This is a genomic window from Vibrio sp. Vb2880, assembly GCF_033337975.1.
GTDB classification, from domain to species: Bacteria; Pseudomonadota; Gammaproteobacteria; order Enterobacterales; family Vibrionaceae; genus Vibrio; species Vibrio alginolyticus.
This window is the reverse complement of record NZ_JAWORT010000025.1, coordinates 1-57,153: the sequence shown is the minus strand read 5'-3', so window position 1 is coordinate 57,153 and position 57,153 is coordinate 1. Positions and strand designations below refer to the sequence as shown.

The 57,153-nt window shown below is 40.8% G+C and carries 71 protein-coding genes and 2 pseudogenes; 7 read left to right on the top strand and 66 right to left on the bottom strand.

Translation table 11 applies throughout. The features are described 5' to 3' along the window. Window positions 1-240: 240 nt before the first annotated feature. Complete coding sequence (locus R7M92_RS21065; protein ID WP_021448657.1) at window positions 241-423, top strand: YegP family protein; 183 nt, start codon at window positions 241-243, stop codon at window positions 421-423. A gap of 421 nt (window positions 424-844) precedes the next feature. Here the strand turns inward: R7M92_RS21065 and R7M92_RS21060 are convergent, their stop codons facing one another. The 14 genes and pseudogenes from R7M92_RS21060 to R7M92_RS20995 all read right to left on the bottom strand — a co-directional run bounded on the left by R7M92_RS21060 (window position 845) and on the right by R7M92_RS20995 (window position 10,517). Next, the gene (locus R7M92_RS21060; protein ID WP_318134210.1) at window positions 845-1,255 is read right to left on the bottom strand and encodes a hypothetical protein; all 411 of its coding nucleotides are present in this window, start codon (window positions 1,253-1,255) and stop codon (window positions 845-847) included. 64 nt (window positions 1,256-1,319) lie between these two features. Continuing rightward, window positions 1,320-1,664 carry a hypothetical protein gene (locus R7M92_RS21055; protein WP_047104066.1) on the bottom strand — a complete coding sequence of 115 codons (345 nt, stop codon included), beginning with the start codon at window positions 1,662-1,664 and terminating at the stop codon, window positions 1,320-1,322. Between the two features lie 439 nt (window positions 1,665-2,103). Next, on the bottom strand, window positions 2,104-3,354 hold the full coding sequence (locus R7M92_RS21050; protein WP_318134208.1) for a VapE domain-containing protein: 1,251 nt from the start codon (window positions 3,352-3,354) through the stop codon (window positions 2,104-2,106). Then, a complete protein-coding gene (locus R7M92_RS21045; protein ID WP_021448661.1) occupies window positions 3,347-3,589 on the bottom strand; it encodes a helix-turn-helix transcriptional regulator in 243 nt (80 codons plus the stop codon). The genes R7M92_RS21050 and R7M92_RS21045 overlap by 8 nt, the downstream gene beginning before the upstream one ends. A gap of 86 nt (window positions 3,590-3,675) precedes the next feature. Continuing rightward, window positions 3,676-4,683, bottom strand: a complete 1,008-nt coding sequence (locus tag R7M92_RS21040; RefSeq protein WP_318134206.1) for a hypothetical protein — start codon at window positions 4,681-4,683, stop codon at window positions 3,676-3,678. Window positions 4,684-4,794: 111 nt separating this feature from the next. After that, window positions 4,795-5,979 (bottom strand): site-specific integrase, encoded by a 1,185-nt coding sequence (locus tag R7M92_RS21035; RefSeq protein ID WP_318134204.1) that lies wholly within the window; start codon window positions 5,977-5,979, stop codon window positions 4,795-4,797. A 297-nt stretch (window positions 5,980-6,276) separates the two neighbouring features. After that, on the bottom strand, window positions 6,277-6,726 hold the full coding sequence (locus R7M92_RS21030; protein WP_222327423.1) for a metal ABC transporter ATPase: 450 nt from the start codon (window positions 6,724-6,726) through the stop codon (window positions 6,277-6,279). Between the two features lie 139 nt (window positions 6,727-6,865). Beyond that, window positions 6,866-7,234 carry a hypothetical protein gene (locus R7M92_RS21025; RefSeq protein WP_258471109.1) on the bottom strand — a complete coding sequence of 123 codons (369 nt, stop codon included), beginning with the start codon at window positions 7,232-7,234 and terminating at the stop codon, window positions 6,866-6,868. A 538-nt stretch (window positions 7,235-7,772) separates the two neighbouring features. After that, entirely contained in the window at window positions 7,773-8,057 is a 285-nt protein-coding gene (locus tag R7M92_RS21020) for a MazG nucleotide pyrophosphohydrolase domain-containing protein (protein ID WP_025640084.1), read from the bottom strand. Window positions 8,058-8,209: 152 nt separating this feature from the next. Continuing rightward, entirely contained in the window at window positions 8,210-8,719 is a 510-nt protein-coding gene (locus R7M92_RS21015; RefSeq protein WP_318134199.1) for a hypothetical protein, read from the bottom strand. A gap of 134 nt (window positions 8,720-8,853) precedes the next feature. Next, window positions 8,854-9,036 (bottom strand): annotated as a pseudogene (locus R7M92_RS21010) (hypothetical protein); the annotation flags it as partial. Window positions 9,037-9,057: 21 nt separating this feature from the next. Beyond that, the gene (locus R7M92_RS21005) at window positions 9,058-9,285 is read right to left on the bottom strand and encodes a hypothetical protein (RefSeq protein WP_240701394.1); all 228 of its coding nucleotides are present in this window, start codon (window positions 9,283-9,285) and stop codon (window positions 9,058-9,060) included. Between the two features lie 168 nt (window positions 9,286-9,453). Continuing rightward, window positions 9,454-9,978, bottom strand: coding sequence for a GNAT family protein (locus R7M92_RS21000; protein ID WP_318134197.1), 525 nt, complete (start codon window positions 9,976-9,978; stop codon window positions 9,454-9,456). A 155-nt stretch (window positions 9,979-10,133) separates the two neighbouring features. After that, on the bottom strand, window positions 10,134-10,517 hold the full coding sequence (locus tag R7M92_RS20995; RefSeq protein ID WP_139374612.1) for a hypothetical protein: 384 nt from the start codon (window positions 10,515-10,517) through the stop codon (window positions 10,134-10,136). 231 nt (window positions 10,518-10,748) lie between these two features. Here R7M92_RS20995 and R7M92_RS20990 point away from each other — a divergent pair, with 231 nt between their 5' ends. Together R7M92_RS20990 and R7M92_RS20985 are read left to right on the top strand one after the other, a co-directional pair. After that, a complete protein-coding gene (locus R7M92_RS20990) occupies window positions 10,749-11,129 on the top strand; it encodes a hypothetical protein (RefSeq protein WP_140363464.1) in 381 nt (126 codons plus the stop codon). Window positions 11,130-11,143: 14 nt separating this feature from the next. Further along, window positions 11,144-11,416, top strand: coding sequence for a hypothetical protein (locus tag R7M92_RS20985; RefSeq protein WP_140363463.1), 273 nt, complete (start codon window positions 11,144-11,146; stop codon window positions 11,414-11,416). Window positions 11,417-12,141: 725 nt separating this feature from the next. On the opposite strand, the gene R7M92_RS20980 is transcribed toward R7M92_RS20985, so the two are convergent. The 6 genes from R7M92_RS20980 to R7M92_RS20950 form a co-directional block, all read right to left on the bottom strand. Beyond that, complete coding sequence (locus R7M92_RS20980; RefSeq protein WP_213965713.1) at window positions 12,142-12,597, bottom strand: hypothetical protein; 456 nt, start codon at window positions 12,595-12,597, stop codon at window positions 12,142-12,144. 152 nt (window positions 12,598-12,749) lie between these two features. Then, complete coding sequence (locus R7M92_RS20975) at window positions 12,750-13,013, bottom strand: hypothetical protein (RefSeq protein ID WP_036827851.1); 264 nt, start codon at window positions 13,011-13,013, stop codon at window positions 12,750-12,752. 128 nt (window positions 13,014-13,141) lie between these two features. After that, window positions 13,142-13,420: a hypothetical protein gene (locus tag R7M92_RS20965; protein ID WP_020840791.1), complete on the bottom strand. Its 279-nt coding sequence runs from the start codon at window positions 13,418-13,420 to the stop codon at window positions 13,142-13,144. 215 nt (window positions 13,421-13,635) lie between these two features. Next, the gene (locus tag R7M92_RS20960; RefSeq protein ID WP_318134188.1) at window positions 13,636-14,082 is read right to left on the bottom strand and encodes a GNAT family N-acetyltransferase; all 447 of its coding nucleotides are present in this window, start codon (window positions 14,080-14,082) and stop codon (window positions 13,636-13,638) included. Between the two features lie 146 nt (window positions 14,083-14,228). Continuing rightward, a complete protein-coding gene (locus tag R7M92_RS20955; RefSeq protein WP_140052766.1) occupies window positions 14,229-14,717 on the bottom strand; it encodes an AAA family ATPase in 489 nt (162 codons plus the stop codon). Window positions 14,718-14,862: 145 nt separating this feature from the next. Further along, window positions 14,863-15,699, bottom strand: a complete 837-nt coding sequence (locus tag R7M92_RS20950) for a hypothetical protein (protein WP_318134187.1) — start codon at window positions 15,697-15,699, stop codon at window positions 14,863-14,865. 241 nt (window positions 15,700-15,940) lie between these two features. Here R7M92_RS20950 and R7M92_RS20945 point away from each other — a divergent pair, with 241 nt between their 5' ends. Further along, complete coding sequence (locus R7M92_RS20945; protein WP_267439509.1) at window positions 15,941-16,243, top strand: hypothetical protein; 303 nt, start codon at window positions 15,941-15,943, stop codon at window positions 16,241-16,243. A gap of 217 nt (window positions 16,244-16,460) precedes the next feature. Here the strand turns inward: R7M92_RS20945 and R7M92_RS20940 are convergent, their stop codons facing one another. From R7M92_RS20940 to R7M92_RS20860, 14 genes and pseudogenes are all read right to left on the bottom strand, one after another. Beyond that, window positions 16,461-16,805 carry an antibiotic biosynthesis monooxygenase family protein gene (locus R7M92_RS20940; protein ID WP_258623947.1) on the bottom strand — a complete coding sequence of 115 codons (345 nt, stop codon included), beginning with the start codon at window positions 16,803-16,805 and terminating at the stop codon, window positions 16,461-16,463. A 206-nt stretch (window positions 16,806-17,011) separates the two neighbouring features. After that, on the bottom strand, window positions 17,012-17,488 hold the full coding sequence (locus tag R7M92_RS20935) for a hypothetical protein (RefSeq protein WP_318134184.1): 477 nt from the start codon (window positions 17,486-17,488) through the stop codon (window positions 17,012-17,014). A 240-nt stretch (window positions 17,489-17,728) separates the two neighbouring features. Further along, the gene (locus R7M92_RS20930) at window positions 17,729-18,136 is read right to left on the bottom strand and encodes a hypothetical protein (RefSeq protein ID WP_318134182.1); all 408 of its coding nucleotides are present in this window, start codon (window positions 18,134-18,136) and stop codon (window positions 17,729-17,731) included. A gap of 132 nt (window positions 18,137-18,268) precedes the next feature. Beyond that, on the bottom strand, window positions 18,269-18,769 hold the full coding sequence (locus R7M92_RS20920; RefSeq protein WP_206960231.1) for a flavodoxin family protein: 501 nt from the start codon (window positions 18,767-18,769) through the stop codon (window positions 18,269-18,271). 136 nt (window positions 18,770-18,905) lie between these two features. Further along, complete coding sequence (locus tag R7M92_RS20915) at window positions 18,906-19,370, bottom strand: hypothetical protein (RefSeq protein ID WP_318134180.1); 465 nt, start codon at window positions 19,368-19,370, stop codon at window positions 18,906-18,908. Window positions 19,371-19,453: 83 nt separating this feature from the next. Continuing rightward, window positions 19,454-20,359 carry an Imm49 family immunity protein gene (locus R7M92_RS20910; RefSeq protein ID WP_213904204.1) on the bottom strand — a complete coding sequence of 302 codons (906 nt, stop codon included), beginning with the start codon at window positions 20,357-20,359 and terminating at the stop codon, window positions 19,454-19,456. 1,225 nt (window positions 20,360-21,584) lie between these two features. Beyond that, window positions 21,585-21,929: pseudogene (locus R7M92_RS20900) on the bottom strand (hypothetical protein); the annotation flags it as partial. Between the two features lie 610 nt (window positions 21,930-22,539). Further along, window positions 22,540-23,016, bottom strand: coding sequence for a GNAT family N-acetyltransferase (locus R7M92_RS20890; RefSeq protein WP_047124116.1), 477 nt, complete (start codon window positions 23,014-23,016; stop codon window positions 22,540-22,542). Between the two features lie 576 nt (window positions 23,017-23,592). Beyond that, entirely contained in the window at window positions 23,593-24,114 is a 522-nt protein-coding gene (locus tag R7M92_RS20885; protein WP_030000941.1) for a hypothetical protein, read from the bottom strand. A 169-nt stretch (window positions 24,115-24,283) separates the two neighbouring features. Next, a complete protein-coding gene (locus tag R7M92_RS20880; protein WP_318134173.1) occupies window positions 24,284-24,694 on the bottom strand; it encodes a hypothetical protein in 411 nt (136 codons plus the stop codon). Between the two features lie 136 nt (window positions 24,695-24,830). After that, window positions 24,831-25,847, bottom strand: a complete 1,017-nt coding sequence (locus R7M92_RS20875; protein ID WP_318134171.1) for a hypothetical protein — start codon at window positions 25,845-25,847, stop codon at window positions 24,831-24,833. A 154-nt stretch (window positions 25,848-26,001) separates the two neighbouring features. Further along, on the bottom strand, window positions 26,002-26,493 hold the full coding sequence (locus R7M92_RS20870) for a site-2 protease family protein (RefSeq protein WP_318134170.1): 492 nt from the start codon (window positions 26,491-26,493) through the stop codon (window positions 26,002-26,004). A 151-nt stretch (window positions 26,494-26,644) separates the two neighbouring features. After that, a complete protein-coding gene (locus R7M92_RS20865) occupies window positions 26,645-27,613 on the bottom strand; it encodes a hypothetical protein (RefSeq protein ID WP_318134168.1) in 969 nt (322 codons plus the stop codon). A gap of 136 nt (window positions 27,614-27,749) precedes the next feature. Further along, a complete protein-coding gene (locus tag R7M92_RS20860) occupies window positions 27,750-28,061 on the bottom strand; it encodes a CPCC family cysteine-rich protein (RefSeq protein ID WP_318134166.1) in 312 nt (103 codons plus the stop codon). 243 nt (window positions 28,062-28,304) lie between these two features. Between R7M92_RS20860 and R7M92_RS20855 the strand changes: the two genes are divergently transcribed. After that, entirely contained in the window at window positions 28,305-28,583 is a 279-nt protein-coding gene (locus R7M92_RS20855) for a hypothetical protein (protein WP_029790587.1), read from the top strand. Window positions 28,584-28,733: 150 nt separating this feature from the next. Here the strand turns inward: R7M92_RS20855 and R7M92_RS20850 are convergent, their stop codons facing one another. The 6 genes from R7M92_RS20850 to R7M92_RS20820 all read right to left on the bottom strand — a co-directional run bounded on the left by R7M92_RS20850 (window position 28,734) and on the right by R7M92_RS20820 (window position 33,408). Further along, window positions 28,734-29,363 carry a DUF2441 domain-containing protein gene (locus tag R7M92_RS20850; protein WP_318134163.1) on the bottom strand — a complete coding sequence of 210 codons (630 nt, stop codon included), beginning with the start codon at window positions 29,361-29,363 and terminating at the stop codon, window positions 28,734-28,736. A gap of 142 nt (window positions 29,364-29,505) precedes the next feature. Continuing rightward, entirely contained in the window at window positions 29,506-29,862 is a 357-nt protein-coding gene (locus R7M92_RS20845) for a hypothetical protein (protein ID WP_038882247.1), read from the bottom strand. A 700-nt stretch (window positions 29,863-30,562) separates the two neighbouring features. Next, window positions 30,563-31,180 carry a LysE family translocator gene (locus R7M92_RS20840; RefSeq protein WP_318134159.1) on the bottom strand — a complete coding sequence of 206 codons (618 nt, stop codon included), beginning with the start codon at window positions 31,178-31,180 and terminating at the stop codon, window positions 30,563-30,565. Window positions 31,181-31,992: 812 nt separating this feature from the next. Beyond that, window positions 31,993-32,157: a hypothetical protein gene (locus tag R7M92_RS20830; protein WP_225474305.1), complete on the bottom strand. Its 165-nt coding sequence runs from the start codon at window positions 32,155-32,157 to the stop codon at window positions 31,993-31,995. 230 nt (window positions 32,158-32,387) lie between these two features. After that, complete coding sequence (locus tag R7M92_RS20825; RefSeq protein WP_318134158.1) at window positions 32,388-32,720, bottom strand: hypothetical protein; 333 nt, start codon at window positions 32,718-32,720, stop codon at window positions 32,388-32,390. Window positions 32,721-32,865: 145 nt separating this feature from the next. Beyond that, window positions 32,866-33,408: a GNAT family N-acetyltransferase gene (locus R7M92_RS20820; RefSeq protein WP_318134233.1), complete on the bottom strand. Its 543-nt coding sequence runs from the start codon at window positions 33,406-33,408 to the stop codon at window positions 32,866-32,868. A 201-nt stretch (window positions 33,409-33,609) separates the two neighbouring features. On the opposite strand from R7M92_RS20820, the gene R7M92_RS20815 reads away from it, so the two are divergent. Beyond that, on the top strand, window positions 33,610-33,894 hold the full coding sequence (locus R7M92_RS20815) for a type II toxin-antitoxin system RelB/DinJ family antitoxin (RefSeq protein ID WP_005398409.1): 285 nt from the start codon (window positions 33,610-33,612) through the stop codon (window positions 33,892-33,894). Beyond that, the gene (locus R7M92_RS20810; protein ID WP_005398411.1) at window positions 33,891-34,169 is read left to right on the top strand and encodes a type II toxin-antitoxin system mRNA interferase toxin, RelE/StbE family; all 279 of its coding nucleotides are present in this window, start codon (window positions 33,891-33,893) and stop codon (window positions 34,167-34,169) included. Before R7M92_RS20815 ends, R7M92_RS20810 begins: the two co-directional genes overlap by 4 nt. Window positions 34,170-34,324: 155 nt before the next feature. On the opposite strand, the gene R7M92_RS20805 is transcribed toward R7M92_RS20810, so the two are convergent. The 26 genes from R7M92_RS20805 to R7M92_RS20665 form a co-directional block, all read right to left on the bottom strand. Beyond that, window positions 34,325-34,651: a hypothetical protein gene (locus R7M92_RS20805; RefSeq protein WP_318134156.1), complete on the bottom strand. Its 327-nt coding sequence runs from the start codon at window positions 34,649-34,651 to the stop codon at window positions 34,325-34,327. A gap of 138 nt (window positions 34,652-34,789) precedes the next feature. Next, window positions 34,790-35,080: a hypothetical protein gene (locus tag R7M92_RS20800; RefSeq protein ID WP_318134154.1), complete on the bottom strand. Its 291-nt coding sequence runs from the start codon at window positions 35,078-35,080 to the stop codon at window positions 34,790-34,792. Between the two features lie 144 nt (window positions 35,081-35,224). Then, the gene (locus R7M92_RS20795; RefSeq protein ID WP_227484034.1) at window positions 35,225-36,079 is read right to left on the bottom strand and encodes a putative phage abortive infection protein; all 855 of its coding nucleotides are present in this window, start codon (window positions 36,077-36,079) and stop codon (window positions 35,225-35,227) included. A 761-nt stretch (window positions 36,080-36,840) separates the two neighbouring features. Beyond that, entirely contained in the window at window positions 36,841-37,230 is a 390-nt protein-coding gene (locus tag R7M92_RS20790) for a hypothetical protein (protein ID WP_318134237.1), read from the bottom strand. Next, a complete protein-coding gene (locus tag R7M92_RS20785) occupies window positions 37,214-37,693 on the bottom strand; it encodes a hypothetical protein (RefSeq protein ID WP_318134152.1) in 480 nt (159 codons plus the stop codon). The genes R7M92_RS20790 and R7M92_RS20785 overlap by 17 nt, the downstream gene beginning before the upstream one ends. A 132-nt stretch (window positions 37,694-37,825) precedes the next feature. Further along, the gene (locus R7M92_RS20780; RefSeq protein WP_053350691.1) at window positions 37,826-38,239 is read right to left on the bottom strand and encodes a hypothetical protein; all 414 of its coding nucleotides are present in this window, start codon (window positions 38,237-38,239) and stop codon (window positions 37,826-37,828) included. Window positions 38,240-38,352: 113 nt separating this feature from the next. Further along, complete coding sequence (locus R7M92_RS20775) at window positions 38,353-38,832, bottom strand: hypothetical protein (RefSeq protein ID WP_318134150.1); 480 nt, start codon at window positions 38,830-38,832, stop codon at window positions 38,353-38,355. 138 nt (window positions 38,833-38,970) lie between these two features. Next, entirely contained in the window at window positions 38,971-39,633 is a 663-nt protein-coding gene (locus R7M92_RS20770) for a hypothetical protein (protein ID WP_318132058.1), read from the bottom strand. Window positions 39,634-39,774: 141 nt separating this feature from the next. Continuing rightward, window positions 39,775-40,182: a hypothetical protein gene (locus R7M92_RS20765; RefSeq protein WP_318134148.1), complete on the bottom strand. Its 408-nt coding sequence runs from the start codon at window positions 40,180-40,182 to the stop codon at window positions 39,775-39,777. Between the two features lie 144 nt (window positions 40,183-40,326). After that, entirely contained in the window at window positions 40,327-40,665 is a 339-nt protein-coding gene (locus R7M92_RS20760; protein ID WP_318134231.1) for an aldehyde-activating protein, read from the bottom strand. 139 nt (window positions 40,666-40,804) lie between these two features. Then, window positions 40,805-41,344 (bottom strand): cysteine hydrolase family protein, encoded by a 540-nt coding sequence (locus tag R7M92_RS20755; RefSeq protein ID WP_318134146.1) that lies wholly within the window; start codon window positions 41,342-41,344, stop codon window positions 40,805-40,807. A 111-nt stretch (window positions 41,345-41,455) separates the two neighbouring features. After that, window positions 41,456-42,418, bottom strand: a complete 963-nt coding sequence (locus tag R7M92_RS20750; RefSeq protein WP_070225665.1) for a DUF2971 domain-containing protein — start codon at window positions 42,416-42,418, stop codon at window positions 41,456-41,458. A gap of 696 nt (window positions 42,419-43,114) precedes the next feature. Then, window positions 43,115-43,483, bottom strand: coding sequence for a hypothetical protein (locus R7M92_RS20745; RefSeq protein ID WP_053812430.1), 369 nt, complete (start codon window positions 43,481-43,483; stop codon window positions 43,115-43,117). Window positions 43,484-43,616: 133 nt separating this feature from the next. Beyond that, window positions 43,617-44,204, bottom strand: coding sequence for a sugar O-acetyltransferase (locus tag R7M92_RS20740; RefSeq protein ID WP_138941576.1), 588 nt, complete (start codon window positions 44,202-44,204; stop codon window positions 43,617-43,619). A 724-nt stretch (window positions 44,205-44,928) separates the two neighbouring features. Then, window positions 44,929-45,309, bottom strand: coding sequence for an MmcQ/YjbR family DNA-binding protein (locus R7M92_RS20735; protein WP_318134142.1), 381 nt, complete (start codon window positions 45,307-45,309; stop codon window positions 44,929-44,931). A 605-nt stretch (window positions 45,310-45,914) separates the two neighbouring features. Further along, window positions 45,915-46,241, bottom strand: a complete 327-nt coding sequence (locus R7M92_RS20725) for a hypothetical protein (protein ID WP_130309384.1) — start codon at window positions 46,239-46,241, stop codon at window positions 45,915-45,917. A gap of 568 nt (window positions 46,242-46,809) precedes the next feature. Further along, window positions 46,810-47,676 carry a hypothetical protein gene (locus tag R7M92_RS20720; RefSeq protein ID WP_318134139.1) on the bottom strand — a complete coding sequence of 289 codons (867 nt, stop codon included), beginning with the start codon at window positions 47,674-47,676 and terminating at the stop codon, window positions 46,810-46,812. Window positions 47,677-47,809: 133 nt separating this feature from the next. Then, entirely contained in the window at window positions 47,810-48,583 is a 774-nt protein-coding gene (locus R7M92_RS20715) for a nuclease-related domain-containing protein (protein ID WP_318134138.1), read from the bottom strand. Window positions 48,584-48,720: 137 nt separating this feature from the next. Continuing rightward, window positions 48,721-49,203 (bottom strand): MazG-related protein, encoded by a 483-nt coding sequence (locus tag R7M92_RS20710; protein WP_318134136.1) that lies wholly within the window; start codon window positions 49,201-49,203, stop codon window positions 48,721-48,723. 150 nt (window positions 49,204-49,353) lie between these two features. Beyond that, the gene (locus R7M92_RS20705; RefSeq protein WP_318134133.1) at window positions 49,354-49,770 is read right to left on the bottom strand and encodes a hypothetical protein; all 417 of its coding nucleotides are present in this window, start codon (window positions 49,768-49,770) and stop codon (window positions 49,354-49,356) included. A 137-nt stretch (window positions 49,771-49,907) separates the two neighbouring features. Next, window positions 49,908-50,318, bottom strand: a complete 411-nt coding sequence (locus R7M92_RS20700) for a hypothetical protein (protein ID WP_069496845.1) — start codon at window positions 50,316-50,318, stop codon at window positions 49,908-49,910. A gap of 235 nt (window positions 50,319-50,553) precedes the next feature. Continuing rightward, complete coding sequence (locus tag R7M92_RS20695; protein ID WP_318134131.1) at window positions 50,554-50,874, bottom strand: hypothetical protein; 321 nt, start codon at window positions 50,872-50,874, stop codon at window positions 50,554-50,556. A gap of 2,218 nt (window positions 50,875-53,092) precedes the next feature. After that, window positions 53,093-53,371: a hypothetical protein gene (locus tag R7M92_RS20685; RefSeq protein ID WP_140306070.1), complete on the bottom strand. Its 279-nt coding sequence runs from the start codon at window positions 53,369-53,371 to the stop codon at window positions 53,093-53,095. Window positions 53,372-53,576: 205 nt separating this feature from the next. Then, on the bottom strand, window positions 53,577-54,251 hold the full coding sequence (locus R7M92_RS20675; protein WP_318134127.1) for a hypothetical protein: 675 nt from the start codon (window positions 54,249-54,251) through the stop codon (window positions 53,577-53,579). 160 nt (window positions 54,252-54,411) lie between these two features. Continuing rightward, window positions 54,412-54,945: a DUF6817 domain-containing protein gene (locus R7M92_RS20670; protein ID WP_238762442.1), complete on the bottom strand. Its 534-nt coding sequence runs from the start codon at window positions 54,943-54,945 to the stop codon at window positions 54,412-54,414. A gap of 144 nt (window positions 54,946-55,089) precedes the next feature. Next, a complete protein-coding gene (locus R7M92_RS20665) occupies window positions 55,090-55,347 on the bottom strand; it encodes a hypothetical protein (protein WP_318134235.1) in 258 nt (85 codons plus the stop codon). Between the last annotated feature and the right edge of the window lie 1,806 nt (window positions 55,348-57,153).

Below are 57,153 nucleotides of genomic sequence, written 5' to 3'. Positions count from 1 at the left end.
ACGTGCCAGTGACTTTGCTAATTTAGCATGATATCAATTGAGTCAAATATGGTGCTCCTCTAGTTTACTGACCAAATTCATCTTTCCACTACACTTTCGAATTCATTGAAACCGCGACAAATCATAATTTGCTCACAAAACACGCAAAATGCACTTGAGTTGATATGCAATAAGATAAATAAATATATCTGTGTGAGAAATCGTTCTCATAACTTACATTTACCCCAAAGGAGTAAACAGATGGGCAAGTATGTAATTAAGAAATCTACAAAGGATACCGTTCAACCATACTACTTTGTACTTAAAGCAGACAACGGACAAGTGATTGCGACCAGTGAAATGTACGCTTCAAAGCAAGGGGCAGAAAATGGTATCGCCTCTGTTAAGAATAACGCAGACTCAGTAACTGTTGACGAGTCTTAAAATGATCCAGTTTCTGGCTTATAGCTGTCAACAAAGCCACCTACCAAGGTGGCTTTTTAGGTAACAGTGTTATTCAATTTTATTGGAAAATTTAACAATATCGAAAGTGTTTAAGCTCAGACCCATCACTAACTCCTACCTAAGCAATAGACAGATTGCAATCGGCACTTTTGTTTTAATTTACCATTACACCTGATGTGCGCATTCAAGATGTTAAATGCATAAAAATTAGTTCAGTCAAAGACAAGCCAGTAGAAATACTAAGAGGACTCGCGTTAGCGCAGTTTGGGGGATAAATGAGCTAGAGTAACCTGTTATATCTGAACCCAGACACCCCTACTTTCATGTAATATTATTATCTAAATTGAAGCTAGGGCAGTCAGGTTGGCTATGATATTACGACAACCAACCTGTATTGCGGTTAGTCTCTAAACTTGAGTTGTTCTCCAACAACTTGGATGTTGAACATATCAACTTGTTCTGAGATTTGATTTACTTTGTGCTTATCGATACCTTCTAGCTCACCTTCATCAGGCCAGTTAAAAGCGCCCAACACAGTAAGTGTCTCATTCAGTTTTGCATGTTTTCCTTTATCGACCAAACGTTCTAGCTCTAACGACTCTTGCTCAGAGCACGCTTGTAGCTTCAAGTTGTTAATATAGAGAACAACCTTTACCTTGTCCTCTTTAGATAACAAGTCAAACCATTCGTTACGAGGAAACAACTCTTTGCTTTGCTTTTCTTTAGCGATGCATTTCTCTCTCTGAATAATCCAGTTGAGAGTCGCCTCTTTAGTCTGTTTATCCATATGGAATTTTGTTACCCAATCCATATTTATGGATTCCGCTACAGCATTGGAGCTACTAAAGAGAACAAGGGATAACAATCCAATAAATTTATAATGACGCATTAGATACACACTTCCAAAATTTTTGTTCTTCACCGCTGGTTTGCCAAGTCATTGGCTCCGCAACCTGATAAATTCGACTACGAGTAACGGCGCTTGTGGCCAACATTGCATTACCAAACGTTTCCCAGTCATACTCTCGAATGGTGACCAGTTTTTCGAATGGACTGGAGGTGACACTGGGTGTTCCAAAAACAGCATAAAAAGGCGTTGCCGCTAGTACACCTGACAAAAGATTGCCACTTTCCATGATGCTTTTTATATCTCCTATAGCTCCCTTACTTTTACGACTAAGAGCCATATCTTTTACATCACAATACCCCAAAGATGCCATTTACTTTTCCTACCACTTTAAAAAATCACTTGTATCATACTGTTTTTAATGGCTTTTATTAATGTATTGGTGACAAAAAAGTCAATATCACTATAAAAAAGTGCACTTTGGGTTGTTTTATTGATAATACAACGTCCGCGATATCGATAGACAGAGAGCAGCATTCTCTGAGTGACAAGTCATGTCTTTAGCTCGAATTGTACAGCACTTGCACAGCAAAGCGATACGCTATCTTTTTAAGTTCTCTTTTTGGGAGGCCGATACCAGTTAGGGCAAAGCCAAAACTAATTCCTCAATACGCAACCAGGGACCTTAAAGCTGAATGTTTTATCTATTACATGCCGAGGGTGATGTGTCGTTTTCTGAAAGTAGAACAACTTACCCCACCTACCCCACTTAATATCGATTCAAGTGGAGTAAGTGGGGTAAGTTTAAGTACTTAGCAAAATGACGTTTGAGGACGAACGGTAGGGAAACAGTAGCGGTTTGAGCCGTTGAGCATTTTCTTTTCTAACTTACCGTCTTTAGTCAGTTGGTTGAGCGCTTTACCAATCACATTTCCTTTTGATGTGTCAGCGTTGATAACTTCACATATCTGTTTGGTTGATAACCACTCTCTCGCTTTACCTGTACATTCTTCTAGGTGGTCGTTTAGCAAGTTATACCAGTTGCCTTTATCTACGTATTTGGATGACTCTTGCGACACTTGCGCTTGAATGTCAGACGACAACATCCAAGGATGATGTTCAACCATGAATTTGTGTTTCACCTCTAACCAGAATTGGCGCAGATTCTCTGGTTGGTTCAGCGTTAGCTCACCCGTTGGTTTGTAGTCCCAACCCAATATGTTATTAAGCGTATCCATGTCCGTTTCGCCCACCAGCTCAATGACGGCGTAGCGGGTATTTCCGGTTTCGTCTTTTAGAAAGTCCGTGCCGTTTACCGTCGCAATGAGGTTGGTTTGTCGGTCTTTCTTAATGTCATTACGTGCATAAGGAGGACGCACCGTATCGCAAGCTCTTGTCACGAACGCTTTCAACGCCCCTTGGCAGTTTTTGGTTGAGCGTTCTAGTTCACCCAATTCCACTATCCATGAGCGAATAACGGTCAGCACACTGTCTTTGTTATCAGGGTTGAGCTCTGCGCCTTCAAGAAACGCACTTGGCATCACATTGGCAATTCGTTCAACGAACGCGGTCTTTTTAAAGGATTGCTCACCTTGTAAAACAGGCACGAGCTTGGATTTAAAGCTACCCACAAAAAGACATGCTACACAGCCCACCAGCCAGTGTAGCAACACAATGTTAGAGAGCGCGGGATTCTTAGTCTCTAAGCAATTAAGCACTGCTTCCACGCGGGGCTTTCTATCCCACTCGCCATCAAGCCAATCAGCGATTGGATGGTAACTACTTTCATGTGCCACGGCGTTAAAGTGGTCATCAATCGCGGATTTGAGCAATGTGTAAATTGACGCCAACGATACAAGCTCACTTCTGACGATATCAGGCGAACCCATACAAACTTTGCCTTTGAATATATCTGGCTCTAACGTCATTTTGTTGAGCTTGGCTTGGTAGCCCGTACTCTTCAGTAATGCTTTCAAGTTATCAGCCGTGTTCAATACGATTTGTTGGCCGGACTCCTTATATCTGACATGGGGAAATTCTGGTGCATTGCTATCGTTAAGCATGGAAGCCCTCCCCTTGTAGCAAGTGGTCACGTTTGACATGACTATCTAACCACTGGTCTAAGTCTTCTTTGAGATAACGGACTGCACGACCAATTTTAATGAAAGGAGGCGCAGCAGTTCGGTTCTTGCGCTGCCCTTCCATACGAGCTTGGCGTAAAAATGAACGGCTCATACCAATGTAAAGCGCCGTTTCTTGTTCTGTGTATACACGTTTATCAAGTGTGGTTTGAGTCATGTTGTTGTTCCCTCTTGTTCATTGAGGTTTCAACTTAACGACCACAAACGTCATATGACGTTATCAACGACGATGACGACGACGTTTTATTTTGACGGCCTAATTTGCCTCCTTACGTCGACCAATACATTCTTTCTGAATGAGTCATAAGACATGGTGTTTTCATTATCCCCACGGCCAAACCACGTCACCGAGTCCTGAGTAATGCTTTCAATCAACGCATCAACATCAAATTGACGGTTAAACTCGTTCGCTCTCACGTCCTGCCTTATCATGTTCCAAACCTTATCCGCTCTGGCTTGGGGATTGAGCGTTAATACTCGATGAGCAATTTGTGCAATGGGGTGGATTGGCATCGGTTGGATAACCGAATCCAACCCGAGTTCAGTAGGCGCATTAACCGACTCAATACACTGACCAGCAGTCTGGATAACCGTTGAGCCTAATGTTGCCTTAACCGTATCAACCGCTTGGCAACCACGATTCAATAGTACTGCTTTACCAAAAACATCAACGACCTGCTCCATATCAACGCGTATTTGACTGGGTTTAACCGTTAACGCATCGGTTGAAAGGCGTTGACCGCGTTGACTTGGGTAGTGTTCAACAAGTTGATGCGTTACGTCGTTAGAGAAAATGGCGGATGCTTTAGTAATGAACTCACCAACCACGCTCTCTGTGGTTAGAGAGGCATTAACCGCGGCATAAGTAACAAACGCTTTATTCGGTTGGGAGAGTACATTAGGTGTGTATTTAAAGTGCGCTTGTAATACATTGTCAAACGCTTCAGTAACCGAACGCCAACGGTTGATACCATGCATCTCAACGATGATGACGTGTTTAACCGGTATAGATTCTAATGAAAGCGCAAACCGCTTGGATGAGCGTTCAGTTAGTTGGACAATGCCTTTATAGTCGAAGATAGCAGCCACAGATTGGCTGGGTGGATGAATTGCACCAAGACTCGAAGCAGAAATATCGGCAAACAAACACAACTTCTCTTCTTCAATGACTTCTAGTATGTCCCATTGGGTTAAACAGGTTTTATCGCAGACTTCCTCAAGCCTTACATAGCGGCGTTTAAACTGGCTCACTTCAATCCCTTGTTGAGTTAACAATTTCAACAACGAATTACAGCACCAAGACCACTGTATATAAAACCATAACTTTAATGCTTCGAGTGATATCTCGATTTATCTTGCAATTTAACCAATAAGATTCACCGCCGCCGCTTTGTGCTCTGGAGCTAAGTGTGCATAACGCAGCGTCATCTTGAGGTCAGCATGCCCAAGCAACTCACGCACGATATTCAAATCAACGCCCGCCATCACTAACTTGCTCGCGAAATGGTGCCGCAAGTCATGGAACCTAAAATTCTCGATAGCAGCCTCTTTCAATAATGATTGCCACGGATATTGAAAGAACTCAACGGGCTGGTTATTCGATATAAAGACATAGTCAGCATCAGGATTCTGTGCTCGCCAGCGTTCAAAAAGCTTTAATACCGTGTCATTGAGCGGTATCGTTCGCGTCTTCTTCGACTTGGCATTTTCAGAACGAATTGTTAAGTAGCGATTAGGCAGTGAAACGTGTTCCCATCGAAGACTTAATAGCTCTCCTTTACGCATTCCTGTATTCATTGCGGTGATTACTAACGGCTCGAAGAAATCAACTAACTGAAGATGCTCTATCTTGTTATTGGACTTTCGAACGCGTTGATTTCGGTCTCGCAGCGCGTCCAGTAAACGCTTCTCTTCTTCATTAGAGAGATACCGTATTCGAGTGTTATCTTGCTTGATGAGTTTAACGCTGCTTAAGTTATGGCTATCGATGAACTCCCACTCTACCGCACGATTTAAAGCGGCTCGAAGTCGGTTCACACAATACTCTATCGTCGCTGGGGCACGCCCTAATTTCCGACGCTCCGTGATCCACTGCTGAATATCCCACGCTTTTATCTCCTCTAACGGTCTGTCTAGGAGGTGAACAAATGAATGAGCGATGCAAGCATAAGCCTGATCCGCCCGCTTGGGGTTCATTGAGATAAGGTAGTCTTTATAGTGCTCAGAGAGAAAACGGCCAAGCGTCAGGTTTTTGCGCATCTCTGTCTTTTTAGCTTCATGACGAGATTCTTGGATATCCACCCCGCTCGCCACCAATCCCGCTTTCTCTTTGACTAAATCTCTCGCTTGAGCGGGTGTGAGTGAATCCGCCGAGCCGATGAAGTAATTTCGTTGTTTGCCATTTAAGCGGTAGTAAAAGTAATACTTGATTGCGCCTTTAGGTGAAATGCGAGCATGAAACCCGCTGATTTCAGTGTCGTTGAGCCGTCTCTGTTCGACAGTTAGCGCCTTGATTGAGGTGTTGGTTATCTTCTTCTTAATGGGCATGCACAAGTCCTTTGTGTAGCGTATATGTAGCAGAATAATTGTACATACACACATACCCACGAACAACAAAGCACAAACAACATACATATAAGTACATGTTTTTATGCGAGTATTAGCTCATTCTTGTTCATTGTTGTTTACTGGAGGATTTTACCCATTCCCACTGTTAAGGGGTGAGCAACGCAATACCGAAGCCACCGCATACCACCTTAAACACTAAAACCAACGCACAGTGAAAATGCCACGCGTTGCGAATCCCTCTTGAACAGTTTGTTATATGCAATTTTCTGGTGCTTGCTAAATCGGCTTAATCCTTAACTTAAACGATTCAATTTGCTCGACTTGCGACGGCACGAACCCACATTTGATTTCAAGGTAAGAGGTTTCCTTTGGCTGCATAATGAAGATTTCATTTTCGCCGATACAATTACCAATAAAATTACCATTCACATCGAACGCAGACGCTAAAACCTCACGAGAATATAGCGCTTCTTCCGTAAGATTTTCCTGTACGACAGCCAAACGCACATCGTCCCCATCTTTGAAGACATTTTCCAATGTTAAACCATAGGCAGTTTTGAAATCTGCCAAATACTCAATTGCTTTATCATCGATTTCTTTATCTTCAAGAATATTTCCGAGCGACGGTTCAACGAACTTTGTATAAACCAACCCACTCATAATGAGTGCAACTGAGAAGCCAATTCCCCAAGAAAAACCAGTTAAGATGTTATTAAATCCTTTCATAAATATTCCAATCCATTGCATATAACGCCTTGTTAAGGTGTGAGGCACGCAATACCGAAGCTTCCGCATAACACCTTAACCACTGAAACTAACGCATAGTAAAAATGCCACGCGTGCCGAATCACTCTTAAACAATTTGTTATGTGCGTTGCTCAAATTCATACTCTGTAAGGCACCATTGCTTTGGGCTTGACCAACTGATTTCTTTGAATGATGTTCTTAGTTCACCGCTCAATAAAAGTTGCTTCATAAAATGGCTAGGTGAAATATAAGCTTTATCGTCGTAAGCAAACACAAAACCTTGCTTATTGAGCCCAAGCATTATCTGTTTAGTTTCTTCTGATTCAAGCCCACCATTGAGATAAAGTTCATCAATACGACCATTTGTATCGCCATCTCGGCTATCCTTGCTTAACTTTATTGAGGTCTTACCTATGGCAACAACGTGCGCCGGAGGGACATCTCCTGATTGACCAAACTCAACTTTGTAAGGAGGCTGTTTTATCATTTTATCTCCAAGCACATAACGCCCAGTTAAGGGGTGAACAACGCAATACCGAAGCCGCTGCATACCACCTTAAACACTAAAATCAACGCATAGTAAAAATGCCACGCGTTGTGAATCCCTCTTGAACTGTTTGTTATGTTTAAGATTCAATACCTTACGTTCAGCTATACGAAAGTTTAACCCGACTTACTTTTGTAAACAAAACCAGAAGCTAAAAAACTGAATTAAATCATAAATTTGACAAAATTGAACTTTGAAAAGAGAAAACACAAAAACTGAAGTTCTAACTTAAAGATTGGGAAATTGTTCGGAAAATAGCGTCAAACCATGCCAATTTGCTAAAAAACCAAAACAGAATGACTTAGGGAGCAAAGAAAAGGCACAAGCTACTGATTTTACTTGATTAAACATAACGCCTTGTTAAGGGGTGAAGCACGCAACACCGATGCTACCGCATACCGCCTTAATCACTAAAACCTACGCATGGTAAAAATGCCACGCGTGCTGAATCCCTCTTGAACAATTTGTTATACGCGTCTTATCGGTTGTACTTAACTTTATTCAAAACTTCTTTTAGTTCATGCGTTTTCTCAAGGTTTACACCGTGAATATTGGCTAGAGCACAAACATAATACAAAACGTCATATAACTCTTCTGCAACTGAACCTTTGAGCTCATCTAGCGTTGGTTGCCCACTTTTGCCTTTGCGAATAGATTCCGATAATTCGCCAACTTCTTCGATTAGTTTTAAAAAATAGTGTTCAGATTGCTCTGGCGCATAATCGAATTCTTTTATGTGACTTTGTAACTCAGATAACTTCATAACGTCCTTTTTGTATCATTTCCCATAAAGCGTATAACGCCGCATTAAGGTGTGAGCAACGCTACCACATACCTAAACCATGCCACCGTAAACACAAAACCCGACCTTGAACTGGAAATGCCAAGCGTTGGGAATCACTCTTAAATGCTTTGTTATGTTTTGTGCCCAAACCTCTTAACCAAACCAGAACAAATCACGGCTAACTTAGCGTCACTGTCTACAACATGTTGACGAGCGTCTTCAAATAAACAATACACTTCACCTTCTTCACAAGCCTTACCTTTTTCCAAAACGTCTAGGACTCGCCTGTTCCACATATAGTAATCATTCGGGTCAAAACCTGAGTCTTGGAAATATAGCCCTACGATTAGCTCCATTTGACGGATATTAGCCATCAAACGCCGTCGGTGTTCTCGACTTACTGTCGGGTAGTCAACTCTTTGACTTTGTATATCATCTAAGATTTCAGTACATAGATCGGTGTACTCGATTGATAATTGAGCCAATTCTTCAATCTTTTTGAGTAAATACTCTTGACGCGCTCTACGTTGAGAAAAATACTGATTTGTAAGCAAAACGCCAACGGCTAATAATGCAGAGAAAACGAAAGTAATCAGCTTAACTTGGTCTTCCTTAGCCGAAAATAATTCTATTAGGTACATTTCATCCTCGAAAAACATAACGCCCTGTTAAGGTGTGAGCAACGCAATACCGATGCCACCGCATACCACCTTAAACACTAAAAGCAACACATAGTAAAAATGCCACGCGTTGCGAATCACTCTTAAACAGTTTGTTATGTGTTTGCGTGCTGAAGTTGAAAATGCAACTGAGACATTAGTGATTGATATACTTTCGTAGTAAATACTTGCAAATTTTCCATACAAAACTCACCACCAATAATTGGATGCAGATCCCAACCTAAGCGTTCGTCTTGTTTTGGTTGTAGCCCGTGTTCGAGCGCCAAGTCATACCAACTAGTTAAAAAGACATTATCACGCTAATCTTGTGATTTATTCATGTTATTGTACTCATGAAAGTCCGAAGCAATTGTTTCATAGGTACCATCTAAAACCGATAACAATGAAATTGAGCCATCCACTTCACCAAATAGCCAGTCCCCCATGATGGTTAGATACAAAGGTTTCCCTGTAGGATTAAGCAACCATTTCCACTGAGGTAACAAGGTATCTATTTCTACGTCCGAGACTTCCCAAATAAACTGCATTTTTATCTTTCTCACTCTGTTTAGAAACCCATTGACACATAACGCTTTGTTAAGGGGTGAACAACGCAATACCGAAGTTGCTGCAAACCACCTTAAACACAAAAATCAACGCATAGTAAAAATGCCACGCGTTGTGAATCCCTCTTGAACAACTTGTTAGGCGAATTTTCAAAGGCTTATGCGCATATCTGCACAATTGAAAAGACCATCGCCCAAAGTCGGAAACGGTGCATGATTTTTTAGCGTGCCAAGATTTGAGAAACCCGACTTTTCTAAAACTCTTATGCTTGCGATATGCTCAATATAGGGATTGGTTCTTACTTCATTTACACCCAAACTTTTCAAGTATTGCAGACCAGAGCGGCATAACTCTGTTGCGATGCCTTGATTACTAAATTGATCTGATATACCAAAGTGAATTTCAGCATATTGCTCATTAAATACGAAAACAACCAAACCGAACACAAAATCATCTGGACTCGTTGCAACACCATACACACAAACTTTGGGAGCATTTTCTGAATAGAATTGTCGCCATTGTTTAATTTTCGAAAGCGTGGTTTCAACTGTGTTGTGGGGCAATGTCGATATGTACTTTGCTGAACTGCTTGAGCCTGAATACATATTGAACAAAGAATTTGCATCAGCTTCTCGAAGCTCCCTGACTCTAAAAATTCCACTTTCGTAGTTCATTGCACCTCCATTCGCCTAACGCCTTGTTAAGGTGTGAGGCACGCAATACCGAAGCTTCCGCATACCACCTTAACCACTAAACCCAACGCATAGTAAAAATGCCACGCGTGCCGAATCACTCTTGAACAATTTGTTATGTTCGTACTTACTAAGCACTAAAAATTCTCAGCCATATAGTTATCTGCGAACTCTGTAGCTAAAGGTCCAAGTAGACTCCAGAAGTGAGATAACTCAAAGTCAGTTTTTGTAGATGCAATGTTTATGAGATTTTCCACGAAACATGTGCACGCAGCATTTGAAACCTCTTTATCCCCCACTTTGATTGCAAGATCTATGAAACCAAACAAATCTTCGCTTTTTTCATACTCACCTAACAAGAACCTTTCTACGACAAGTGAGCTAAAGATTGAGAATAACGAGTGAACTGAAATAGCTCCTTTTTCGTCTATCCAATAGTCAGCTTCTTTTATAAAGTGCTCACGGCAATCTGGATATATATCAACGAATGCTGGCAATACTTCTGAAGGTGATATTTTCATTTTTTTCTCGAAGAACATAACGCCGCATTAAGGTGTGAGCAACGCAACCACGAAACCTAACCTTACCACCGTAAACACTAAACTCAACGATGGAATGAAAAGTGCCATGCGTTGGGAATCACTCTTAAATGCTTTGTTATGCAGTCACCTTACTTGATAGGGATAAATTTCTTGACTTTATCAAATTAATAACATTAAATAATTAAGCTTAATTATTTAACTGGATTATTTATGGTTACTGATCTTCGACAGCTATTTGAATGTATCGTCGATAACTATTCACAGGGCGCTTACAGTAAAGTTTATCGAGATGAGTTTATGGCTTTAAGCTCATCGCAAAAAAACTTAGTGCTACAGCAGCTATCTGAGTACGGTATGCCACAAAAGGATATGGCTGTTTATTTTTCCATCAGCGCATCAGCGGTGTCACAACGTCTACGTCCAAGCCCCAGTTCAAATTTTTTAGCTCATGTAAAGCGACTTGAAGATCTAAGAAATGCGGGATTTTCGAGTCAATCAATAGCATCTTTGCTCAATGAATCAGGGGTTCAGATTTCTTCACAGGATCTAGATACTTTTTTTAAAGTAAAGAATACGCTGGATAATTTTTAAACAGGAGAAGAGAAATGTCCAAAGTTGGCTTTAGTGGAGGAATTAAACTTCACGGTAATATCAATCGTATATTGGAAATGTCACAAGGTGGCATGGGGGATAATGCGATTTCGGGACACTTTAAAGACGAAGGTGTGAATATTTCACCTCAGTTTGTCCGCTCAATAAGAACAGAAGTACATGAAGCGAGCAAGAAAGCAGTTACAAAAGCTTCAGCTAAAAAGGCTATTAAAGCGTCACAAAAAGATAGAAATGGAGGTTCAGAACCTAGTGGGTTACCAGCGTAATCATGTTCAAAAATACAAAAGAGGCTTACGTGTACTAGGCCTCTTTTTTTGCACTGCTGCATAACGCCTTGCTAAGGTGTGAGTAACGCAATACAAAAGCTACCGCACAGCGCCTTAATCACATAAGCCACCGCAAAGTAAAAATGCCACGCGTTACGAATCACTCTTAAGCAATTTGTTAGTACATGCGCTACTTCTATTTATGCGCTCCAAGATATTGAAAACTGGCATGATATGAAAGGCTTTGAACACTGAAGTGAGACGGGCAGCTACAAAACTTTACCCCGATTGAAAGACGAAAGTTGGCTAGAAGAAAAACGCACTGAACTGCCCTACTTTCACTTGCTTCAAATTAGAAAAGGATTCAATCCTCGTTCTTCAACAGCCACACCAAAAGTAATCAAGGTTTTCTCAAAAGCCACCACGAAAATGAAGAAGCGCCAAAGAAATAGGCTAAGAGTTAGAAGCCGTAAACGGTGAAATCAAAGCGAACACTTCGCATATAGTGCCACCGGAAAGAACGTGAAAGGCACTAACTGAAATGTGTAAAGACGAGCGCCAAAACAGATAAACACCAAAACTTATAACCTTTGATGTCAAACCCGTACTAACGCCCAATTAAGGTGTGAGGCACGCGACCACGACACTCAATTTGACCACCGTAAACACTGAACACAACTCAAACCAAAAATGCCAAGCGTGCTGAATCACTCTTAAATTGTTTGTTATAGCGCATTTTCCGACGCGCGCATTACTGACAATACTTTCGATAGTACGTTCGGAATACCCGTGCCTTGTAAGTAGCTAACACTAGTATTACGACTTGTGGTTTCATCGAACAATTCATGAAACGAGCTTTGTTTTTCAATAACAACAGCAGGTAGTTCATACCCATCTTCATTGAATTGATCTGCTGTAATATCAATAATATAACCATTGCACACCAACCACGCATGGGATTGGTTGAAATTTTCACCTAGCCCATTACCACAGACATACTCACTGTCTAAGTTGTGGTACTGCAATAAATACAGACCTAGCAAATCTGTAGCATCTCCACAGCAACCATTTGGAAAGCCAGAAGAGTGATAAAAACTAGTCATACTATGAAAGTCTGATTTTTCAAAACTCGCCAAAATATCCCTAATTTGATGAATCTTTTTCTTAACTTCTTTATTCAAACCAAACTCCAATATTGCCTTGCGCTATAACGCCTTGTTAAGGTGTGAGGCACGCAATACCTAAGCTTCCGCATAACACCTTAACCACCAAGCCTAACGCATAGTAAAAATGCCACGCGTGCCGAATCACTCTTGAACAATTTGTTATAAGGTTACGCACAACGAATGATTACTGCGCCTAACCCATAATCAACTTCACCAAATTGCTTGTTTAAGTGGATGCTTTTTGGCAGTACAAATCGGCTTTCAATTAAATCAAAGTCTATTGGCTTTTTTAAAATACAAAGATAACCAGTAGGATTAGAACTCCACGTATAGTCAGTAAGGACTTCATTCCCACTTTCCAAGAGCAATTCAAGAATTGGATTAAGAATTCTGTATTTGGGACCAATAACCTTATCTGTAAGCTCTATCATCAAATACCTTATAACGCCCTGTTAAGGGGTGAGCAACGCAATACCTAAGCACCCGCATACCACCTTAAACACTAAACCCAACGCATAGTAAAAATGCCACGCGTTGCGAATCCCTCTTGAACATTTTGTTAGGCGACATTTCTACGTTTAACTTCTTTCTCATACGAAGATTCGTTGTATAGCCAAATAGCCCAAAATGCGAAAAACATCCCGATCGTGTAAATTGAGTAATTAAGAGCATTATCCGATAAGAAAATCGTAATGCTTGCCGCATCAGAAGATGGATAAAGGAAAATAACATTAAAAATCATGTACAAAATGGCTGTGACGAAAGTTGTTCTGAAAAGCCAATTTAAACATCCTTTCTTTCGAGATTTTTGCCAATTATCAAATGCTTTACCATTCATTAATCCACTCCTTTTCTATTAACTGAAGCTAGATTCACGCCAAGATACTATCACTACTCTATCGTTTATCTCATGTCGCCTAACGCCGCGTTAAGTGGTGAACAACGCCAACCACCAAACTAAACCCATTGTACCTTAAACACTAAACTCAACTTTAACTGAAGTCGCCAAGCGTTGTGAATCCGCCTTAAACGCCTTGTTATGAACGTAATTGATTAGACCTGCATTCTATACAAAAAGGAACTACCAGACTTGTAGTCAACCGTTTCAGCCTTGTGAAAGCCATTCCTTTCGTAAAACCTATGAGCGTCTGTGTTAAAAGTCGGTGTTTCTAGCTCAATATACATACCATGTGAAACCTGCCTTACTAGGTAATCAAGAACCATTTTACCCAGTCCCTGACACTGATAGCTTGGTTCAACAAAAAGCCGAATAAGACTCAAGCGCTCTTCATCAACTGAAAAGTAAAAGCCACCCACTACTTCTTTCGAACGTTTAATCACAAAGTAAAAGTAGCTTTCAAGGCATGCTATTTGGTGCTCAATACTATCGAAACCCGGTGGACCAGCACCACATACTTTACGATCGTTCGAAAAAGCAGATGTTTGAATTTCCACTAGCCTTTCGATGTGATTTAAAGATGCTTTTTCAATGGAATACACTGTTTATCCCTGTAGTTCATAACGCCGCGTTAAGTGGTGAACAACGCGACCACAAAACCTAAACCATTGTGCCGTAAACACTAAAGCTGATTCAAACCAAAAATGCCAAGCGTTGTGAATCCGTCTTAAACGCTTTGTTATGCGTATTATCCCACACGCACCAAACTAAGATTTTCACTCGCTGCTGGAGCTTCAAAATACTGGGTCACATGATGAAATACAGCCTCAGTGTCAAACATAGCTCTTTCAGGTTGTTCAACTCGGCGATGAGCAATTTGGGATAAACATTGCTCATCTGTTAAGTCTAAATACCAAAGTTCATGCTCACTACCTACTTCGACGCACAGTGATAAGAACCAAGATCTTTGCTTAATAGTATTCGCTGGAAAATCCATGACAACGTTAACCCCAACATTCAACAAACTTTGAACATGGCTTCTAACGAAAGGCTTGATGAGATTTGAGTACTTAATATAGTCGTCAAATGTTTGAACTTGTGAAGGATAATGAGCTGAAAGCCAATCGTCTTCTGAAATAAGGACTGCATTGTTTTCTGCAGCAACAAGCTTAGATTTGGTCGATTTTCCTGCTCCCATCTTGCCACAGAAGAAGAACAACTTTCCCTGATTTTCCATGTTTCCTCCATTTACGCATAACGCCCTGTTAAGGGGTGAGCAACGCAATACCGAAGCCACCGCACACCACCTTAATCACTAAAATCAACGAATAGTGAAAATGCCACGCGTTGCGAATCCCTCTTGAACAGATTGTTAGGAGTATTTACGCCATGCCTATGATACCAACCATACTGCCACCAATGCGGCTAGCGTCCCCTGTTACGTCAAAACCTAGATAACTTAAATGGGCTGCTTCCATGCCTACTAAAGAAGAAAACGGAGTAAAGTCCCGATTGATGCAGATTCCGAGCTGAAGATGTCCTCCGATAGTTTGATATTTATCCTCTTCAATGATCTTTTGAAGCATCATTTTCGGAGCTCTATGCCACAAAATGCTATCAAGCTCTTGTTCTGAACGATACTCATCAATAGCGGAACTCACTTGTTCTTTTTTGTCCCCTAAAATAAAGAAATCTTCAGGTTTGGCAGTTTCACTATCATTGATAGTCAGCGATAATTCAAACATTCCGGATGTGAAATCGGGTCTAATCTCGCAAATTTTATAGCACTTAGTTACGTGACAATAACCGACAAATAAAAATTCACAAAGTGCACCCTCTTGTTTCATCACAGCAAGAGTATCTATATAACTCTTCGCTATCATTCTCACATATTCTGCCAATTCATCCATAGTCGGAATTCGTTGTATTACATTCAGATTAGAAAAAATTGTAGATAAAGCTGCGTGCACATTTAATCCAATAAGGGAACTACCAGCAAATGCTAGACCTACCTTAGACTCCAAAACTAACTTATCAAAGGCACCTGAAGAGCTAGGTACTTTGCACAGCAGAGGAATTGAAAAAACCTTAGCTCCAGAGTCCAAAAGCATTGAAGGGTTATCCCCACCATCCGTTACTTTAGAATCACCGACAATCCAAACTGCTCCACCAGATTCAGAATTCAATTCATGATTAAACCAACTTACGATTGATGTCATTTTATTATACTCCTAACGCCCTGTTAAGGGGTGAGCAACGCAATACCTAAGCCGCCGCATACCACCTTAAACACTAAAACCAACGCATATTGAAAATACCACGCGTTGCGAATCCCTCTTAAACAGTTTGTTAGTCGCGAGGCACCGAGCGACAATTTTAAGCCGAACTAAACTTTGCGAACAACAAACTTTATGTGCTTTGATGCATTTAAGTCAGGCGTAGTCCCAAAGCGGCTACTCAATGAAACCACTTGGAACAAACAACGCCGTAGAAAACGGACTGACAACACCAAAAAGCGCTTTTGGGAAACCAATCTCACAGTGCGGACTTTCAACAAAGTTACTGAAACCACGTGGAACTTACCACACCAGAGAAAACGTCATTTCAGCGAGTAAATCGGCTTTTGTACCAACAAACTCACCGAGCGGAGTTACAACCAAAAACAAACTCTCGATTGCCCTGCTCTGTCAGCACCAAAGAACAAAACAACCTCTAGGACACTTGCAAAATTTGGGACTCAAAACAGCTAAAACTAAGTTCTAATGATCGACGATGAATCTGTGTTCCAAACAAACTGCTGCTAAATTTTAAGCTCAGAAACATGATTTTGATTGCTAACTTTTTCTGGCGACTAACGCCCTGTTAAGGGGTGAGCAACGCAATACAGAAGCTGCCGCATACCACCTTAATCACTAAAACCAACGCATAGCGAAAATGCCATGCGTTGCGAATCCCTCTTGAACAGTTTGTTATGTGAATTTTAGCTGTGTGCCTCGATACTATCTTTTGGAGCTTCTGAACGTATGTCCATGCCATAGTCTCTGATGACACCCGCAACTCTGAGTCTGTAGCTTTCAAAAACACCACCACGACCTTTTAATTGAGCAAATCGGTGAGATTCTAGATTGCGCCACTCTTGAATTGCTTCTTCGTCACGCCAAAATGACAAAGATAGAACCATGCCGTCATTGGTTAGACTTTGGAAACGTTCGATTGAGATAAAACCATCAATATCTGAGAGCAACGGTTTTAGTTCACTTGCAATATCTAGATATTCAGCAGTCTTGCCCTCTGCTACCTGTACTTCAAAAATTACTGCGATCATAACTCACCAGATTACGACTAATATATTCGAGCATTTTACCGAATTGGAGCTGCTGTAAATATGAGTTTTAGCAAGAAGTTAGAGACTAGATTCTGTGATTTTTCGCCATTCACATAACGCCGCGTTAAGGTGTGAGTAACGCAATGCCAATGCTACCGCACACCACCTTAATCACGAATATCAACGCATAGTAAAAATGCCACGCGTTACGAATCACTCTTAAACGCTTTGTTATGTTTATTTTCCGCGGATTTAGGAACAATTAATTTCAGATACACCATGTGTCCAACAACTAAAATAGCGGAAGGGAATAGCATTACCTTAAGCATATGCATGTAGTCACGATCTCTCATATAACCATATGGCTCAAACAAGAAAACGTACAAAGCTACGCTACAAATCCAGAAAATTGGAGCTATTACTACAATTCGAGTAACTGTAGATCGGCTCCAGAACCACTGTTTAAAGCAGGTCTGTTTAAACTTTGTAAAATAACTAAGTTCAGGGGCTAGCTTTGCCGCGCCAACACCGATGAAAAACGGGATAGCCACCCATCCAATTCCCCTAGGGACAAGTCGTGTGTCAAAGACTTCGTTAATTATGAGCAACAGTGCGAACTCAAAAGCAAAAGCTAGAGCTGTACCAACAATAAACCCAAAGATTCTGAGCAACCAAACTTTCATAAAACACCAAAACACAAAACCAAACGAAATGCATTTTATTGCACAATAGACCATCGACCTACATTTATTGTGGATTTAATGGCAAGAAACTGGAATTTTTCGCAATAAACATAACGCCCTGTTAAGGGGTGAGCAACGCAATACAAATGCCGTCGCATACCACCTTAATCACTTAAACCAACGCATAGTAAAAAATGCCACGCGTTGCGAATCCCTCTTAAACAGTTTGTTAGCTGTGTTTTACAACACGAGCTTTGCTCCCAACATACCGAGTACTGCTATAGTTACCATCGTAAACCAAAGGTAAATCATAAAAGATAGGCATAACGAATATAAACCTCTCACAGCTTTATCTAAGTTTGCACCTTCATCGTGCTGTAAAAAATACGCTAGTTCTGCTGTAGGTATTGATCCAGCAAAACTCTTAAATTTGAGCTTTACCATCATCAGGCCCATTGAGACTGGAAGACTAGATACTAGTAAAATGATTCCCACCGAAATCCAGACATTCTCGGGGGATTCATTACCTAAAACTACTGCTGCCCCGAACAACACTAAAAGCATTCCCAGAAAGCCCTTAAAAGATGACAACAACGAGTCTCTTGTTTTTATATACAGCCAGAATAGCGGCTTATCGTATTTTCTCATTTTTTCCTTAAACAGCTAACGCCCAGTTAAGGGGTGAAGCACGCAATGACCAAGTTGCCGCATGGCACTTCAACACCAAAACCACCGCATACCAAAAATGCCACGCGTGCTGAATCCCTCTTGAACTGTTTGTTATGTAACATTTTCAATAGCTTGCGCTGCACTACTGGTAACTTTACCCAAATCCGATTCTGATTGTACAGCAAGGTATTCACATCCTTTAAACTCTAACTGCATATAACTCGCTGTCAGTTCAAATGGTTGTACAAAACATGCAGGCAAGTCTAAGTTGTAGCCAGTAGATAACACTGAAATAGATTTATCTTTCAGCTTGCGTCCCAGCTCTTTTTCGATTGTTAGAAGGTCGGATAATCGGTCAAAGAAAACTTTTAGCTGTGCTGACATTGAGTACCAATAAACTGGCGAAGCAAACACCATATGATCAAAACGGAGTAGCTGATGAATAATTAGAAGAAAATCATCTTTGCTATTTTCATGCTCATAGTCGTAAAAACTGATATCGAAATCAGATAGATCAAACAGTTTTGCATCTGACTGCTCTACGAATGATTCGACTAGTTTTCGCGTATTACCATCAGATTTTGAAGTACCTAATATGACTCCGATTTTCATCGAGCCTCCATGTTACATAACGCCCAATTAAGGGGTGAGCAACGCTACCACCCAACCTAAAACATTGTACCGTAACCACTAAAGTTGAAGTAGAAGCAAAAATGCCAAGCGTTGGGAATCCCTCTTAAATTGTTTGTTATGTTCGTAGCCTCGTGTGCCACCTAGTTACTTCCGATAGCCTACTTTCATAGACCTTTTTCACTGTTGCTACATGAGCTATGCAGTCAAAATTAAACAACACTACACGTTTTTTAATGGTTTTTACTTTATCCGTATCTACTTCAACTGTTAAAGAAGCTTTTAATAACGTTGATAAGTCGATATTTTCCTTTATAGCTTCGCTTCTAAACCAGGCTGATAGCTCATTGGAAATATACAGTTCTAGCTCACCAACAATCGAATGTGAAACTGTTCCATCGAGCAAGTTAATACACAAGACACCATTAGGCAGTTCAGATAACGTTTCTAGGTCCTCACCCATCCGCCAACCGACAAACATTTTGGGTAGAACTTCAACGTAGTGATTAATCCTTTTTAGTCCCATAACCCCTCTAGAACATAACGCCCTGTTAAGGTGTGAGCAACGCAATACCGATGCCACCGAATACCACCTTAAACACTAAATGCAACGCATAGCAAAAATGCCAAGCGTTGCGAATCACTCTTAAACAGTTTGTTAACTAACTACGATTTGTAAATATCTAAAAAGCTATAGCTCGGCTCGGGCATATTACGGGTATAGAAGGCTTCTGGAACATAATCCGTTTCAAACCCTAAGCGAAAACCAAACTTCTGGTAAGCAAGCTTTGCCAGTGCCAGTAACGGCATCGCAAGATATCCTACACGCTCTTCTTTTAATTTTTTTTGACTCCAATACTTGTGGTGCCCTTTGACCGCTTCATACATCGCTTGTTGATATTCCGCTTCACCACAACCTGATTTATTTAGAACTTTTGTCATCACATTAATCGTTGGCAAATCGACAAGGTTTGCATGTTCAAAGGCTAAGCCCTCAAGATATTCAGGCGTACTCACATCAATAAACCTCTGAATTAACGACTTAACGTCACCAGATTTTATTCCGAGCATGACCATTTGGAGCTCAAAGAAGGTACGAGAGCGAACATTATACCACTCAGTGTTTGGATGGTCGGCTAAGTTGGCAAGGTACTCAATGTCACTCACCTGCTCACAAAATAAAGATAGCCAACTTAAATAGGTTAGATATAGCGCACCTTCAAGACCATTGTATTCCTCTTTCTTTGCTACTAGAGTCACCTCTGCTTTAGGGAGCACTACCGAAATCGTCTCTCCATCACTCAATAGCTGTGACTGTACTAATTTAATATCAAAGTACTGATGCATATCCATCGCTCTAAGACTGGATTCTATGTCACCAACATTGTGGTATAGACAACTTGTTAGAGAAAGACCTGCAAGGCTCACACTATATAAATTGACTTTCCCACTCTCGTAATAAAAATCAAAATCATCGAGCAGCCGCTTGCATTTCATCCCATATGGGTTAGAAAGTCTCTTTAGGTAGTCTGCATGACATGGTATTGGTTTAAAGTGTTCTTTTGATGTCATATAAACATTTCTCTTTAATTTATAAACCGGGACCAAGGAGTTAGTTAACGCCCAATTAAGGGGTGAGCCACGCGACCACGATACTAATTTTGGACGCCGTAAACATTAAACTTGACCCAAACCAAAAATGCCAAGCGTGGGGAATCCCTCTTAAATTGTTTGTTAGAACGATGCCACGTAACTCATTGTTTGCACCAAGATATTGAAGAAATAGGCAAAACGAAAAGCTGTAAACTCAAAAACGAGAGGGACAACTGCCAAACTAAAACTCACACCCAAAACTTAAGCTGGCGTAGAAGAAAAAGCACGCGGAAACACTCCCCTACTACCGATTTCAAATTTACAAAGAATTCGGGCGTAGAAACTCAAACCACCACAGTAAATAAATCAATTTGAGCCGATAAAGCCCACCAAACCAAAGAAGCCGCGCGAAAGAAATAGCCACAATGTTAGAAACCGTAGCCAACTAATTTGAAGCGAACTCTCCGCACATAATGCCACCGGAAAGAACGTGAATGGCACTCTGGTTCAGGTGAAAAGCAGAACCAAGAAAAAGATTAACTCTGAAATTCTAGCCTGTGATTTCCAACCCGTTCTAACGCCCTGTTAAGGTGTGAGCAATGCAATACCGCAGTCACCGCATACCACCTTAAACACCAAACGCAACGCATAGTAAAAATGCTACGCGTTGCGAATCACTCTTAAACAGTTTGTTATATGATTAATATGAATCGACACGAGAGACTTCTTTCACTTTTGTCAACGCACAACGCTTGCAAACCCAAGTTTCACGTAGCTCATAGTGTTTAGCATTTCGTTTATATCGCAAGTCGGGAGAGCCATCTAAACACGCCTTTTCCCAATATGATTTTATTACGATAGATTTCGCTTTATACATAGAAAAGGGCTTACTACAGCTAGAACACCAGCTGGATATTATCAAAGAGAGTGCTTTGTAAGCACCCCAAATAATAGCGAGCGGGATAACTAAAGGCCAAGCCACTGCGATAATAATGCATCCCCAAATATAAAACCCGAGTTGACGATCTAACTTTCTGGGTAACCTCACTATCAAACCCTCATATCATATAAAGCCTTGTTAAGGTGTGAGGCACGCAATACCAAAGGTTCCGCATAACACCTTAACCACTAAAACCAACGCATGGTAAAAATGCCACGCGTGCCGAATCACTCTTGAACAATTTGTTATGCTCGTACTCAAAGAAAATTGGAGAATTAAGCAAGTGATAAACGCTGGAAGCCCTGCAATAAAGAAAACCAAACCTGTCTGGAAGTTCATTCTATGCTGCTCTCGTTGGTCTTCTTCGAAATCATGACCTTCTACCATTTTGTAAACTTTATCTGTTCTAGAATCATCCATATGCGCTGTTTTACTATATACGCCACCTTCCCACATAAGCTTTGCTAAAACCCAGTTCACGATAACAACGAAGAACAGAAAGTCGACTGGCTGAGTAGTAGCAAAGAAGGGGACAAACTGAGCTAAGAGAATAACAATCAATGCTGCAACAAGATTGATTAGCACCACTTTCTTCAGTAAATTGAGCAAAATTCCCTCCTAGAGCATAACGCCGCATTAAGGGGGTGAACAACGCCACCACCTAACCTAAACCATTGTGCCGTAAACACTTAAGCTAATTCAAACCAAAACTGCCAAGCGTTGTGAATCCCTCTTGAATGCTTTGTTATGTGTATTTTCCTTTGACCCCATTGATACGCCAAAACCAATATATATGCGGTGCAAATGCCAATAGCAGCGAGAAATATGGATTAACAATAAAGGCAAGTAAAAGCAAAAAGAAACTTACCAATATTAACTTAAATCGGAAAACTGACCACATTTCTAGAACTACTGTGTAATAACACACCACGACTGGAACACAAACAATGAGATAGATAGCAAAAGTTACGCTGTCAGGTGAATCTATTTGGTCGTTAAATACAACAGCCACGAGAGTTAGAACTATGTGAAGAACCAACCCACTTGCCACTATCCAATAGTATTGGATGCCATTGATTTTCATGAAGTACTTCCTGTACACATAACGCCTTGCTAAGGTGTGAAGCACGCAATGACCAAGCCGCTGCATGGCACTTCAACACCAAAAGCACCGCATACTAAAAATGCCACGCGTGCTGAATCACACTTAAGCAATTTGTTAGGTGCGTAACCAAAGTTGATAAAAGTCAGTTTCATCGTGCTTTGGATTCTTACGCACAAACTCCCAACCATGGCGCTTGTAAAAAGTAAGAGCTCTAGTGTTAGTTCGACTTACTGAAAGCACTGCACGCTTACAACCTGCTCTAAACAAGACATTTGCGATGTAATCCTGCAACTTAGGAGCTAGCCCTAAGCCACGAAAATTTGATTTTAAATAGATCAGATGCACATAACCAGTTTCAGGCTCTGGTGAAAAACTGCGAAACTCCAACTGCCCTGCGAACTGACCAGAAACAAAAATATGAATGTAGAACCACTCTGGAGTCACCAACCGCTCAATAACTCGCTCGCGATAACCACTAATGAAATCATCGAATCCGTCATAATGACCGAAACTACAAAAGTATGCATCTTTTCTAGCATCAACGCATAAGTCTAAATCATCGATACTTATTTGCCGAAAAGCGATTTCCATATCTACCTTTTCCCTCTAGCACCTAACGCCTTGCTAAGGTGTGAGCAACGCAATGCCCAAGCCTCTGCAGACCACCTTAAACACAAAAAACCGACGCATGGTAAAAATGCCACGCGTTGCGAATCACTCTTAAGCAATTTGTTATGTTTGTTCTACATTCGCGCGATCACACCAATACTCTGAGTAACTTTCGTTTACCCAACACTCTATTCGTATTGTGCCAAACTCTTTATAAGTACCTAGTTCTTCTGAGATTGTTATACGTTCAGACGATAGTAAATCACTTACTGAATCAGCCAAATCTTCAAACCCATAGAGTTCAACATTTTCGTTTTCACTCCGAAGATTAAGCTTCAGAACTCCTTGTTCTTCGGTCCGAGTCGCTGTGAGACTACAAATAAAGTTTGGTCTCACACACTCAAATAGCTTCTTATAGCTGCTCATATTCCCTCCGAAAACATAACGCCCTGTTAAGGTGTGAGCAACGCAATACCGAGCCGCCGCATACCACCTTAAACACTAAACGCAACGCATATTAAAAATGCCACGCGTTGCGAATCACTCTTAAACAGTTTGTTAGGTTTTTTCTCTTGCTCCTGTGCAATGCTCACACAGGTCTGTGATGATTTCACTAGCATACAGCTCTAATTTGCGAAGGCATTTATACGCTTTGTTTAAGTCTTTACCCTCTTCTTTACTGGGAGCTAGTGCGTAAGTATTTAAGGAAACCTTTTCATGCCCATACAATCTCACTTTTTCTGCCAACTCAGAGCTGATTGAAGCAGCCAATGACGCAATATATAAATTCTCACCCTGAGTTGAACAATCAATTACGACATCTTCGCTACTATTCAAGCCTTTAGCATATACAGCCTGAGCCATTATTATGTCTTTCTTCATGAAAGCCATAATTGGTTCTATGACATAGTTGTTTTTGAATTCCACTTCTCTCTTGAGAGCTTCTTTTTTTTCTTGAAACGTATGGTCTGTGACTTTACTAAACCAATTAAAAGAGAGGGTTACAATTGCGGTCAACAAAGAAGCGGAAACTGCGATGATAGATGCCCCATGTTCAATCAAAAAACTCTTTTCTGTCACGATAACTCTCCCATGAAACCTAACGCCCAATTAAGGGGTGAGCAACGCTACCACCCAACCTAAAGCATTGTGCCATAAACACTAAATTTGAAGTAGAAGCAAAAATGCCAAGCGTTGGGAATCCCTCTTAAATTGTTTGTTATGTTTTTTGAGGCACTACTTTCGAAAACTAATAGTTGATTGTCGCCCCACCGCCACGTTTAGTGATATGAAATTCATGCAGGATTCCATGAACAAGGCAGCAAAGCACACCTATAGAGCCTTCCTTAACTGCCGGGTAAGCCATGAATTCGATTTGCGTTTTTAGTGCTGTGGTTTGCTTGGCTCCATTTACAACAAAGGCAAATTCTTTAAGCTGTGGGTTGTTTGAGTTTACAACGGGCATTCCTTCAAAGATTTCTAGGGATTGAACTTCCTGCCCGCTTGAACGGAGAATATCCAAGACTTTTGAGGCAATGCGTAGGTCTGGTACTTCACCGTTTAGCTTCTCATCTGGTAGCAATATTTCGAATGGAGAAGTTTCCTGTGAGAGCTCCGCTTTACTTTCGATTTCTGGTTTCTTTTTAAATAGTCCAAACACCTTGCTCTCCTTTAAAACATAACGCCCTGTTAAGGTGTGAGCAACGCAATACCGATGCCTCCGCATACCACCATAAACACCAAACGCAACGCATAGTAAAAATGCCACGCGTTGCGAATCACTCTTAAACAGTTTGTTAGCCTTTGTCTCGAGACACAATTATTTTTTCTTGAAAGGTGTATCTATCAGCATCTTCTAAGGCCAAATCTTGCGCTATGGCTAGGATTATAGACATTCCAGCATATACAGCATCCACTAACTTCCAATAATACTCGGACGAATCATCGAAATGTTCATCAACCTCTTCAAACCTCGGGCGGAAAATTGGATATTCACCGTGCACAATATCACTGCGTAACTTGTAAAACTGAGAGGGCCATTTTGCTAGTTTATTTGGTGGATTGCCGAATAAGACTGGTAGTTTTTTCTCTAAAGCTCGCGCCTTGGGTTCGTTTTTATTTATCAAGAAGCTTTCGATAACTTGTGAAACTTGAACAACTTCAGAGGGTGAAATTAAAGAAGTGCTGTACGATAAGCTTAATAGAACCGCAATTGCTTTAGTAACCGAAGTCTTTGCTAGTGAATACTCCAGACCACCATTTTTAACTAACCAATTCCAAACTATATTAAAATCCAATTCTTTGAGGAGAGGCCAACGATTCTGGTCAGCAGAGTGCCAAGCAGACTCAATAGAATCAACATAAATTGCATTAGGCCTTTTATCACATGAAAGGTGAAAGTTAGCTAAATTGCACGCCCCACGTTTGCAAAGGTTCATTGCAAGAAAAAGCAGTTCCACGAATCTATGCGCAAAATAGTTACTGTCCCACAGCTCTGAATCGGGAGTCTCTATGAACTTTATTTTAAACTCAGCTCCATAAGGGGATGGTAGTTCAAACTTACCACTTGCTTCTGCTTCTTCTCGTAATCTGTTGAAGTAACCGTCTAAGTTTTCTAATTTGAGGTTATCTAGCATATTAAGGACATCATCAATTTCTAAAGAGATTCTGACGTACTGCCCCTCAAATACAATGCTATTCTGTTCGAAAAACTCAGCGACTTTACCCCAAAAATCAATATATTCATGGTTTAGGTGCTGAGTTTCTGCACTTGAACCTGAAATATTTGAACATTTAACAACTACAACTTCCAATATAGCTCCTTGTGTACGATATAAAAGGCTAACGCCGCATTAAGGTGTGAGCAACGCTACCACGAAACTCAACCATACCACCGCAAACACCGCACTCAAAATTGGAATGAAAAATGCCATGCGTTGGGAATCACTCTTGAATGCTTTGTTAGGTTTATGCCCCTTGACCTTTCAGTAAACCAAGTAACTCCAGCACTTGCCTACCATCACTGGGCATACCCTCATACGCACCAAAGTAGCTTGGGTAGTATATTGGTATTGATGTAAATAAAAATTGAAACAGTGAAAAGTACAGCCCAAAATTTACCAAGTATTGAGCTAAATGCGGTAATTCATAGCGACTAAGCAAATATAAGCCAATACATAAAATTAGAGATACAACGGGACCCATTAACAGAGAGACTGCTTGTAAATTTTTACTCACATCTCTTTTTATTGAAGCAAAGCCAACATTCATCGACAACGGTGTGATTAAAAGCTTTAATTTACCAACCCGAAATTCTTTCGCGTTACTTCCACTTCCCAATCGAATTTCTACCGAATGACCTGTCATTAACTGAGGAGCTGCATGCCCTAACTCATGAAGTAGCACAACCAATGGCATTACCAACACAAAACCTAAAACTAAACCAATTAAATTACTCACACACAACCTCCTTATCACGAATAAGCAATAAAACCAATATACGTCTTTTTGAAGTTTGCACCAAGTTCGAATAAAAACCTAACGCCGCGTTAAGTGGTGAGCAACGCTACCACCTTACCTAAACCATTGTGCCGTAAACACTAAAGCTGAATCAAACCGAAAATGCCAAACGTTGCGAATCCGTCTTGAACGCTTTGTTATATTTTTTTATTTCGAATAAGTCTAAATTAAACGGCTTAAAAATGAGGTCAATATGATCGTTAATAATCAACTCGGGAGCCCCGTAAACATAAGCAACTAACTGCTCTTTATCGGTGCCTATTGAGTCCTCAATACTTTCTACGATCGACCTCTTGAAGCGGTAATTCTTTAAAAGCGAGCTTCTAATAACAACACTAACTTTGGTTCGTGCGGTTTTAAAACGAGCAGACTCAGAAAATTTGATTTTGACATCCCCATTTTTCAGTCGCACCACACTTTCGACCAGCCCCCAATATACACGAACTCTTTGTTCAATCACTTCGGGATTTACAAAATCTTGATCTTTAATTCGCTTGAATAATTCACTATATGCATATGAGTTTTCACCAATATCGATTGCTCTCTTTTTGAGTAAGCCCACTTTTTGGTATTTGTAGTACTTACCAACCAGTGAACCCAAATGATAGATATTCGAAGGAGATATGTGCTCAATATGACCAAGAGGCTTACCCGTTATTTTAGTTACAGTCTCCACGCCTTCAACACCCGGGTTTACCCTTGTTTCAACAAGGTGGCTCTTAGGGCGTTTCATGAAAAATAAATCAGGCTCATTTTCACTTTTCTTCTGTTCATCAGGGACATGAGCCATATCACCAAGGTCTGTTGTATTCAGATAATTGGTCTCGTAAATATTGCAGGAGTCAGAGTGAATATCTACAGTTCGAAAATATGGGTCTACTTTGCGTTTTGACAATGGCTTGTCGATATTTACACAAGTAATTGAGCAGCCACAACCATCCCCAACACAGATGAATTTGCGCTTATCCGTAATTTTGCCCTGCTGAAAATATAAATCTGCTGTTTCCGGAGATACGATCTCCCTACACTCTAAGCTTAGAGCTTTGCTTAGTGATGTCACCGTACCTCCTAAAAATATAACGCCGCGTTAAGTGGTGAGCAACGCAGACCACCTTACCTAAAGTATTGTGCCGTAAACACTTAAACTGAAGCAAACCGAAAGTGCCGAGCGTTGCGAATCTGTCTTGAACGCTTTGTTATGCATTTTTGACATCACCGCTGCTTGTAACGATAAAATCTGTTTTAGAATTCTTTAGCCGCGATTCTTTTGATGATGGGCCCAACAGTTTCCAACCTAGATCTTTGATGTAACCTGTTGTATCAACAGCTTCTTTTAAAAATTCAAGCTGCGCCTCGCGAAGACAAATTCCGTTTGCACCACCCTCGTAATCTGGATCTCCATTTTGCACCAAATCATCTTCCCAACCGCAAAGCTCACAAATATCATATGTACCTTTTACGGGCTCATCGAAAGTATTGTAGCCACAACAAGGGCAAGTATATTTCATCCGCCTCTCCATGATGCATAACGCCAAATTAAGGTGTGAACAACGCTAACCACCTAACCTAAAGCATTGTGCCATAAACACTAAACTGACTAGAAGTGAGAGCGCCAAGCGTTGTGAATCACTCTTAAATTTATTGTTATACCAATTCCATATACGTGTGATGAACCTTTGATCTAACGCATTGTGTTTCATATTCGAGAGAGATTATAACTTGCTATGCTGGACATATGAAAGGAGCTTACTATGCCATGTAATCGAACGCACGCTCGCCGTTTAGATGAATCAGTTCTCACAACCCTTAGTAACCATCAAATGCACGACAATGGCCGCCATAAGTGCTGTCAATGCGCATACAATTCAGGTTATGAACAAGGTAGACAGTTGAGAAGCTCAATTCAGCTAGATATCAATGAATTAGGCGATAGCCAAGCAAGGGCTGATGGGCGACACAAAAGTGTTCACCAAGCTTTTGCACTAGGCTATTCCGAGGGTATCCGGGACTTCATAGCATTGGATCAATAATACTTATTAGGGGGAGTTTCCCCCTTTTTGGTATAACGCCCTGTTAAGGTGTGAGCAACGCAATACCGATGTTACCGCATGCCACCTAAAACACTAAACGCAACGCATAACAAAAATGCCAAGCGTTGCGAATCACTCTTAAACAGATTGTTATGCGTGTGCTAAAAAATGCTCTTTTGATTCAAAGCTATCAACAACATCAATTATACCTTCGAATAAAACCTCTTGGTCTTCGACATTCAAACCATCACTGCCTGTCCAGTATTCAAAAGCTAAAGCTCTTAAATCATCATGACGAACTGTGTCAGCTAACAAGTGCTTTTGATCTGAGATAAATAGCGACCCCGTTAAACTGAGTTTGAGTATTTTTTGATTTTCAGCACCTAAGGTGTCCCACCAAAATGGCACAGCTTCCTTTGAACAAACCCAGATGCAATTTTTACGACTAGGTAAGTGAGGAAAATAGTTACTTCTAACCTCTTCAAAGATCTGCTCTCGAACAAACATAGAAAGACTTTTTCCTACTTCCTGCGACATTGCGAGCATATTACCTATATGAGCATTTTGATACTCCGGTGTTGCGTTAAAGAATTTCTCCATCGCCTGTCGGAAGGGTAAGTTGTCCTCTCCATCATTATAAAATAAACCGTTTTTATTATAGTGCTCATTAAACAAATTGAGTTTTTTTTGCACCCAGTTAATTCTGCTGCCAACTTCCCAAATAGAACTAGAATCATTAACTCTATGTATATGGAAATATTCCGCTTTTTTTACTTCCACAAAACCTCTCTTACATTGAAACGCATAACGCCTTGTTAAGGTGTGAGGCACGCAATTCCGAAGCTAACGCATACCACCTTAAACACTAAAACCAACGCATAGTAAAAATGCCACGCGTGCCGAATCACTCTTGAACAATTTGTTATGCGCTTGAATCACACACGAAATTAACGTCTTCATCGATTAACCGATAACTTGTAACAGCTTTAATGTCGCCACAGCCTCTAACTAGAATATCTAGGCAATCAAGGCGACCATTATTAACACTTAAAACAGTCTCTGCACCCAGTTCCAAAGCTGAGGATTCAACTAGAGGACCAATAAAGTTTACTGCCTTAGAGTTAGTTACGACATTACCTCGTTTTTCGAAGCATACGATAACACCAGCTCCCGTATATTCACGCTCTGACACAATTAGCTCAGAAATACAGGTGTTTTTGAAGTCATCTGGATAAGAGCTAAAAATAAATTGGATGATAGATTTTTCTAGTTCATTCATTTTACCAACTCACCTTTCTGGCGCATAACGCCGCGTTAAGTGGTGAACAACGCCAACCACCAAACCTAAACCATTGCACCTTAAACACTTAATCTGACTTGAACTAAAATCGCCAAGCGTTGTGAATCCGCCTTAAACGCCTTGTTAGGCGAAGTTTCCCACTAGTGTTTCAGTTGTTTTGAAAGCAGATTACCCGAAACAAAATAAGCAACCAAACACCCGCTGACTTTTTGTGATTCAAGAACCATAAAAGTCACTATGTTTCAGCCGAAATTTCAACAACTACGAAATAAAGACTTTCAGCGTTCAAGTCGCTTTTGAGGAAGCGAGACGTAAAGCTGCAAACTTAAAGCGAGCACAAAAGCCTCAATTAACTTGCCCTTTCCACACTTTGAGCCAGTGAAACTCACAACCAACCGACTGTAAAAACCAATGAGGCAACCCGCGAACCTTGGTATGTTTTACGGCCAAAGAGATTCGAGAATTTGAGCCGACAGTGTTGAATTGCCGACATAGAAAAACGAAAGCTCAAAGAGAACTAAGAAGATGAGAACAAAGAACTTTCCTGCCCGTCGCCTAACGCCCTGTTAAGGTGTGAGCAACGCATTACCGAAGCCGCCGCATACCACCTTAAACACTAAAACCAACGCATAGTAGAAATGCCACGCATTGCGAATCACTCTTAAACAGTTTGTTAGTTTTATTGCTGGCGACTCAGCAACAAACTTGCTCCAGACATAGCCAAAAAAGTTGCACAGCCTCTATTGAAGCGCTTTGCTATTTTCGGCTTCGTAAACCACTGCCTTAAGTACATTCCAAATATCGAATAAATCGATATTGCACACATTTCTAAAGCTAGGAAAGTAGCTCCTAGAGCGAAGAACTGTTCATTTACACTCGCTGAAACATCGACGAACTGTGGTAGAAAGGCGGTAAAGATTAAGATCGCCTTTGGGTTACCAGCGGCGAGCAAAAATTCTTGTTTAGCTAAACCTAATCGGTTGCGAGTATTTTCTAGTTCAGAAACAGGGCTCGCTTCCGAATGCCAAAGATTAAAGGCAATCCACAACAAATAAGCTGCGCCCACAATTTTAATCGTTAGAAATAGAGTCTCAGAAGCATAGAGAACGACGGCTAAACCTGAAGCAGCCAAGGCAATCATTACAGCGAATGCAACAATACGACCAAGTCCAGCAATAAAAGCGGATTTGAAACCGTAACAACGAGCATTGTTCATGGACAATAGATTGTTTGGACCAGGAGTCATATTGAGTGCAAAACACGCAGGTATAAAGAACAATAACTTCCAGATTTCCACAATATTTCCTCCATAAAACTAACGCCCTGTTAAGGGGTGAGCAACGCAATACCAAAGCTGCCGCATGCCACCTTAAACACTAAAACCAACGCATAGTGAAAATGCCACGCGCTGCGAATCCCTCTTGAACAGTTTGTTAGGCGAATTACTCAACGATATGCTCTGGACTCAAACTATTGCCACACTTAAGACATGAAGGATGCATTTTTGCAATTAAGTGGTGGTTTCCTTGATAACTACCTTTGGAACCCAAGTTTCTCAGGCTTGTTTTAGACCACTCTTTTGAAAAAGGTTGATCGTTTTCGCTTTCAACAATTTCTCCGGTTTGCCCGCATGAACATTGTAGCTTTGTATAGGTGCGCATTGTCATTTCACTTACCCTTTATTTTTAATGTTCTTTGACCAAATTTCACGTAGAGCAGCACCGTATTATACCAGTTTAAGGTTCATAACTTGCTCTATTCGCCTAACGCCCTGCTAAGGGGTGAGCAACGCAATACCGATGTTGCCGCAAACCACCTTAATCACTAAATTAAACGCATAGTAAAAATGCCACGCGTTGCGAATCCCTCTTGAGCAGTTTGTTAGTTTGCAAACCCAAAGCGTTGATTTACGTTATTTTAAACTTTGTAAACAATAAGCTTTAAGTGTTTTGATGCACTTAAGCCAGGCGTAGTTTCAAAGCGGCTACTCAATGAAACCACGTGGAACAAACAACACCGCAGAAAACGAACTTACAACACCAAAAAGCGCTTTTGGAAAACTAATCTCACAATGCGGACTTTCAACAAAGTCACTGAAACCACGTGAACTTACCACACCAAAGAAAACGTCCTTGCGGCAAGTAAATCGGCTTTTGTATCGACAAACTCAACGAGCAGAGTTTCAGCAAAAAAGTTCGACTCAGAGAACCCAAAAGTCACCGCACCAAAGAACAAATCAGCCGTTGAAACGATGCCAATTTTGAATTTCACCACGCTGGTTAACACTGAAATTGAACGCCGATACGACAATTTCGACTTTGAGCTTTTACCACTAGATCTTGCGATATAGCTGCGTTTTTCCTCTTGCAAACTAACGCCCTGTTAAGGTGTGAGCAATGCAATACCGATGCTTCCGCATACCACCTTAAACACTCAATGCGACGCATAGTAAAAATGCCACGCGTTGCGAATCACTCTTAAACAGTTTGTTATGCTTCTGCTTTTCACCGTTGGTATTGCTTGTTAGCTTTAATTCCATGAGGTGAAACCCACCCCTCGTTTAAATAAGAATGGTAATACTCTAGAAACTCATCTTGCTCTTCGAATGAATACATTCGGTTGTTAGTGTTATCGAGCAATTCAGTAGTTACTTCTATCACTCCACTTTCGCGATAAGTTATTTGATTTACGGTCCAAGAGAAGTAATCGCCTACAATGCGGTTGTTGAACTTAACAAACTCACCAACTCTTGGCACTACCGGAAGGTGAACATTTTTGACTAAATGAACCCAATTCTTTTTACTTGCCAGATAGATACTAAATTCTATTTCTATCAATACTTTATCCTGACTCAATTAAGAAGCATAACGCCCGCTTAAGTGGTGAGCAACGCAATACCGAAGTTTCCGCACACCACCTTAATCACTTAAATCAACGCATGGTAAAAATGCCACGCGTTGCGAATCCGTCTTGAAGCGTTTGTTAGGCTTCTAGCTCACTATATAGCACTAAGCAATTGTATTCTTTGCCGAATTCCGTTTCTTGATCGAAAGCTCGAATTTGCGTAAAACCTTGTCTGTACCAGAACCTAAAAGCAGAAGTGTTCTCTGCGTAAACATTTAAACCTACGTTTTGTAGCTTAACGTATTCACAGGCTACAGCTATAACACTACTAACTATTTCTGAACCCAAACCTTGACCTTTGAAACTCGGTAGAATTGTTAACATAGGAAGCCAAAGAGTGCCAGTTAAAGGAGCGTGAAACTCCATCTGTATGTAACCCACCACTTGACCTTTCTTTGTGCTAATTTTTCTTAGGTAAAATGCACCTTGCTCGTCAGGTAATTTTAACTTACTGCTTTCAGATATTAATTTTTCATATTCTGTGAGAGGCCATTCCCTAAACGTTGGATCCATTGCTTTTACATTTAAGTTACTGTCAAAAATTGACTTAGCTAGATGCGCCTCATCACTTGAAAACTCAGTGAAAACCAAATTTTTGGATTCCCATTGTGGTATTAACACTAACAACTTCCTCCTTGAAGCCTAACGCCCTGTTAAGGTGTGAGCAACGCAATACAAAAGCCCCTTCATAACACCTTAAACACTAAACGCAACGCATAGCAAAAATGCCAAGCGTTGCGAATCACTCTTAAACAGATTGTTAGTTGCCCATCTCAAAGCCTAGTGCTAACATTTGTACACACACCAACAAAGGAATACATCATGGACACTAGAATTCAATTTCGTGTTGATGAAGAAACAAAACGCCTAGCTCAACAAATGGCTGAGAGCCAAGGTCGAACTTTAAGTGATGCTTGCCGTGAACTTACTGAGCAACTAGCTGAACAACAAAGAAAAACATTATCTCACGATGCATGGCTAACTGAACAAGTAAACCTAGCATTTGAGAAGTTTGACTCAGGAAAATCCGTTTTCGTTGAGCACCAAACTGCTAAGTCTCGAATGGAAGAGCGCAAGGCCAGAATCCGTAATCGAGGTAAGCAATGATTTTATGGGAAGAAGAGTCACTTAATGATCGTGAAAAGATCTTCGAGTTTCTCTATGACTTTAACCCTGATGCGGCAGAAAAAACTGACAACCTCATTGAAGCAAAAGTAGAAAACTTGCTTGAACAACCTTTAATGGGCGTACAACGAGATGGCATCCGCGGACGATTGCTTATTATTCCTGAGATTTCGATGATTGTGTCTTACTGGGTCGAGGGCGATATCATCCGAGTTATGCGTGTACTCCACCAGAAACAAAAATTCCCTACGGATTGATACTCGCTCTGGGGAACTAACGCCCTGTTAAGGTGTGAGCAACGTAATACCGATGCTACCGCATACCACCTTAAACACTAAAACCAACGCATAGTAAAAATGCCACGCGTTGCGAATCACTCTTAAACAGTTTGTTATGTGTGTAGTTACATTTTTCACGGAGCCAATAATGAACTGTAATAGTTGCTGTAGCTGCCAAACAATGGCTTGTACCGTTCAACAATAACCTCCTTGCCCTCAATACAGATCGACTTGCATATAACCTGTACAACCTCACCATGCTCTAACTTTACAGCTGCTCTATAAATGTGGATGCTTCGGCTTTTACCAGGAGCATCTGTGTTATCCCACGAAGATAGAACCACGCCGTGATGAGTATCTATAAGCTTTCCTCGAAAGAACAGCTGTTCAAAGCCAACAGCTATAACAATTCCAATACCAAGGAAAAATAATATGTATTTTGCAATTTGCTTCTTTTGCATATTAATTCCTCCAAGCACATAACGCCGCGTTAAGTGGTGAACAACGCCGACCACAAAACATAAACCATTGTACCTTAAACACTTAACCTGACTGGAGCTGAAATCGCCAAGCGTTGTGAATCCGTCTTAAACGCTTTGTTAAGTGTATTTTGACTCCACATATCCTTTGAGAGTGTTTACACCAAAAAACACCGTAATCATACCGAAAACTATCGGTACTAAATAAAACACCCAACCAATTGAATTTATGATTGCTATATTCGTAGGTGAACCAGATTCAATCCCATTTAGCACTCCAACAGCGAATTTTACTGCAAACAACGTAAGTACAATAAACAATATTGTGGCAAAAAGGCTCACCTGCCAAAACTGCTTACTCAAATCAACTAGTTCATTAAACACATGTTCTATCAAAGATTTCCTTGCCAATTTAGTCTCCTTACTTGTAGATACACTTAACGCCCAATTAAGGTGTGAAGCACGCTAGCACTGCACCCCGTTTGATCACCGTAAACACTGAACTTAACCCAAACTAAAAATGCCAAGCGTGCTGAATCACTCTTAAATTGTTTGTTATGATTGTACTTCTGGGTGTTCACCAAAAGCCGATTTGTCATATTTTCCAAACAACTCCTTTTGCCACTCGGCGTCAATATGTAGGTGTTCCAATAAGGAATAGCGTTCAACCAGTTGGCGATATTTATAGTATGGGTCTAGAGGATCTACAACTACACAATTGATGGCTAATAATTGGATAACTTCCTTATTCAAGAAAGAGCGAACAATGTTGGAGTAAAATTTCTCGGTTCTAGTAACTTTTTTTTCGACCGCGGCTTCAAACAGCATTGGTTCAGCATCGAACCGACTATTTTCCAAAATAAACTTGAGTATATGGTAAAGAACCCTGAAGTAGTGGCTCGTATCGCTTGAAGATTCACGCATTTTAGCGACTCTCTGCTCAATAGTATTACCAGTACCATTTTTAATAACAGCATTATGCAGCTTCATGATTTTTGAAGCCGTCGGGCGATCCATGACTATCAAACGCTCATTTAATCCGTCAAAGACGGTATTGAGTTGGTTTAGTAGAGAAAAGAATGTGTCTTCAAATCGCTTTTTTTCTTGAGTTAGCGCCTGTTCTTTTTGAGCCTTCTCAGTTTCCTTGAGCACTTTCTGAGTTTCAGATAACTCGGTCTTTTGAATTAGTACTGATTGAGTTAACCAATAGAAAGCTAATAAGGCTATCAGTGGATTTAAGATGCCACCAATAAAGTCTCCAAAGGTGCCCCAAATCGAACTATCAGTCGAGAGAGGAAGGTTATTTATAAAATAAAACCAAACTAAATAAACCGTAGGTATCAGAGCTATTAGAGAAAACGCCAATATTTTTGCTCTTTTTATACTCTTTGCTAAGTCACTAATTTCCAATATTACCTCCAAAATCATAACGCCTTGCTAAGGTGTGAGTAACGCAATACAAAAGCTACCGCACAGCGCCTTAATCACATAAGCCACCGCAAAGTAAAAATGCCACGCGTTACGAATCACTCTTAAGCAATTTGTTAGTACATGCGCTACTTCTATTTATGCGCTCCAAGATATTGAAAAGTGGCATGATATGAAAGGCTTTGAACACTGAAGTGAGACAGGCAGCTACAAAACTTAAACTCGATTAAGAGACGAGAGTTGGCTAGAAGAAAAATGCACTGACCTGCCCTACTTTCACAGCCTTCAAATTAGAAAAGGATTCTTTCCTCGTACTTCAACAGCCACACCAAAAGTAACCAAGGTTCTCTCAAAAGCCACCACAAAAATGAAGAAGCGCCAAAGAAATAGGCTAAGAGTTAGAAGCCGTAAACGGTGAATTCAAAGCAAACACTCCACATATAGTGCCACCGGAAAGAACGTGAAAGGCACAAACTGTAAGGTGTAAACACGAGCGCCAAAACAGATAAACACCAAAACTTATGACCTTTGATGTCAAACCCGTACTAACGCCGCATTAAGGGGTGAACAACGCAAACCACCCTACCTAAAGCATTGTGCCGTAAACACTTAAGCTAATTCAAACCAAAACTGCCAAGCGTTGTGAATCCCTCTTGAATGCTTTGTTAGTTGCCAAACCCAAGGCTAGGATTTGGAGTTTATTACCGCTTTGCCAACACTGATTTTACGTGCTTTGAAAAAGCTCAAATCAGGCGCAGTTTCAAAGCGCCTGTCACTGAAACCACTTGGATCACGCAACGCCGTAGAAAACGAACTGACAACACCAAAAAACCTTTTGGAGAAACAATGCCACAAAGCTGACTTTCAACAAGTAAATCGGCTTCTGAAACGGCAAACCAAACTAGGAAAAGAACGAAGCTCAATTTTCGCGAACCAAGATCCCGAAGTTCGAAGTGCAGAATCGAGCAAAGCACACGAACGATTAGACCTAAACACTCTGTTTTTGCTGCGATTTTCTCGTTGGCAACTAACGCCGCATTAAGGTGTGAGCGGCGCTTGGCTAAACTTGAGCGAAGCGAAACTGCCAAGCGTTGCGAATCACTCTTAAATGCTTTGTTATGTACGCGCTTCAATGTATTGGCTCAATATTTCAATTTGCTGGTCGTGTAAAGTTAGCAAAGGACTGATTAACATAGCCTCTTTACCGCCTCTTTTAAGTGACAATAGAACTACTTTTGGATCACTATATAAATTAAGGAAAGGAAGACCGACGGCTTCGAAGTAGAGCTTCAATCTACGTGCAGAACCTACAGCATCGTCATACGAAGCCACAGCAAAGCGTCGTTGACCAACACCCTCTATGTTTCCAAGCTCAGCACCAACAATTATCAACTTCTTCCTTTTATCCAAAAATTCAACTGCAACATCAGCTGTTGCATCAAAATCTGACACATGATTAATACAACTGATATGCAAATGCCAATTGCAATTACCAGACTTTAACTTAAAAGTGCGCTGTGATTTAACGTACTTCCACTCAGGAAGAAGAGAACACAGCTCAGTCAGAAATACTTCCTGTAGTTCAGAAACTTTCATATTCCCTCAAGTACATAACGCCTTGTTAAGGTGTGAGGCACGCAATACCTAAGTCTCCGCATACCACATTAACCACTAAAACCAACGCATAGTAAAAATGCCACGCGTGCCGAATCACTCTTGAACAATTTGTTATGCGTTTTTTAAAAGTTCGACGAACTCTTGTTTGCGAGGCTCACCGCTAGAGATATGAACAACTACAGTATCTCTAAGTTCATAGTAAGGATGTAATGCTAAATGTTTTGCAAACCAAAAGACTTCTGACAGCGGCTCATCATCGTGCCAAGTTGTTACAACCAAATTTGCATCATTCAAATCGCTACCTCCGACGTAAGTGATATTAGCTATATCTATAGATGTATCCCAAGAACTGGCATTAACACCCCAAGCTAAAGCATATAAGCAACCACCCTCGACTAGCCAAGAACTCAATTTCGATTGCCAACTTTCAGCTACTGCTTCCTCAGCCACAATTATGCAGCGAAACTTCCCAACCTGGAGTACGGGAATATGTGAAGCATCTTTTTTTAAGTGAAGATATTCCATATTACCTCTGAAACGCATAACGCCGCATTAAGGTGTGAGCAGCGCTTGGCTATACTTGAGCGAAGCGAAACTGCCAAGCGTTGCGAATCACTCTTAAATGCTTTGTTAGGTTTTTACTCAAATAGTTCACTAAACTTCTCTGAATTCCAGACTGAAACAACTGGCGAATCTGATACAACCGCTTTGCTAAAACCATACTTTTCGCTTTTAGTAACGAAAGCTATGGGAACGCTTCTATATAGTAAGGCTACTGAATTACCATCAGCCGACCATTGAAAGCTAAAATCTTGCTCTACTGTCTTCTCAATAATTGCTGTTTTGGAAACTAACCCTTGGTGTAATTGTGGTGGTTCCCCTGCTCTCATTTTCTGCTTCCAAGATTCCTCGGAAACAGGCACGTACTGTATGTACGCAACAGCATCTCTTTCTGGCTTTTGAGTTTGAGGCTTAGTTAGGTAAAGCACCCCAGACTCTTCAAACTCATCGAGAATTGCATAACGTTCGGACACTTCGTTATATGAGCTTAAAAACAAACCCTCAGACATTACTACTCCTGACATCGACGTACACAAAATAAACAGAATTTTCTTCATGTGACTCCGAAAACCTAACGCCCAATTAAGGTGTGAAGCACGAGACCACGACACTCAATTTGACCACCGTAGACACTGAACTCAACCCAAACCAAAAATGCCAAGCGTGCTGAATCACTCTTAAATTGTTTGTTATGCCTAAATTATTTGCAACTCCTGCCTCATCAACTCCATCAGCTCTTTAGCCGTTGCTTGCGTTTCTACTCCAAGAGCGGCCAACTCACTTTGAAATTTTGCAGATAACTCATTATTTTGAGACAAAACTATTTCTAGAAGTCTATTCATGAACTCATTGGACTTATCAAAAGATGCCTTAGTTAATGCCTCCAAACGAGCGAATGTTTCAATCATCTGGTCGGTCGCAGTGAGTTTTAATTTGTTAGACTCTGCCTGTAGTTTCATTAAGTCTTCCATGCCATCGCGCATTACCTCGGAAATTTTTGACCCAAACCAACACACAACTTCACGCTCTTTTTCTTTGTCGCCAACTTGTGCAGCTGCTAAATAGTCATTGAAGTACTGGTCGATAATTGGTTGCATCTTTGCAGGAAGATCTACTTGATACTTTTTACCAAAGGCATCTAGATTAGACACGTATGCTTCGTACTGAGTGGCTTTAAGTTCGAATACTTTTTTCCTTCTCTCTGCTTCCAGCGACAATCCATGCTTCAAGTTCTCTAACGCTTTGTCATGGCTCTGCTTGTTAAAATAAACAAACAGACCCCAAAGCACGTTCACCACACCGAACACCCAAGCAAAATAGTCAGGGTTTTCCTGAATAACATTGTAAACAGATTCCATACTTCCTCTTTAGGCATAACGCCCTGTTAAGGTGTGAGCAACGCAATACCGATGCCGCCGCATACCACCTTAAACACTAAACGCAACGCATAGTAAAAATGCCAAGTGTTGCGAATCACTCTTAAACAGATTGTTATGTAGCTATTCGCCATTACCCAAATCAAAAAGGTTTATACCACCAGAACTATCTAGACTGGTATTCGTCACTTTACTATAAGGTTCTACATTTACTTCTGCATATAGTAAGTAGCTTTCAAATGATGGAACTTCAGATACATTAAATAGGATCTTTCCAACAGACTTTTGAAAATCCAACAAGTCGCCAAGATCTTCATGTAGTTCCAAAGCCAACTCTTTACTGTATGGCAGCAACATGCCATAAGAAACTGACTTATAGAATCGGTCATTGCTGCGATTAATCTGGTTCAATACCCAACTAATCTCATGAAACGAATAGGTGTTCTTTTTCCCAAATTTAGCACACAGCTTAGGAGCTACATCTTTAGCCACTGACTGAACATAAGCCTTTTTATTCATGAACTTAAGCATATCTATCCTCCTTGCTACATAACGCCCAATTAAGGTGTGAAGCACGCGACCACTGCACTTAACTAGGACGCCGTAAACATTTAACTAAATTGAAACCAAAAGTGCTGAGCGTGCTGAATCACTCTTAAATTTATTGTTAGGTGATTAGTACGATGCACCATTGATCTTCCGAACTGGGATACCAGAAAGCACTTCATGTTCAGCCATTCTCATATTTACAGCTAAGATATCTTCGGAACATTTCTGTGTCGTTACGTAATGCGTTAAACAACCACATGAGTTGCAACGATGAAATTCTACTTCTTCGTCCCCCCAACAATAGAAAGCCGTTTTCTCATTCATGCTGATTTGAACTTGTTCTGGAGAAAAGTACGCCCAAGCCGCAGCATAGCGACGACAAATAGAACAGTTACACTCTCCCACTTCTTTAGGAAGCGAACTCAACACCAAGCTAACGTTTCCGCAGTGACACTTTAATTCCATTCGATAGTTCACTGTATTCACCTAACGCCCAATTAAGGTGTGAAGCACGCAACTACGACACTCAATTTAACCACCCTAATCACAGAACTTAACCCAAACTAAAAATGCCAAGCGTGCTGAATCACTCTTAAATTGCTTGTTAGCCCGATGCCCAAAGGTTGCACGCCTCGACCGCCTCGATTTTAACACCGAAACTAGAAATACTAGGTAACGTGGCATTGTGGTGCTCTCGAATTTGAGCCCCACTGGCGTGCTCCTTATCATGAGTTGTGTGAGCATCCGAAACCAAAGTTACGGGATAACCTAAACCTGCAGCTCTGCGAATGGTGGTATCAACGCAAAACTCTGAGGCGTAGCCACACACAATTAAGCTATCTACATCGAGTTCATTCAAAACGCTTTGAAGATTAGTATTCAAGAAAGAGTCTGGTGTTGTTTTGCGAACGAAGTAGTCTCCAGTTTGTGTAACTAAGCTCGACTGCAATGCCCAACCAACGCTTTCGTATTCAATAACAGATTTAGGTTGCTCGTGCTGGACAAAGATAACTGGGACAGACTTAGCACGCGCCAATTTCGTAACCTCATTAATTTTGGTAAGTACGATTTGTGATTCAAATGGTTGAGGCTCCGGGTCGAACAGAATCGACTGAACATCAATAACTAATACTGCAGATCTCATTGTTTTCCTCTGATAGGGCTAACGCCGCGTTAAGGTGTGAGTAACGCAATACCAAAGCCTTTGCATTGCACCTTAAACACAGCACTCAACGCATAGTAGAAATGCCACGCGTTACGAATCACTCTTAAACGCTTTGTTAGTTTTGAAGTTTAACTCGAAACGCTTATCGCTGACTTCAGCCTGAAATATTTTAATATGACTGAGTTCTTTATTATTATAAATACGGTCAACAATATACTGTTTATCTTGCTGATCTACTTTGCAACCAAAATACACTGACTTTATGGCTTTTGGCTCTAAGCGGTAGAGAAAAATAGTGCGAGGGTCTTCCGAGATTCTTCTGAGGTACTCGTTAATTATATGGTCCACAAATGCTAGAACCAAATCCTCTCTGTCAATGTAGTCGTCATCGTATCGGATTAATCGATACGCCTCTTCAAGTAAAGGCTCTTTTAGATTAATCATGTACATACCGTTACCAAGAAATTCTTGTTCGAGCACTTCTGGTGACTCTGCGTAAAACTCAATATCAGGCAAGTGAGTTTCGTGAACAATTATTCTGTCAGCTGTAACCAACGGTAAAATTATTCGATGCTCTTTTTCGTATATCCATTCGTCACTTTTAACGAGAAAGTGCTCCAAAATACTTTCGAACTTTGTCAGGCTCGGTCTATGCGAGTTGTAGCGAACGCGCTGCAACGTACCAGCCTTTATCGCCAACCTTTTCTTATTCTCTTCGTGGTCAAGGACATCCGCATCTAAATCTGCATCAAACTTTGTTACTGGAAAAGGAGTATAGCTTTCAAAAAGCTCATGATTCATATCGAACTCCACAACAATACCTCGGTGCTGATCCGCGTAATGTGACCACATTAGAAGGTTGTTGTTAGTTTCAGATAATGAAACAACAGCAAAATCAAAGTAAGAGTTCTCTGCAAGTATTTTTTGTGCATTGCCACTACTCGGACGTAACTCAAATGGATCGTTTAATGCGTACTTTTGACTTCCACGAATCAAAAAATTATCAAAGAACTCTTTACGTAGAGGCATGTACTTATAAATTTTTTCTAACATTTTCCGCTCTAATCATGACAACAAGACTCGACATGTGCGAGTAAAAACTAACGCCGCATTAAGGTGTGAGCAACGCAACCACGAAACCTAACCTTACCACCGTAAACACCGCACTCAAAACTGGAATGAAAAATGCCATGCGTTGGGAATCACTCTTGAATGCTTTGTTAGGTGCAGGGCGATGAACCTGAATTTTTCTGAGACCTGAGAATATGTGATCAGCCAGTCCCAAATACAGGTGGCAAGATTACCTTTGCATAGATTTTGAGCTAATTTAAAACAACTATTTCAATGTCCTATCTCCGACTTTTGAAGTATACTTTTCAACGCTACAGACAGGTCAACACAGCCGAAAACACAAATTTTAACTTTCAAGAAAGCGACCGCAAGACCAATAATTTTGCCACTTGGTCAAGTACATTGTCATAAAGCTCACACCAAATACAGAACATAACAACGAAGGAACAAGTCATTTAAATTCAGAAACTTAAAACAATTCACACACTAAGTTTTCGATTTAAAGCAAGAGCAAAACTCGTTATTCCTTTTGATATTTTCTCTGTACTTATACAAGTCACCTAACGCCCTGTTAAGGTGTGAGCAACGCAATACTGAAGCTCCCGCATACCACCTTAAACACCAAACACAACGTATAGTAAAAATGCCACGCGTTGCGAATCACTCTTGAACAGTTTGTTATGTGCGTTGCTCAAATTCGTACTCTGTAAGACACCATTGCTTTGGACTTGACCAACTGATTTCTTTGAATGATGTTCTTAAGTCACCGCTCAATAAAAGTTGCTTCATAAAATGGCTAGGTGAAATATAAGCTTTATCATCGTAAGCAAACACAAAACCCTGCTTATTGAGCTCAAGCATCATCTGTTTGGTTTCCTCTGATTGAATCCCACCGTTGAGATCAAGCTCATCAATACGACCAGCTGTATCGCCATCTCGACTGCTCTTGCTTAACTTTATTGAGGTCTTATCTATGGCAACAACGTGCGCCGGAGGGACTTCTCCTGATTGACCAAACTCAACTTTGTAAGGAGGCTGTTTTATCATTTGATCTCCAAGCACATAACGCCCTGTTAAGGTGTGAGCAACGCAATACAAAAGCCGCCGCATACCACCTTAAACACTAAACACAACGCATAGTAAAAATGCCACGCGTTGCGAATCACTCTTAAACAGTTTGTTAGGTGCGTGTTTCAGCCTGTTCCGTATTGATGTTTTCTTTCACGACTCTTGCCGGATTACCTACTACGACTGTATTTTCAGGGACGTCTTTGGTTACAACGCTTCCCGCGCCTACTACAGCACCAAAACCAATGCTTACACCAGGTAAAACAACCACATTAGCTCCAATCCATACCTTATCTGCAATATAGATTGGCTTTGCAAACTCTTCATAGGTATACCGCGTTGCAGCATCAATTGGGTGACCGGCTGTACACAATGTTACGTTCGGACCTATCATCACGTAGTCGCCGATAATAACCTTGCCACAGTCTAAAATGACGCCGTTGGTGTTCATATAGAAATTTTTGCCAACTTCGATGTTGTAGCCATAGTCACAGAAGAAGTTTCCATTTAATTGAGTCGTTTGGTCAGAGCGACCAAAGAGGCTTTGGATTAAGCCGTTTTTCTCTGCGGAATCAAAGCACGAACTAATTTGATGGCACAGTTTGGCAGCTTTGAGCCTATCTTCAGGTAAACCCTCTGAATCAGGATTATACAACTCTCCGCTAATATGACTCTTTTCTCTGTTACTTAGTGCTTTCATTTATATACCTAACTTGTTGAAGATTGCTCAAAGCACCTAACGCCCTGCTAAGGGGTGAGCAACGCAATACCGATGTTGCAGCACACCACCTTAATCACTTAAACCAACGCATAGCAAAAATGCCACGCGTTGCGAATCCCTCTTGAGCAGTTTGTTAGGCATCTTGTCACCACAAACTACTTACCCGTTTTGCACCTAATTAACTTCCAAAATGAAAGCATGAAAATAACCAACGAGAAAACAATATGAAGCGTTGGTATGCCTCTAAACCAGACATCAGACGCTACCAAATGAGAATCAAATTCTTTGCCACACAAATGATGACCTTCAATGGTCGTTTCAATTACAAAAGGAGCCCAGAAATAAGTTACCGACATAGCAGCCAACAAGGCAATTAAGGGCTTAATCCATATAGATATTGAACCTCTATTTTCTCGAAGAAGCCTGACTATGATGAGAATGAACAGTACTGAGCCATACATTATCGAAGCATAAAAACGTCCATCATCTCCCTGTGTGCAAGTACCCGAAACTGCACCAAGTGAAACCAAAAGACCATACAATATTATCAATATCGAGCTGTACATTTGTAACCTTTGATGCCTAACGCCGCGTTAAGTAGTGAGCAACGCCAACCACCTAACTTAAACCTTTACACCGTAAACACTTAACCCAACTTTGAATACAAAACGCTAAGCGTTGGGAATCTGCCTTAAACGCTTTGTTATGAGCGTGGTTCAGCTAGGTGATCTATGCCCAATTCTCGTTGCTTACGCTTACTTAAACCACTCGCGACAATTCGGTATGATTCCGATAAATAGTACTTTAGGTCATCGTCTAGTTTGCCAGATGTCTCAACCTGCTGTATCCACTTCATTCCACGACTAGCAAAATATGGAGCCGGTTTATAACCTTCACAATCACTTAGAAAGTCAAAATTTAAGTTGGAGGTTTTAAACGTGAATGCAGCTTGGGAACCATCGCTCCAACCACCTATGGCAAAGACTTTACCACCAACCTTCCATACATCGGAATTACCCCATTGAACGACGTGACTCGTTCCAGCAAAAGAGCCGCAAAATTGGTTAAATTCTTCGTAGTTCATGCTGATTTCCCTATTAGCTCATAACGCTCTGTTAAGGGGTGAGCAACGCAATACTGAAGCCGCCGCATACCACCTTAAACACTAAAACCAACGCATAGTGAAAATGCCACGCGTTGCGAATCCCTCTTGAACAGTTTGTTAACTGAGCGCCTTTCAGTTTTCGCCGATCTTTCAGCCACTTTCGCCAAAGCTCGTTTTGCTAATTAATGATTAGCAAAGCTAACTCAAATATGTATTTAACCAAAAAATTACCGTTTATCTTTAGTTTGAAATGCGTCTCACAACACCATACTTCGGCGATGTAAGTGCGCCGAACTAATCGCGAATGCCTTATATTATTGGAAGGCTTTGTGCCGCCTTTCACATCAGTAAACTCAAGTATCAAACTGAAATTAGTCGCATTAGCTCAGCTAAGGGAACCGACCGAACACGATAAATCTCTGAACCTAGAAGCTGTATCATTGCGCTTTCGTATTTTCTGCGCCAGTTAACGCCCTGTTAAGGTGTGAGCAACGCAACACCGATGCTACCGCATACCACCTTAGACACTAAAACCAACGCATAGTAAAAATGCCACGCGTTGCGAATCACTCTTAAACAGTTTGTTAGCTGTTGATTTGTATAAATGCATCGTTTTCATAGTAATACTTAACTGCACTTAGGAGCTCGCTAGAACTAAAATCTGTTTTCTGTTCATGTAGATTACTTTTTACACTTTGAAGGTCTGCTACGCTAAGGAAACTTTTATAGCCTTTCTCGATCGGATAAATTGGCTCATCATCGTCATCACGCTCTTCTTCTAGATCATCATCGATGATGAGAATCCGTGACGACATGCTAATAGACTGTTCACAGAATATATAAGTACATAGATTCCATTCGAAAGATTCAATTTTACTCATTACCTTTTCAAGATCTGACTCTAATCGCAAAAGATTTTCCTCATAAAAACAGCTAACGCCGCGTTAAGGGGTGAACAACGCAAGCCACCAAACCTAAGTTATTGCACCATAAACACAAAAGCTAAACTTAGAACCAAAATTGCCAAGCGTTGAGAATCCCTCTTGAACGCTTTGTTATGTTCGTAGCTATTTGAAGCCACTGATATTTACAAAACTACGTCTGGTCGATGCAACAGACTTGCTCAAGCTAGGTGCTGCAACACTTCAATTTGAATGTCTCTCAGTAAGTTTTGAGTATGCTCCGACTGTAAATTAAGTTCGCACCAGCCATCAGTTCCCATATATTCAGCAGAAATATAGCTGATATTTTTAATACCACTTTCATTGTTGAGGATTCCAGATAGTCGAAAAATACCTAACTTTGTGTGGATTCTGCTAATTTTGAAGTTTCCCATAAACCTCCAAGAACATAACGCCCTGTTAAGGTGTGAGCAACGCAATACCGATGCCGCCGCATACCACCTTAACCACCAAAACCCAATGCATACTAAAAATGCCACGCGTTGCAAATCACTCTTAAACAGATTGTTAAGCGTATTTATGCAACACGCACCAATTCATACGTGTCTTCGCCCGATTCTGTTGCAATATACTCCAAAGCACATGAAACCAAACCGTGTTCTACTGGGTTGCTAGCGAGAGGGTTATGAATAAAAACCCAATCATTTTGAGATGTTGGACGATTGCAGCAATCTGAATATGAAAACAAGATACCACTAATTCCTGAATATTTCGGGTCAATGAAATACTGAATATCGATCTCGGTACCGGATGCTTTTTGTACTGTGGCAGAGAACTCAAAGCTAACAGTTGTTTCCCCAGTGCTTTTGTTCACTTTTAACACCTCACCACCAATAGGAAAAACTGTTCGTACTATTCTTGGAGGATGAAAATCCGCTCTTGCACTTGGAATTTGGCAAGAATTGATAGCGATTACATATGGTTCATCTTTTCCGATAATACCTTTTGCACAATAGTTTTCGTACTTAGTAAACTTTTCTTGGATAGCTGAAGTGTAACGCAGTTTAATTTGATCTTCTGGGACTTTAGTTATGCCACCGACCATTGGAGACGGAACTTCGTCTGCACCACTTCCTGCTTTGGGGCAAATTGCCTCAAACCACAAGCGTTGCTCTTTGTGTGTTACACAGACGTCAGGTCCAGGTTTCGGACACGAAACATCTAAACCTTGTTTTAATAATCCGACTGTTAAATCCATTTCCCAAAACCTTGCATCAAAGTCGATTGCAAGTTCTTCTGAAAAGTTGACATCACTAAAGGGTTGAAACTGTTCCCATAGTGCTTCTGTTAATTCTTTCCCTGCAATTTCAGCGGGGTTTGTACCATCACGAAGATTTTCGTATGAAGGATCTTCAACTTTTATATCTGTTCTAAATATGCTCATTATTTCTCCATACGCTTAACGCCCTGTTAAGGTGTGAGCAACGCAATACCGAAGCTGCCGCATACCACCTTAAACACTAAAACCAACGCATAGTAAAAATGCCACGCGTTGCGAATCACTCTTAAACAGTTTGTTAGTTGAATTGTTTCACAGCCCTACACTTGGGAAAGGTTGAACAACCCCAAAACTGCTTACCTATATTTTCACCACGCTTGGTTTCACGCAACACCATTTCAGAGCCGCAACGGGGGCACTCATTTGAGCTAACTTTGGATGCAACAACTTCTTTGACATGTTTACGATGCTTTAAATCCGTAATGACTCCGCGCTTTAACTTTAACCGGTTTATAGACTCTGTTAACCGAGCATAATCATTGTCAGAGAACACTACATCGTTAAATTGCTGAATGTATCGAATACTTCCTCGAGCGTAGGTAACGTTTGGAGGCATTTCGGTTTTAAAGGTACTGTCGCCGATGAAAACAATAACTGAATGCAAGTGTTCTTCACTGCAACCTAGCAAGGTTTCCAGAGCTTTTATGTGCTTGTAATTCTGATGCAGTGGGTTCTGAAATTTAGAGGAATGGCGGTAAATCTTTTGTGTCCACTGTTTCTGGCGAGCTGAACCAAATATCCAACCTTTCATATTCTTAGTTTCAATGACGAAGATGCCATATCTAGAAACCACAATATGGTCGACTTGAGTTGTACCATCGTTAGTCGGCAACGTTACGTCTTTTATTAGTGTGTAATCAGACTCTGGTAATTTGGACAAAAGACGGTTCACGAGAAACTCACCGAATACACCTTTTAGCCACCTACTTTTGAAAACGCTAACAATGAGCAATAAAGGCACTAGATACCAGACTTGCGCAAGCACATTAAGAAATACTTCAAAAATATTCACGGATTTTCCCTATTCAACTAACGCCGCATTAAGGTGTGAGCAACGCTACCACTGAACCTAACGATACCACCGTAAACACTAAACCCAACGATGGAATGAAAAATGCCAAGCGTTGGGAATCACTCTTAAATGCTTTGTTATGGCGCTGAACTCAAAGTTAGCTCTTGTATATCAATTTGGTCTACTTCCCTACCCAATATCCGCTTGTACTCGACTAAACGATTAACTGGGATGACTGGCAACTCGATACCTTGATAATCTTTAAGAACTGATTCTGAAAAGTAGATTTCAAGCTGGTGCCAAGAGCCATCTTGACGTGATTGTATCTTCGTATGTTGAGACAAACCGATTTCAATTTTTTGACTTTGGTAAACCAACTGGAAATACTCTAAATCCCAACCATATTCGGCATAATGAGCTAACGGCTTTGATATGTATTTTGCTACATGCGATAACACCTTATCTGCGTCAGAGTTATGAATATAGAGATCTATATCTGCGATTTCCCGACTACCACCATGAATGGTTGCCGCTAACCCACCGACTATTTGATACTCCACACTCTCTGCATCCAAGATTTCTTTGAGCCACTGCAAGGCTACTTTAACTTTATCACTCATCTAGTTCCCTTAGCTAAATTTTGCCCTGCGCCATAACGCCTTGTTAAGGTGTGAGGCACGCAATACCGATGCTTCCGCATACCACCTTAACCACTAAAACTAACGCATAGTAAAAATGTCACGCGTGCCGAATCACTCTTGAACAATTTGTTATGCTCGTTCTTTTAGGGTTTGTAAAAGACTTACAAGATCCAAAACTGCGGTAGTTTCAAAGCGATCTAGTTTTGGTAAGACATAACTATCGTTCACCGTTTTTAAAGTAATTTCTTTGATCACTGCACCGTCCCTTGAGTAAGTCGTATCATAGGACTCAACATCACATACACTCAAATGCCAAAGTGCGCTATTTCCCAGTTTAAGACTAATACGCCCACCTAGAACCTCGATGCTGTAAAGACCATTTTTATCCGGAAGCTTTTGCTGTAACAATAAGCTAATCGCGGCTATCGAGCTCAAACCTAGCGCTAAAAATAAGCTTCCTGATGCAATAGAAATAACGATAATACCTATAGTGCCGATTAAAATTGCACCTTTATTCAAAGCTTTATCTTTTTCCCTGAGATACACAACTCCCTCCTGAGAGCATAACGCCGCGTTAAGTAGTGAGCAACGCTACCACGATACCTAACCATACCACCGTAAACACAAAATCCAACGATGGAATGAAAAATGTCATGCGTTGGGAATCTGTCTTAAACGCTTTGTTATGCCTTTCTTTTTAAGAATTTCTCCAACTTTGCAAAACGACCATAAGAATGTAGAACTGCCGCACTTGCTAAAGTAGTTGCAATTAGAAGAGGTTCATAGTTACCAGCATCTGGATTTGCAAACCATTCATTTAAAATGAGTACGGAGCCTAAGGATAAACCAGCCCATACACCATTTGTAACTGATGCTAATACCCCAACAGCTACCGCAGAGGGCCTTGCCCCCTTAGAAACTAGGTCCTCAAGAAAAGCACGTATCAGGACGAAAAGAGCTGGGATACCCCAAAAACCAAATAAATTGTTATCAACTACAAGTGGCTCCCCTGAAGGAAAAATACAAACAACAAGAGAAAAGACTATTACAGTCAAGAACACTTCTAGCAACTCAATTTTCTCAACTTTACTCATCTATAACACCATAACTCATTGATTAAACGTTACTTTCTATTTTAGCATATAGTCACTTCGGTAAGTAAAGACCAGAACATCAAATAGGTGAACAATGTCAGGAGAGGCATAACGCCGCATTAAGGGGTGAGCAACGCTACCACGAAACTTAACAATACCACTGTAAACACTAAACCCAACGATGGAATGAAAAATGCCAAGCGTTGGGAATCCCTCTTAAATGCTTTGTTATAACTCAGTATTCTGACTGCAATTTCTTATGTAGCTTCAATATATCCGCTGCAATTTTGCTCGCTGTTTTATTTTGGATCTTCGTCATTGTATGAGCGACAGCACCTTCAACCATTTTGCCTTCAGAGTTAGTTCTAGGACCATTTTTAGTCATACGACCTTTTATTGATTGCCAGTCACCAAGCAACTCTTCGGGGAAGTGAATATCTAAAAGACTTGAAGTCGCCTCATTGGCACTAAGCAAGCGGCTTCTCACATCTCCAGATCCAATACACAACTCTTCTACTGCATCATCAATACGACCTTTAACATATTGGTATTTCATGTATAAACTTCCTCGAAACTTGAATGAGTTATAACGCCCAGTTAAGGGGTGAAGCACGCAATGACCAAGCAGCTGCATGGCACTGCAACACCGAAATCAACGCATGCCAAAAATGCCACGCGTGCTGAATCCCTCTTGAACTGTTTGTTAGCACGCTGCCCTTTAAGCCTTTGGCACACGCCAAGATATTGAAATATAGCACGAAATTTATGACTAAAAACACTGAAACTAAACGGGCAGCTGCCAAACTGAAAACTAACTTCAAGACGTAAGTTGGCTAGAAGAAAAACATGCTTAGCTGCCCTTTTTTCACCGCTTTCAAATTAGCAAAGAATACGGGCTTCGAACTTGAACAACAGCAACAAAGAAACACTTGTTTTGCCGAAAATTACTCCGCACCAAAGAAACCACGCCAGAGAAATTGCCCGAAAGTTAGAAACCGTAAACGATAAACTCAAAGCGAAATCTTCACATCTAGTGCCACCGGAGCGAACATGAAAGGCACATTTGTTCAGGTGCAAAGTGAGGAAAATAAACCAATGAAAACAGAAATTTTTAGCCTTTGATGCCAATCCAGTGCTAACGCCGCATTAAGGGGTGAACAACGCAAACCACCCGACCTAAAGCATTGTGCCGTAAACACTAAAGTTAATTCAAACCAAAACTGCCAAGCGTTGTGAATCCCTCTTGAATGCTTTGTTAGTTGCCAAGCCTAAAGCTTTGATTTGAAGTCAATTACCGCTTTGCCAACACTAAGGTTATGTGTTCTGAAAACTCAAATCAGGCGCAGTTTCAAAGCGTCTGTCACTGGAACCACTTGGAATTTACAACGCCGTAGAAAACGGACTTTGAACACCAAACAAACCTTTTGGAACGACAATACAGCAGAGCAAACTTTCAACAAGCTAATCAGCGTCTGCAGCAGAAAACCCAAACCGCACAAGGAACCAAAACACGATTTTCACAAATCCAAATAACTAGAAATGGAAATACGAAAACCTAGCCAAAAACACATCGACATTAGCCCTAAACATTCTGCTTCAGGTATATTTTTCCTCGTTGGCAACTAACGCCCAATTAAGGGGTGAGTAACGCAACACCGATGCTACCGCAAACCACCTTAATCACCAAAATTAACGCATAGTAAAAATGCCACGCGTTACGAATCCCTCTTGAATTGTTTGTTAGCACGCTGCCCTTAAAGCCTTTGGTATACGCCAAGATATTGAAATTTAGCACGATATTTATGGTTTGAAACACTGAAGCTAAACCAACGACTACCAAACCAAAAGCTAACTTCAAGATGCAAGTTGGATAGAAGAAAAATATGCCAAAGTACCCTTTTTCACCGCTTTCAAATTCGCAAAGGATTCGAGCTTCGGAATTTAACAGCAGCTTCTGAGAAGCTTAGTTTTCGCCCATATCTCTCAGCACTAAAGAAACCACACCAGAGAAATCACCTAAAAGTTAGAAACCGTAAACGGTTAACTCAAAGCAAAAACCATTCATATAGTGCCACCGGAGCAAACATGAAAGGCACATTTGATCCGGTGTAAAGCTAGGAAAAGAAACCAATAAACACAGAAACTTTTTACCTTTGATGCCAACCCAGTGCTAACGCCGCATTAAGGGGTGAACAACGCCACCACCCAACCTAAGCTATTGTGCAGTAAACACTAAAGCTGATTCAAACCAAAACTGCCAAGCGTTGTGAATCCCTCTTGAATGCTTTGTTAGTTGCCAGACCTAACACTTTCATTTGAAGTGGATTGCCGCTTTGCCAACACGAGCTTTACGTGTATTAAGAAACTCAAATCAGGCGCAGTTGCAAAGCGCCTGTCACTGAAACCACTTGGAATTTACAACGCCGTAGAAAACGGACTTTGAACACCAAACAAACCTTTTGGAACGACAATGCAGCAGAGCAGGCTTTCAACAAGCTAACAGCCTCTGAAACAGAAAGCCCAAATCGCGCAAGGAACCAAAGAACAATTTTCACAACACCTAATAACTAGAAATTGAAATACGAAAACCTAGCCAAAAACACACGGACATTAGCCCTAAGTATTCTGCTTTAGGTACTTTTTTTCTCGTTGGCAACTAACGCCCTGTTAAGGGGTGAGCAACGCAATACAAAAGCCGCCGCATACCACCTTAATCACTAAACTCAACGCATAGTGAAAATGCCACGCGTTGCGAATCCCTCTTGAACAGTTTGTTAGGCGACATTTCTACGTTTAACTTCTTTCTCATACGAAGATTCGTTGTATAGCCAAATAGCCCAAAATACGAAAAACATCCCAATCGTGTAAATTGAGTAATTAAGAGCATTATCCGACAAGAAAATCGTAATGCTTGCCGCATCAGAAGGTGGATAAAGGAAAATAACATTAAAAATCATGTACAAAATGGCTGTGACGAAAGTTGTTCTGAAAAGCCAATTTAAACATCCTTTCTTTCGAGATTTTTGCCAATTATCAAATGCTTTACCATTCATTAATCCACTCCTTTTCTATTAACTGAAGCTAGATTCACGCCAAGATACTATCACTACTCTATCGTTTATCTCATGTCACCTAACGCCCAGTTAAGGGGTGAAGCACGCAATACCAATGTTACCGCATGGCACTTCAACACCGAAACCAAACGCATATCAAAAATGCCACGCGTGCTGAATCCCTCTTGAACTGTTTGTTATGTTTCTATACACATCTTTTCAAGGATATGGTTGCTGCATAATCTGATACTAATTCACCACTGTGTATTAACACTATAGCTTCACTAGCCGTAAAGCTATGTAAATTTAACCAGCACCGTAAATTATTCAATTCAAAACCAACTAAGTTTTCAGATAGTTGGCGAAACTCACAACTAGAAAGTTCTTGATTTAGATGTTTATCTAAAAGCCTAACTTGGTCTGATTTAGATAATTTGGTCTTTTTATAAGTAAGCAAAAACTTTACTATTTCTTCCTCTGTTGGTTCTTCGTTTTCAAACTCTGGGAAATTTGATGGATAGTAGATTAACTCCGAAACAAAGGGATAGCTTACATTGTTATCTAGAATCTCTAAATAACCATCTTCATCAAGAAGTACTAATCTCACTATTTCAGTCAATTCGCTTTTTGTAATATCTTCCTGAGGAACTATCGATTTCAATACAAGCAAACGATATACCCATGCCTCATGACCTTCACCACCATAAACTCCCTGAAAATCAAGAAACCGATGGTTAGTCTCGGATAAAGAATTAAATTCTGATACCATTTCCCTACATTCTTCTTCCTCTCCACCATCAATGGCATCTGCTAGCTGAGTTAAACGTTTAAGTAATGTTGGATCAACTTCTTTTGGCTGTAACTCTGGTCTTAAGGTCATAATCTCTCTTTGTATTAATTCATAGAATATTGACTCGGAAACATAACGCCTTGTTAAGGGGTGAGCAACGCAATACCGATGTTGCCGCATACCACCTTAATCACGTAAACCAACGCACAGTGAAAATGCCACGCGTTGCGAATCCCTCTTGAACAATTTGTTATGCGAAATTCGACAATGCTGATTTGTACGCCCTTCTAGCCTCGAAACTTAAGTAGTTGTCCATACCTTGGAACAGTTCAAATAGCTCAGCACCATATTTGAGTTTGAACTCTTCATTGCTATAAACAAGCTCTAGCTCATTAGCGACAGTTAACTCGCAAAACAATTTCACCGTTGCACTGTCGAGTTTGAATGTTGAACCAGTAAATCGATCTTTAAATTGGATTTCTGGCACTTTGCCAAATTGAGGAAATACATAGTCTCGGTCACATGAGCAGTACAAGTAAACCAAAGCTTCTTCATCACACCCAATAATTCGTGCTATTTCTTGGCGCTGACTTAGCGACACCATATTTTCATCGAAGCCCGCAGTTCCATAAGCAGCATGAAAGAGACCTGCAATTTGAAGTAACTCGCTACTACCCCAACTTATCAGAACATTTTCAGTCCCTTTAAGGTGCGCTTCCAATGAACCGTTGAGGTGCTGAAAGTCACCTGCACCGAGCTCTTGCAGCATTCCAAATTTATCCATAAATCTCCATTTCCTTTAGGTCGCATAACGCCGCATTAAGGGGTGAACAACGCAAACCACCTAACTTAAACCATTGTGCCGTAAACACTAAAGCTAATTCAAACCAAAACTGCCAAGCGTTGTGAATCCCTCTTGAATGCTTTGTTAGTTGCCAAACTTAAAGCCTTGATTTGAAGTTGATTGCCGCTTTGCCAACACTAACTTTACGTACGTTGAAAAACTAAAATCAGGCGCAGATCCAAAGCGCCTGTCACTGAAACCACTTGGAACAGATAGCGCCGTAGAAAGCGGACTAACAACACCAAAAAGATCTTTTGGAAAAACAATGCCACAAAGCTGACTTTCAACAAGTAAATCGGCTTCTGAAACGGCAAACCAAACTAGGAAAAGATCGAAGCTCAATTCCGCGAGCCAAGATCCCGAAGTTCGAAGTGCAGAATCAAGCAAAGCACACGAGCGATTAGACCTAAACACTCTGTTTTAGCTGCGATTTTCTCGTTGGCAACTAACGCCTTGCTAAGGTGTGAGTAACGCAATACAAAAGCTACCGCAAAGTAAAAATGCCACGCGTTACGAATCACTCTTAAGCAATTTGTTAGTACATGCGCTACTTCTATTTATGCGCTCCAAGATATTGAAAACTGGCATGATATGAAAGGCTTTGAACACTGAAGTGAGACGGGCAGCTACAAAACTTTACCCCGATTGAAAGACGAAAGTTGGCTAGAAGAAAAACGCACTGAACTGCCCTACTTTCACTTGCTTCAAATTAGAAAAGGATTCTTTCCTCGTACTTCAACCGCCACAACAAAAGTAATCAAGGTTCTCTCAAAAGCCACCACGAAAATGAAGAAGCACCAAAGAAATAGGCTAAGAGTTAGAAGCCGTAAACGATGAAATCAAAGCGAACACTTCGCATATAGTGCCACCGGAAAGAACGTGAAAGGCATTAACTGAAAGGTGTAAATACGAGCGCCAAAACAGATAAACACCAAAACTTATGACCTTTGATGTCAAACCCGTACTAACGCCGCATTAAGGGGTGAACAACGCAAACCACCCTACCTAAACCATTGTGCCGTAGACACTAAAGTTAATTCAAACCAAAATTGCCAAGCGTTGTGAATCCCTCTTGAATGCTTTGTTAGTTGCCAAGCTCAAGGCTAGGATCTGGAGTTTATTACCGCTTTGCCAACACTAGCTTTACGTGTTTTGGAACACTCAAATCAGGCGTAGTTTCAAAGCGCCTGCCACTGAAACCACTTGGAACATACAACGCCGTAGAAAACGGGCTAACAACACCAAAAAGCTCTTTTGGACAGATATAATTTAACCGAGCTGACTTTCAACACCCAAATAAGCTTACGAAACAGAAAATCCAATCACACAAGAAACCAAAACTCGATTTTCACAAACCCAAATAGTTAGAAATTGAAATACGAAAACCTAGCCAAACACACGAACATTAGCCCTTAACATTCCGCTTTAGGTACGTTTTTCCTCGTTGGTAACTAACGCCCTGCTAAGGGGTGAGCAACGCAATACCGATGCCGCCGCACACCACCTTAATCACTAAATTCAACGCATAGTAAAAATGCCACGCGTTGCGAATCCCTCTTGAGCAGTTTGTTAGTCGCGAGGCACCGAGCGACAATTTTAAGCCGAACTAAACTTTGCGAACAACAAACTTTATGTGCTTTGATGCACTTAAGTCAGGCGTAGTCGCAAAGCAGCTATTCAATGAAACCACTTGGAACAAACAACGCCATAGAAAACGGACTGACAACACCAAAAAGCGTTTTTGGAAAGCCAATCTCACAGTGCGGACTTTCAACAAAGTCACTGAAACCACGTGGAACTTACAACACCAGAGAAAACGTCCTTTCAGCAAGTAAATAAGCTTTTAAACCAACAAACTCACCGAGCAGATTCGCAACCAAAAACAGATTTTCGATTGCCCCGCCCTATCACCACCAAAGAACGAAACAACCGCTTGGAAAATAGCAATGCATTGACTTAGAACCGATGAAACTGAGCTTTGACCGTCGAAAATGGAACTATGAATCAAACAACCAGTAGCCAAGTTTTGAGCTTAGAAACATGATTTTGACTGCTAGCTTTTTCTGGCGACTAACGCCTTGTTAAGGTGTGAGGCACGCAATACCTAAGCTTCCGCATACCACCTTAACCACTAGAACTAACGCATAG

Coding starts and splice junctions, on each gene's coding strand:
- R7M92_RS21065 (WP_021448657.1), top strand. CDS start 241: ATGGGCAAGTATGTAATTAAGAAATCTACAAAGGATACCGTTCAACCA.
- R7M92_RS21060 (WP_318134210.1), bottom strand. CDS start 1,255: ATGGATTGGGTAACAAAATTCCATATGGATAAACAGACTAAAGAGGCG.
- R7M92_RS21055 (WP_047104066.1), bottom strand. CDS start 1,664: ATGGCATCTTTGGGGTATTGTGATGTAAAAGATATGGCTCTTAGTCGT.
- R7M92_RS21050 (WP_318134208.1), bottom strand. CDS start 3,354: ATGCTTAACGATAGCAATGCACCAGAATTTCCCCATGTCAGATATAAG.
- R7M92_RS21045 (WP_021448661.1), bottom strand. CDS start 3,589: ATGACTCAAACCACACTTGATAAACGTGTATACACAGAACAAGAAACG.
- R7M92_RS21035 (WP_318134204.1), bottom strand. CDS start 5,979: ATGCCCATTAAGAAGAAGATAACCAACACCTCAATCAAGGCGCTAACT.
- R7M92_RS21030 (WP_222327423.1), bottom strand. CDS start 6,726: ATGAAAGGATTTAATAACATCTTAACTGGTTTTTCTTGGGGAATTGGC.
- R7M92_RS21025 (WP_258471109.1), bottom strand. CDS start 7,234: ATGATAAAACAGCCTCCTTACAAAGTTGAGTTTGGTCAATCAGGAGAT.
- R7M92_RS21020 (WP_025640084.1), bottom strand. CDS start 8,057: ATGAAGTTATCTGAGTTACAAAGTCACATAAAAGAATTCGATTATGCG.
- R7M92_RS21015 (WP_318134199.1), bottom strand. CDS start 8,719: ATGTACCTAATAGAATTATTTTCGGCTAAGGAAGACCAAGTTAAGCTG.
- R7M92_RS21005 (WP_240701394.1), bottom strand. CDS start 9,285: ATGCAGTTTATTTGGGAAGTCTCGGACGTAGAAATAGATACCTTGTTA.
- R7M92_RS21000 (WP_318134197.1), bottom strand. CDS start 9,978: ATGAACTACGAAAGTGGAATTTTTAGAGTCAGGGAGCTTCGAGAAGCT.
- R7M92_RS20995 (WP_139374612.1), bottom strand. CDS start 10,517: ATGAAAATATCACCTTCAGAAGTATTGCCAGCATTCGTTGATATATAT.
- R7M92_RS20990 (WP_140363464.1), top strand. CDS start 10,749: ATGGTTACTGATCTTCGACAGCTATTTGAATGTATCGTCGATAACTAT.
- R7M92_RS20985 (WP_140363463.1), top strand. CDS start 11,144: ATGTCCAAAGTTGGCTTTAGTGGAGGAATTAAACTTCACGGTAATATC.
- R7M92_RS20975 (WP_036827851.1), bottom strand. CDS start 13,013: ATGATAGAGCTTACAGATAAGGTTATTGGTCCCAAATACAGAATTCTT.
- R7M92_RS20965 (WP_020840791.1), bottom strand. CDS start 13,420: ATGAATGGTAAAGCATTTGATAATTGGCAAAAATCTCGAAAGAAAGGA.
- R7M92_RS20955 (WP_140052766.1), bottom strand. CDS start 14,717: ATGGAAAATCAGGGAAAGTTGTTCTTCTTCTGTGGCAAGATGGGAGCA.
- R7M92_RS20950 (WP_318134187.1), bottom strand. CDS start 15,699: ATGACATCAATCGTAAGTTGGTTTAATCATGAATTGAATTCTGAATCT.
- R7M92_RS20945 (WP_267439509.1), top strand. CDS start 15,941: ATGAAACCACTTGGAACAAACAACGCCGTAGAAAACGGACTGACAACA.
- R7M92_RS20940 (WP_258623947.1), bottom strand. CDS start 16,805: ATGATCGCAGTAATTTTTGAAGTACAGGTAGCAGAGGGCAAGACTGCT.
- R7M92_RS20935 (WP_318134184.1), bottom strand. CDS start 17,488: ATGAAAGTTTGGTTGCTCAGAATCTTTGGGTTTATTGTTGGTACAGCT.
- R7M92_RS20930 (WP_318134182.1), bottom strand. CDS start 18,136: ATGAGAAAATACGATAAGCCGCTATTCTGGCTGTATATAAAAACAAGA.
- R7M92_RS20920 (WP_206960231.1), bottom strand. CDS start 18,769: ATGAAAATCGGAGTCATATTAGGTACTTCAAAATCTGATGGTAATACG.
- R7M92_RS20910 (WP_213904204.1), bottom strand. CDS start 20,359: ATGACATCAAAAGAACACTTTAAACCAATACCATGTCATGCAGACTAC.
- R7M92_RS20890 (WP_047124116.1), bottom strand. CDS start 23,016: ATGGAAATCGCTTTTCGGCAAATAAGTATCGATGATTTAGACTTATGC.
- R7M92_RS20860 (WP_318134166.1), bottom strand. CDS start 28,061: ATGAAATATACTTGCCCTTGTTGTGGCTACAATACTTTCGATGAGCCC.
- R7M92_RS20855 (WP_029790587.1), top strand. CDS start 28,305: ATGCCATGTAATCGAACGCACGCTCGCCGTTTAGATGAATCAGTTCTC.
- R7M92_RS20845 (WP_038882247.1), bottom strand. CDS start 29,862: ATGAATGAACTAGAAAAATCTATCATCCAATTTATTTTTAGCTCTTAT.
- R7M92_RS20815 (WP_005398409.1), top strand. CDS start 33,610: ATGGACACTAGAATTCAATTTCGTGTTGATGAAGAAACAAAACGCCTA.
- R7M92_RS20810 (WP_005398411.1), top strand. CDS start 33,891: ATGATTTTATGGGAAGAAGAGTCACTTAATGATCGTGAAAAGATCTTC.
- R7M92_RS20805 (WP_318134156.1), bottom strand. CDS start 34,651: ATGCAAAAGAAGCAAATTGCAAAATACATATTATTTTTCCTTGGTATT.
- R7M92_RS20785 (WP_318134152.1), bottom strand. CDS start 37,693: ATGAAAGTTTCTGAACTACAGGAAGTATTTCTGACTGAGCTGTGTTCT.
- R7M92_RS20780 (WP_053350691.1), bottom strand. CDS start 38,239: ATGGAATATCTTCACTTAAAAAAAGATGCTTCACATATTCCCGTACTC.
- R7M92_RS20775 (WP_318134150.1), bottom strand. CDS start 38,832: ATGAAGAAAATTCTGTTTATTTTGTGTACGTCGATGTCAGGAGTAGTA.
- R7M92_RS20770 (WP_318132058.1), bottom strand. CDS start 39,633: ATGGAATCTGTTTACAATGTTATTCAGGAAAACCCTGACTATTTTGCT.
- R7M92_RS20765 (WP_318134148.1), bottom strand. CDS start 40,182: ATGCTTAAGTTCATGAATAAAAAGGCTTATGTTCAGTCAGTGGCTAAA.
- R7M92_RS20760 (WP_318134231.1), bottom strand. CDS start 40,665: ATGGAATTAAAGTGTCACTGCGGAAACGTTAGCTTGGTGTTGAGTTCG.
- R7M92_RS20755 (WP_318134146.1), bottom strand. CDS start 41,344: ATGAGATCTGCAGTATTAGTTATTGATGTTCAGTCGATTCTGTTCGAC.
- R7M92_RS20750 (WP_070225665.1), bottom strand. CDS start 42,418: ATGTTAGAAAAAATTTATAAGTACATGCCTCTACGTAAAGAGTTCTTT.
- R7M92_RS20745 (WP_053812430.1), bottom strand. CDS start 43,483: ATGATAAAACAGCCTCCTTACAAAGTTGAGTTTGGTCAATCAGGAGAA.
- R7M92_RS20740 (WP_138941576.1), bottom strand. CDS start 44,204: ATGAAAGCACTAAGTAACAGAGAAAAGAGTCATATTAGCGGAGAGTTG.
- R7M92_RS20735 (WP_318134142.1), bottom strand. CDS start 45,309: ATGAACTACGAAGAATTTAACCAATTTTGCGGCTCTTTTGCTGGAACG.
- R7M92_RS20720 (WP_318134139.1), bottom strand. CDS start 47,676: ATGAGCATATTTAGAACAGATATAAAAGTTGAAGATCCTTCATACGAA.
- R7M92_RS20710 (WP_318134136.1), bottom strand. CDS start 49,203: ATGAGTGATAAAGTTAAAGTAGCCTTGCAGTGGCTCAAAGAAATCTTG.
- R7M92_RS20700 (WP_069496845.1), bottom strand. CDS start 50,318: ATGAGTAAAGTTGAGAAAATTGAGTTGCTAGAAGTGTTCTTGACTGTA.
- R7M92_RS20695 (WP_318134131.1), bottom strand. CDS start 50,874: ATGAAATACCAATATGTTAAAGGTCGTATTGATGATGCAGTAGAAGAG.
- R7M92_RS20685 (WP_140306070.1), bottom strand. CDS start 53,371: ATGAATGGTAAAGCATTTGATAATTGGCAAAAATCTCGAAAGAAAGGA.
- R7M92_RS20675 (WP_318134127.1), bottom strand. CDS start 54,251: ATGACCTTAAGACCAGAGTTACAGCCAAAAGAAGTTGATCCAACATTA.
- R7M92_RS20670 (WP_238762442.1), bottom strand. CDS start 54,945: ATGGATAAATTTGGAATGCTGCAAGAGCTCGGTGCAGGTGACTTTCAG.